General features: G+C 40.0%; 27 protein-coding genes. 16 read left to right on the top strand and 11 right to left on the bottom strand.

Annotated features, from left to right (window positions below):
- From JXQ92_RS19150 to JXQ92_RS19120, 7 genes are all read right to left on the bottom strand, one after another.
- Positions 1-6,180 (bottom strand): beta strand repeat-containing protein (locus JXQ92_RS19150; RefSeq protein ID WP_421988262.1); only part of this gene is annotated, 6,180 nt, incomplete at its 3' end.
- Positions 6,181-6,650: 470 nt separating this feature from the next.
- Positions 6,651-9,890, bottom strand: coding sequence for a S41 family peptidase (locus tag JXQ92_RS19145; RefSeq protein ID WP_421988261.1), 3,240 nt, complete (start codon positions 9,888-9,890; stop codon positions 6,651-6,653).
- 87 nt (positions 9,891-9,977) lie between these two features.
- Entirely contained in the window at positions 9,978-11,228 is a 1,251-nt protein-coding gene (locus tag JXQ92_RS19140; RefSeq protein WP_421988260.1) for a metallophosphoesterase, read from the bottom strand.
- A 143-nt stretch (positions 11,229-11,371) separates the two neighbouring features.
- Positions 11,372-14,848 carry an efflux RND transporter permease subunit gene (locus tag JXQ92_RS19135; RefSeq protein ID WP_421988259.1) on the bottom strand — a complete coding sequence of 1,159 codons (3,477 nt, stop codon included), beginning with the start codon at positions 14,846-14,848 and terminating at the stop codon, positions 11,372-11,374.
- A gap of 21 nt (positions 14,849-14,869) precedes the next feature.
- The gene (locus JXQ92_RS19130; RefSeq protein WP_421988258.1) at positions 14,870-16,000 is read right to left on the bottom strand and encodes an efflux RND transporter periplasmic adaptor subunit; all 1,131 of its coding nucleotides are present in this window, start codon (positions 15,998-16,000) and stop codon (positions 14,870-14,872) included.
- Positions 16,001-16,040: 40 nt separating this feature from the next.
- Positions 16,041-17,387, bottom strand: a complete 1,347-nt coding sequence (locus JXQ92_RS19125; RefSeq protein WP_421988257.1) for a TolC family protein — start codon at positions 17,385-17,387, stop codon at positions 16,041-16,043.
- Positions 17,371-17,994, bottom strand: coding sequence for a TetR/AcrR family transcriptional regulator (locus JXQ92_RS19120; RefSeq protein WP_421988256.1), 624 nt, complete (start codon positions 17,992-17,994; stop codon positions 17,371-17,373). Before JXQ92_RS19120 ends, JXQ92_RS19125 begins: the two co-directional genes overlap by 17 nt.
- A gap of 353 nt (positions 17,995-18,347) precedes the next feature.
- On the opposite strand from JXQ92_RS19120, the gene JXQ92_RS19115 reads away from it, so the two are divergent.
- Both JXQ92_RS19115 and JXQ92_RS19110 read left to right on the top strand, forming a co-directional pair.
- Entirely contained in the window at positions 18,348-18,803 is a 456-nt protein-coding gene (locus JXQ92_RS19115) for a hypothetical protein (protein ID WP_421988255.1), read from the top strand.
- Between the two features lie 33 nt (positions 18,804-18,836).
- Positions 18,837-20,015: a tetratricopeptide repeat protein gene (locus tag JXQ92_RS19110; RefSeq protein ID WP_421988254.1), complete on the top strand. Its 1,179-nt coding sequence runs from the start codon at positions 18,837-18,839 to the stop codon at positions 20,013-20,015.
- Positions 20,016-20,021: 6 nt separating this feature from the next.
- Here JXQ92_RS19110 and JXQ92_RS19105 read toward each other — a convergent pair whose 3' ends face one another.
- Together JXQ92_RS19105 and glpK are read right to left on the bottom strand one after the other, a co-directional pair.
- Positions 20,022-21,593, bottom strand: a complete 1,572-nt coding sequence (locus tag JXQ92_RS19105; RefSeq protein ID WP_421988253.1) for a glycerol-3-phosphate dehydrogenase/oxidase — start codon at positions 21,591-21,593, stop codon at positions 20,022-20,024.
- A gap of 24 nt (positions 21,594-21,617) precedes the next feature.
- Positions 21,618-23,102, bottom strand: a complete 1,485-nt coding sequence (gene glpK, locus JXQ92_RS19100) for a glycerol kinase GlpK (protein WP_421988252.1) — start codon at positions 23,100-23,102, stop codon at positions 21,618-21,620.
- A 61-nt stretch (positions 23,103-23,163) separates the two neighbouring features.
- Here glpK and JXQ92_RS19095 point away from each other — a divergent pair, with 61 nt between their 5' ends.
- Entirely contained in the window at positions 23,164-24,042 is an 879-nt protein-coding gene (locus tag JXQ92_RS19095; protein WP_421988251.1) for an alpha/beta hydrolase, read from the top strand.
- A gap of 1 nt (position 24,043) precedes the next feature.
- On the opposite strand, the gene JXQ92_RS19090 is transcribed toward JXQ92_RS19095, so the two are convergent.
- Positions 24,044-25,183 (bottom strand): MFS transporter, encoded by a 1,140-nt coding sequence (locus JXQ92_RS19090; protein WP_421988250.1) that lies wholly within the window; start codon positions 25,181-25,183, stop codon positions 24,044-24,046.
- A 31-nt stretch (positions 25,184-25,214) separates the two neighbouring features.
- Positions 25,215-26,084, bottom strand: coding sequence for a LysR family transcriptional regulator (locus JXQ92_RS19085; protein WP_421988249.1), 870 nt, complete (start codon positions 26,082-26,084; stop codon positions 25,215-25,217).
- Between the two features lie 96 nt (positions 26,085-26,180).
- Here JXQ92_RS19085 and hutH point away from each other — a divergent pair, with 96 nt between their 5' ends.
- The 13 genes from hutH (at position 26,181) to JXQ92_RS19020 (ending at position 46,491) form a co-directional block, all read left to right on the top strand.
- The gene (hutH, locus tag JXQ92_RS19080) at positions 26,181-27,728 is read left to right on the top strand and encodes a histidine ammonia-lyase (RefSeq protein ID WP_421988248.1); all 1,548 of its coding nucleotides are present in this window, start codon (positions 26,181-26,183) and stop codon (positions 27,726-27,728) included.
- 2 nt (positions 27,729-27,730) lie between these two features.
- A complete protein-coding gene (locus JXQ92_RS19075; RefSeq protein ID WP_421988247.1) occupies positions 27,731-29,740 on the top strand; it encodes a urocanate hydratase in 2,010 nt (669 codons plus the stop codon).
- 63 nt (positions 29,741-29,803) lie between these two features.
- Positions 29,804-31,030, top strand: a complete 1,227-nt coding sequence (gene hutI, locus JXQ92_RS19070; protein WP_421988246.1) for an imidazolonepropionase — start codon at positions 29,804-29,806, stop codon at positions 31,028-31,030.
- A gap of 390 nt (positions 31,031-31,420) precedes the next feature.
- Positions 31,421-33,394, top strand: coding sequence for a mucoidy inhibitor MuiA family protein (locus JXQ92_RS19065; RefSeq protein ID WP_421988245.1), 1,974 nt, complete (start codon positions 31,421-31,423; stop codon positions 33,392-33,394).
- Between the two features lie 293 nt (positions 33,395-33,687).
- Positions 33,688-34,680: a hypothetical protein gene (locus tag JXQ92_RS19060; RefSeq protein ID WP_421988244.1), complete on the top strand. Its 993-nt coding sequence runs from the start codon at positions 33,688-33,690 to the stop codon at positions 34,678-34,680.
- Between the two features lie 98 nt (positions 34,681-34,778).
- Positions 34,779-38,474: a phosphoribosylformylglycinamidine synthase gene (gene purL, locus JXQ92_RS19055; RefSeq protein ID WP_421988243.1), complete on the top strand. Its 3,696-nt coding sequence runs from the start codon at positions 34,779-34,781 to the stop codon at positions 38,472-38,474.
- 116 nt (positions 38,475-38,590) lie between these two features.
- Entirely contained in the window at positions 38,591-40,048 is a 1,458-nt protein-coding gene (locus tag JXQ92_RS19050) for a serine hydrolase domain-containing protein (RefSeq protein WP_421988242.1), read from the top strand.
- Positions 40,049-40,383: 335 nt separating this feature from the next.
- A complete protein-coding gene (locus JXQ92_RS19045) occupies positions 40,384-40,767 on the top strand; it encodes a hypothetical protein (RefSeq protein ID WP_421988241.1) in 384 nt (127 codons plus the stop codon).
- Positions 40,764-41,423 (top strand): hypothetical protein, encoded by a 660-nt coding sequence (locus tag JXQ92_RS19040; RefSeq protein WP_421988240.1) that lies wholly within the window; start codon positions 40,764-40,766, stop codon positions 41,421-41,423. Before JXQ92_RS19045 ends, JXQ92_RS19040 begins: the two co-directional genes overlap by 4 nt.
- Positions 41,424-41,758: 335 nt before the next feature.
- Positions 41,759-42,550: a DUF6090 family protein gene (locus JXQ92_RS19035; protein WP_421988239.1), complete on the top strand. Its 792-nt coding sequence runs from the start codon at positions 41,759-41,761 to the stop codon at positions 42,548-42,550.
- An 814-nt stretch (positions 42,551-43,364) separates the two neighbouring features.
- Entirely contained in the window at positions 43,365-44,495 is a 1,131-nt protein-coding gene (locus JXQ92_RS19030) for an alpha-hydroxy acid oxidase (RefSeq protein WP_421988238.1), read from the top strand.
- A gap of 198 nt (positions 44,496-44,693) precedes the next feature.
- Positions 44,694-45,413 carry a DUF6090 family protein gene (locus JXQ92_RS19025; RefSeq protein WP_421988237.1) on the top strand — a complete coding sequence of 240 codons (720 nt, stop codon included), beginning with the start codon at positions 44,694-44,696 and terminating at the stop codon, positions 45,411-45,413.
- Between the two features lie 559 nt (positions 45,414-45,972).
- A complete protein-coding gene (locus tag JXQ92_RS19020; protein WP_421988236.1) occupies positions 45,973-46,491 on the top strand; it encodes a RidA family protein in 519 nt (172 codons plus the stop codon).
- Positions 46,492-46,601 lie beyond the last annotated feature (110 nt).

The raw sequence follows: 46,601 nt of genomic DNA, 5'->3' as shown, positions 1-46,601 counted from the left end.
TGCCGTTAAGCCTGTTGGTTGTGTAACTGTGTAATTGCTAGCATCGGTACCTGTTAAGGTATAGTTACCTGTTGCTGAGACGGCAATGCCTGTCCCAACACCTTCACTCGCAAAGGCAAATTCTGGAGAACTACTTAATTCAACGGCATCACCTTCTATAATACCTGATAAACTTGCGTCTCCAACTGTCGCTGTCGTCGTTTTATCATAGGTCTTATTGTTAGCGGTGATGTTGACCGTCAGGGCCTTAGCCGTGATGTCTGCCGTTAAGCCTGTTGGTTGTGTAACTGTGTAATTGCTAGCATCGGTGCCTGTTAAGGTATAGTTACCTGTTGCTGAGACGGCAATATCTGTCCCAGCATCTTCGCTAGCAAAGGTAAATTCTGGAGAATTACTTAGTTCAACAGCATCACCAATAATAGTACCTATTAGAGTCGCCGAACCATTTACCGTTGCCAACGTATTTCCGTCATATTCTTTGTCATTACCAGTAATCCCTGAAATTGTCAAAGCCTTTGGTGTAATATCACCAGAAAGGGTTGGTTGGTTTAATTCGTAGTTTCTTGATTCTGCTCCTGAAATTGTATAGCCACTCACGCCAATCGTGATACTATTAGCTACATTGGGGCTCGTGAATGTAAATGCAGGGCTTCCACCTAAAATCACTTCATCTGTTCCGACAATCCCTGATAATGACGCAGTTCCGCTCGCAGTTGCAGCAGCATTACCATTATAGGTTTTATCATCTCCCGTTAAACCTATGATTGCTAATTCTTTAGGAAGAATGTGACCTGTGGATTGACTATCATCTATAAAATAATTGGGCGCAGCATCTCCTGCTAATGAAAATAATTCCTCTGTTATGATAGGTTTATTCGTTCCTACGTTAGCACCTTCGAAATCTAGTGTACTTGGTCCGACAACGGTTACTAGATCACCTTCAATTAGCCCCTCTAGTGTAGTTTGATCAACTGTAGTGGAAACTCCACCATCATAAACCTTATCATTAACCGTGACGGTTAATGTCAGCGCTTTTGGGATTATATCAGCACTTAAATTCTCTGGCTGAATGACCATATAGTTACCAGCATCGTCTCCACTAAGTTTAAATTCACCTGCTACTACTGTTACTGCTTTTTCACTACCCGCATTTGAGTCTTCGAATGCATATGCACTTGGTGTTTCACCTAATGAAACGTCATCGTCACCAAATACCTCTTCATCCGTATTTAGGTTGGCCGAACTTACTGAAGCACTCACATTACCATCGTATATTTTATAATCGACTTGCAATGAGACTGACAAGGGTTTAGGTGTAATATCAGCGGTAAGACCTATTGGTTGGGTAATGGTGTAATTACCAGCATCGGTGCCTGTTAAGGTATAGTTACCTGTAACTGAGATAGCAATGTCTGTCCCGACATTATCACTCGCAAAGATGAAGGCACTTGGGTTATCATCTATAGTCACTTCATCACCACTCTCTATGCCTACCAAACTGACTGAGCCCACTGTAGCCGTCGTTGTTTTATCATAGATCTTACTATTAGCAGTGGCATTGACCGTCAAAGCCTTAGCTATGATATCGGCAGTCAAGCCTGTTGGTTGGGTAACTGTGTAATTGCTAGCATCGGTGCCTGCTAAGGTATAGTTACCTGTTGCTGAGACGGCAATATCTGTCCCAACATCTTCGGTAGCAAAGGTAAATTCTAGAGAATTACTTAATTCAACAGCGTCTCCATCGATAACGCCCTCTAAACTCGCTTCACCGACTGTTGCTGTTGTAGTTTTATCGTAAGTTTTGTTATTAGCGGTGACATTTACCGTCAAAGCCTTAGCCGTGATGTCTGCCGTTAAACCTATAGGCTGAGCTAGTGTATAATTACTAGCTGCGTCTCCGGTGATTGAATAATTACCCGAGGTTGTAACATTGATATCTGCTCCTACATTGGCATTTTCAAAGGCAAAATCTGGAGATCCACTTAATTCAACGGCGTCTCCATCGACAACGCCCTCTAAACTTGCTTCACCAACTGTGGCCGTTATGGTTTTATCGTAAGACTTGTTGTTTACAGCTACGTTCACCTTTAAGGTCTTGGCTGTGATATCGGCCGTTAAACCTGTTGGTTGAGTAAGGGTATAATTTGCAGCTTCATCTCCTGTAATTGAATAGTTATCCGAAGCAGTAATTGCTATTCCTGTCCCAACATCTTCACTTTCAAAAGCAAATTCTGGAGAACCACTTAATTCAACATCATCTCCCTGAATAACGCCTTCTAAACTCGTTTCACCTACTGTAGCTGTTGTGGATTTATCATAGGTCTTATTGTTAGCGGTTACATTAACAGTTAATGCTTTGGCTGTAATATCAGCAGTCAGCCCTGAAGGTTGGGTGATGCTGTAATTACCGGCATCTGCTCCTGTTAAGGTGTAATTACCAGTTGCCGAAACAGCAATGCCTGTCCCTACATTATCATTGGCAAAGGCAAACGCACTCGGACTGGTATTTATGCTCACCAAATCGCCATTCTCAATCCCTACTAAACTCGCAGAACCTACAGTGGCTGCCGTCGTTTTATCATAGGTCTTATTGTTAGCGGTTACACTTACCGTTAGTACTTTAGCCGTAATATCTGCTGAAAGGGTTGGTTGGGTTAATTCGTAGTTCCCTGATTCTGCTCCTGAAATCGTATAGCCACTCACGCCGATCGTGATACTATTAGCTACATTGGAACTCGCGAATGTAAATGCAGGGCTTCCACCTAAAATCACTTCATCTGTTTCGACAACCCCTGATAATGACGCAGTTCCGCTCGCAGTTGCAGCAGCATTACCATTATAGGTTTTATCATCTCCCGTTAAACCTATGATTGCTAACTCTTTAGGAAGAATGTCACCTGTGGATTGGCTATCATCTATAAAATAATTGGCCGCAGCATCTCCTGCTAATGAAAATAATTCCTCTGTTATGATAGGTTTATTTGTTCCTACGTTAGCACCTTCGAAATCTAGTGTACTTGGTCCGACAACGGTTACTAGATCACCTTCAATTAGACCTTCTAATGTGGTTTGATCAACTGTAGTGGAAACTCCCCCATCATAAACCTTATCATTAACCGTGACGGTTAATGTCAGCGCTTTTGGGATTATATCAGCACTTAAATTCTCTGGCTGAATGACCATATAGTTACCAGCATCGTCTCCCCTAAGTTTAAATTCACCTGCTATTATTGTTACTGCTTTTTCACTACCCGCATTTGAGTCTTCGAATGCATATGCACTTGGTGTTTCACCTATTGAAACGTCATCGTCACCAAATACCTCTTCATCTGTATTTAGGTTGGCTGAACTTACTGAAGCACTCACATCACCATCGTATATTTTATAATCGACTTGCAATGAGACTGACAAGGGTTTAGGTGTAATATCAGCGGTAAGACCTAATGGTTGGGTAATGGTGTAATTACCAGCATCGGTGCCTGAAATTGAATATCCAGAAGAAATAATCGTGATGTTTTCGGACGCGTTTACATTCGAAAATGCATGAACTGGCTCACCCGCCAATGTTACATCATCATTCGTTTCTACTCCTGATAGTTCTGCCGTACCACTTACTGTAGCTTCCGTACTTCCATCATACACTTTGTCATCTCCGCTAATACCTGTAATCGTCAGCTCTTTAGGTGTTATACTTCCTGTGAGTGTTGGTAATGCGAGGGTATATTTATCAACATTATCCCCTTCTAACACATACCCTGTTACCAATATATCTACATCGGAAGCAGCATCAGGTGCATTAAAATTGAATTCAGGCGTTCCTGTTAAATAAACGTCATCACCTTCTTCTATTCCCAATAACTCAGCGGTACCACTAGCTTCTGCCAGTGTGTTACCATCATAAACTTTATCCACTCCTGTAAGGCCAGCAATCGAAAGCGTAATCCCTAAATCAAGATTTGCTTCTCCTGGGGTATCTGGTTGGACAACAAATACACTGCTATTAGCTACCCTTCGAGATAGTGAATTTCTATCGTCCCCAGGTTCTTGAAGATTAGTATTGCCTAACGCTGCCCTCAAATCTTCGTCATCTGTGTCACCATATACGATCACATCTACCAAACCATCTAAACCGGGGGCTGATCCTGTATTAAAATCCGAAGTCGAGCCTACATATAAAGCAACGGCATCAGGGCCATTCTGAAAAGAAGTACTCCCCCAATCCAAATCCAAATTGGGCACTTGATCACCACCAATCACAAAAAAATCATTGCCACTAAGGGATCCATCCAGCCCGATATCCTTATACGCCAAATCATTTGCTCCATTAAATAATACCAGTACTAAATCACTTAAATCTTTTGCTTCGTCACTTTGATTAATAATTTCTAAAAACTCAAATTCTGCGCTTGCTTTGGGGTATATTTCATTAATCAACAAGTCATTTGGTGTTATATAAACGGTAACATTATCTTGTGTTGATTTTTCCCTATAGTCGTTGTACAGGCTTATGGTCAAATTAGCTATCCCATAGGCATTGGAATTTGGAGTGAAGGTTAAAATTCCACTATTTGATATTTCCGGTGCCGAGCTGAATAAACTTGGATTGTCATTTTCAGTGATGCTAAACTGAACTTCATCATTTAGATAAAGGTTACCATCATCAAAAGAAGTAATAAAGTTTAAAATAGTTGTGGCACCCGCATTTTGGTCAACTGTTTGGTTTCCGGCATGCATGAAAGTTGGCGACAGGACTTCAGATCTTACGTCTCCAATAACTCGCTGCGGGGTAGGAAGCTCAAAGTATGTACTAGCACTAATAGGCACGAACAAAGTAGCATAAATAATATTGTATTGACCATCTTCTCTATTTGGAGTAAATATGACTTGATCGGTTGAGCTAATACTGTCATTTTGATCCTTAACTACGGGTTGACCATTGATTAATAGTTCTCCGTTGATCTTTTGCACTTTATAATAGCTTCCTTCTGGATAATCCGTTGCACCTGCCAGATCCGAAAACTCCAATTGTGTTGCTCCATTAATATTCACTATATTATTATCTGACGGCCTTGTAGGATTGAACGTATCGCATTGCGCTTGATTGACTGTACATCCACTGAAAGTAGGGTAATTGATTAACCGAGATTGCTTAACCTTTTTAATTTCAAGCCCACCATTATTTCTAGCTACAATAGTTATTTCACGGAGCTCCTCTGAAATAAATCCGTACGCCTCCTCAAATCTAATGGACTGCAAAACCTCTTGTAGAATAGTATTAGTGGCATTTTCATTGAAATCTACCGACAACAGATCATTACCTCCGGCGCGTCCATTAGCCATATTTAGGCTACCAACTACAACATCATTGGCTAACAAATCCATGTTCAGAGTGGAAATGGATATATCATCTTCATCATCATCTGAAATTATGAGAGAATCTCCGGGTTCTGCATTAGTAGAAATTTGAGCGGACAAACCGCCCCCAACCCACATGGTTTCGTCTGCTAAACTCACGGTACCAGTAGGAGAAATCTGTACAGGATCGTCCCCTTGAGAAAAAGTAACTTCATCATCACCTACCGTCAGAGAGGGTGCATTACTCGCAGTTACATTTTCTACAGCGAGCGATGAAATGTAAATTGAAAAATTATTGTTTGTACTGATATCGATGTATGAAATAGCTGTGTTATTATCGCTAAGGCTAATTGTCATACCAGATTGTGCTGGAATGGAAGCTAAATCGGCCATTGGACCAGTATTACTTACAAAACTGAATACTGCGGCGTTTCCATTATTGAAAACGTAGATTGAATTTGTACTGGAGACATCAAATGTTTCAGATCCAGAAAAAGATAGTCTCAACTTAGTTTCGAAGTCGTTTTGATCTTCAATATTTCCTTCAGTATAGCTATAAGCCTTATTATTGGCACTTCGCGTTCCAAAACTTTCCCCATCTACAACCAAAACATGTTCTTGGTTTTCTGATGTGTAGAATTGGGCGTTTTGAGCAGCAAAAGTACCCCCAGCATCTTTAACATGCTCGAAGGTGATTGTCCCTGTAAATTCTAACTCATTAGGATTAACGGGCGGAATATCTCCTGCTAAAAATGGAATTGCATTAAAAAGCAGGCTTAAAAAGACTAGGCTAAGTGTGTTCTTTACTGGTGAGAATTGGCGCATATACCCCATTTTTATTCAAGTTGATTTGAAGATCATTTTTGAAACCGACGCAAATCGGAAACTCCACACGAAGTAGGAATGGGGTGCTTATACTCTAGGCAATGCTAGGATAAAGCACTTCAAATAATATCAGGGGGTAATGCCTTGTAAAAGAAGTACAAGACTTGGTTCAGAAAACCTGAGCAACAGACTATGTTATGCATTCACGTTGGAACTATACGTTCTAAATGAATACGGCCTAATTAGTGTCGAGCTTTCAAATCAAATATAATAGGTAAATAGAACTATCCATAATTAAATTAATTTATTTAGTAATTATTTCATTTTATTAAATGGAATAGATAATTACTTAGAAGGATAATATTACTTCAAAAAAATATGCAGTAAAATTTAAGGAGGCCATAAAAAAACGCTAGCCAAGCTCTTACCAAAGCCCCACTAGCGTTAGATTTTTCTGAAAAAAGGTGTTTTTAGTTGCCTACTTCTTTAAGCATTTCTTCAATGGCTCTTTCTAATTGCTGATCTCGCTTTTGATCAATTAAGCCAGGCATATTCTTCACCTTAATCAAAGGCTCTGTTTGGTTATTTTCCATCCATTCTCCTGCCTTATTTTTAGCACTAACCGGCACAACACCCCAACTTCCACCACCTGGTAATCCTTCCCATCCGGCAAAACTACATGTACCTGGCACCGGCATACCTACTGTTTTACCGATTTTCAAATCAGTATAACCACTAGCAAAACAATGGCCATCTGAATACATACTTTCGTTAAACAGGGCTAAAGTTGGTTTAGTCCAACGGGACGTCGGCTCAGCACCAACAACCTTTGCTTCAGTTTCATAGGTTATAAAAGGTACGCCTGTAAAAAACATAGCCAAATCGGCCACAAGGTCACCTCCACCATTGAAACGGGTATCCACAACAATACCTTTTCGGTTGTAGTATTTACCCATAATATCTTCATAAATACTTCTGTAAGGGCCGTCACTCATGCCTGGGATGTGGACATACCCAAGTTGACCATTTGACTTCTCTTCGACCTCTTTCTCATTGATTTTAACAAAACGCGTATATAAAAGCCCCCTTTCAGCACCTAGTGAAATAGGCTTTATTGTGATTTGCTGTCTATCCGATTTCTTTGGCCCAGTGATTTCAAGTAGTGTAAACTTATTTGCTTTTCGGTTTAAGTAAGTAGCAATATCTCGGTTTGGCGTCACAAGTTCTCCATCAATTTTCTCGATGATCATTCCTGGCTTGACATCAAACTTGGCTTTGTCAAGCGGCCCTCCTTTTATTACTTCCGTAATCTTGATACCATTTCCCTTATGTTTATAGTCCATGAATATACCTAATGATGCCGTAGCATCTGCATTTGGTATACTGCTGCCGTATCGCGATCCTGCGTGAGATACGTTAAGTTCTCCAAGCATTTCTGATAGCATTTCTGAAAACTCATATCCGTTTCCGATAGATGGTAAATACTTGCTGTATTCCTTTTTCATCAAGTCCCAATCCACTCCATGGAAAGTTGGTTCATAAAAGATATTCTTCGTTCTTATCCAAACATGATTAAACGCATATTCTCTTTCGGCTATAGCATCATACTCCATTTCTCCTCTAATGGTAATACCCGTTCTCTTTCCTCCATCAGGGTTAATCTTTGAAATACGACCACCACTTAATAGGTAGAGGTTCTTCATATCTTTGTCCCACTGAAGCGAACCAAATCCAGCATTTAGTTTAATCGCAAGTTTCGTTTCACGAGTTCTTAGATTTGTGGTCCATAAATTCTGGCCACCTTCAAAGCTTGCCAAGTAATATAGTTTCTCACCGTCTTTTGATAAAGTAGCATCACCCAGGCTTGAAGAATGAATTGTTAATCTTACTTGACGCTCTCTCATATCCTCCTTATCGAATTGAAGTGCCTTTACTTCATCCTTTTTCTTGTCATCTTTTTTATCCTTGCCTTTATCTTTATCAGAATCGGCTTTTTTTGCCTTTTCCGTTTCTTTCTCAATTTCTTTCATCAAGGCATAATCGTCTTTGCTCATTTTGAATTTGTCCCAAGCATCTTGCGTAAAGAACATGGAGTACACATCGCTTTGGGAACGACCGCTAGTTGCATAGCTCTTGAGTCCATTTTTATTGCTAAACCACAGCATCTGCTTGCCTCCGTTTACCCACTTAGGTCGGGAATCTCTATAACCACTCTCAGTCAAGTTCTCTCTTTGTTTACCATCAGCAGACATGAGCAGCACTTCACTATTACTCAGGGTTTGCCCCCATTCTACCAGTAACCATTTACTATCTGGGCTCCAATTAAAATATTTGTCGCCATCTCGCATATGATAAAGATCTTCTGGCGTCAATAGATCGACAGTAGATCCGTTAGCTACATCCATTATTCTCAAAGTTCTTCTTCCTGATATGTAAGCTAGTTTTTTACCATCAGGTGAATACTTTGGCATATAGTTATCCTCGTCTGTGCTTATCAGAGCCTCTTCTTTAATAATAGTGGCAGCAAAAAAGAAAGGCTCCTCCGTTTCTCGCTCCCGAGTAGCCTTATAAACATTCCATTTATCTCCTCTTTCGCTGGCATAAACCACGCTTTTACCGTCAGGTCCCCAAGTAACAAATCTTTCTTGCGCTGGTGTGTTCGTAATTCTCTTGGTAATTGCGCCATCTACAGAAGTAACGAAAACTTCCCCTCTGGCGATAAAAGCAATTTCTTTTCCACTTGGTGATATCGCCATTTCTCGAACACCTCCATTAATGGTGATGAATTTATCTGAATTGGCTATGGCTTGCGTACGGATATTCACTTCAACTTTTTGCGGCTGACTACCCTCTTGCATTGTATAGAGCTCGCCATCGTATCCAAAACTTAGCGTGCCATTCCCAAAACTTAAAAAACGAACAGGGTGTAGTTTAAAATCAGTCAATTGCTCGCTTTGCGACGGGTTTTCAATCGACATTTTATGTATGTTGAAATTACCGTTGACTTCACTCAGGTAGTACAGGTTTTTCTCGTCAGCTGTAAACAAAGGTTGCCTGTCTTCTACTTCCCTGTTTGTGAGCATTTTATGCTCATTCTTCTTTTTGTCGAAAATCCAGATATCTCTTGTAATAGAAGACTTATGGTGTTTTCTAAATTCGTTTTCGCCACCTTTTTTATCATGATAAACCATGTAGCGACCGTCATTGCTTAATTGTACATATTCGGCAGGAATGGTAAAGATTTGGTCTACTCTACCTCCACTCACTGGCACCTGATAAAGCTCTGGCTGAGACCCTGTTGGGTATTGTCTGTGCTCGGCGATGTCTTGGCGTTGTGCTCCGAAAATGACATGCTTATTATCATTAGAGAAACTAAAAGGGCTTTCGGCATTTGAGTGATAGGTTAACCGAGTAGCGGCACCTCCTAATGCGCTCATTACATAGACATCAAAATTTCCATACCGATCAGATGCAAAGGCAATGTGTTTACTATCATTACTCCAAACAGGCATATAATCATGTGCTTGATGGAAGGTTAATTGTACGGCATCTCCACCAGTGGCAGCCACCCGATATAAATCGCCTTTATAAGTAAATGCGATGTGCTGACCATCAGGCGAAATGGATTGATATCGAATCCAATTCGGCGTTGTTTGAGCATTTAAACTGAAAGCAAACGCCATTAAAGTAAGCGATAAGAGTTTTTTCATTTGGTTGTTTTTTTGGTCTCGGAAGGTACCAAAAGAAGTGATAAGATGGAAGACCGCTGATACTAATCTGTTATGAAAAGACCGAGTCTAAGCGATCGGTTTAGAGGTCAATTCTAGCAGGGTAATCTCTGGAAGTATACCTATTCGCCCCGGAAAACCTAGAAAACCGAAGCCTCTGTTGACATATAGGTATTGATTTTTTTCTTGGTATAAATCAGCCCACTGTTTGTAGATATATTTTGAAGGACTCCATCTGAAATCGCCGATTTCGACACCTAGCTGCATGCCATGCGTATGGCCCGAAAAGGTTAGGTCAATATCTGGTTGTTGCTGTCTAATTTGTGCATCCCAATGGCTTGGGTCATGCGATAGTAACAATTTTACGTCTCCTTCAGCATACAAAGCAGCTTGATCTAATTGACCATATTTTGCAAACCGACCTGCACCCCAGTTTTCTACGCCCAGAACAGCGATTTGATCTGAACCTATGCGAATGGCTTCATTCTCATTCATCAGTAGTTTCCAGCCCATGCGTTCATGGGTCTTGATCATGTCTTCCAGGTTTCTGCGCTTGGCATCGATGGATGTCCATTGTAAATAGTCTCCATAATCATGATTGCCTAGTGTGGAATAAACGCCAAGATCAGCTTTTACTTTTGAGAATAAATCAATGTATTCACCTACTTCTTTGGTTTGATTGTTCACTAAGTCACCGGTAAAGAATACTAAGTCTGGCTTTTCGGCCATTAGCATATCAATACCTCCTTGAACAGCGACTTTATCATAGAAGCTACCGCTGTGGATATCGGACAACTGCGCTATCTTAATGCCTTCAAAAGCTTTCGGCAAATTTGGTAGGTACACCCTTCTTCTTCTAATTCTATAATCGTAAGCACCTCTTACTATACCAAAGCTCATGGTTACGATCGGCAAGGTGGCCATTACAACAGCGCTCCTAGCCAAAAATTTAGAACGAGGCATTTTCTGACCTGAGGCTACTCTTTTTTCATAGCGCCTTTTTCGGCCTGAAAAGAATAGGGATAAAACTCTCCTAATGTCATCTATAAAAGTGACTACAATGGCCAGTAACTTAGCGGCATAGGCCATGAAAATGATCGAGAGTGTAAACATTGTGTTCACCGTCCCCGAAACGCGCCATCTTAGCGAAATTGTTAGACCTATCAATATGACTGCTTGGAGGATATAGGCAAGCTTAACAAGCTTCTTAAGTCTATCGGATTTATTGGCCATCACCAAACGTGTGGCTTGGTAGGCATAATAATCCATCCAGACCATCACAGTCAAAATGATTATAAAAGCTAGAGGAGAAATAGGCATTGAATTGTTAACGAAAGAAGCTTTGAAAGCGTTCAAAAAAAAGACTCCCGAGTACCACCTCGGGAGCCACCAAATCAACCTTAACTATGATTGGCGCCACTCTTGCGGCACCAAAATCACCACGTTAATATTGTTTACAAACATCAGGCCAAAACTTCTTTAGTCCCACCAGATGTTTGAGGAATATCTATAACGTTTGAATCGCCCCTCCATCGCGCAATCCTATAAATTACTCTGTCAGCTAATAGGTACATAGTTGGTACCATAATCAGCGTAAAGAAAGTTGCGAACGTTAACCCAAAGATAATTGTCCACGACATTGGGCCCCAGAAAATTACATTGTCGCCCCCAACATAAAAGTCAGCGCTGTAACTCACGAATGCCCCGATAAAGTCAATATTAAGACCTACCGCTAAAGGCACTAAACCTAGAATGGTAGTAATTGCCGTTAATAATACCGGTCTGAGCCTTGTTTTACCTGCAATTATAATTGAGTTAATCACCTCATCCATTGGCAACTTACCACCCTCTGGCAACCCTAGTTCTTTTCTTCTTCTCTTACGGGTAAGCTCAATGAAGTCAATTAATACAATCGCATTGTTTACTACAATTCCAGCCAAGGCGATAATACCTACCATGGTCATGATTACAACGAACTCCATATTAAATATTACCAGCCCTAAGAATACGCCAATAGTACTTAAGAGTACAGATACCATAATGATAAATGGAGCGGTTATTTTATTGAACTGTGAAACGATAATCAAGAAGATTGTAAACACTGCAATTAGTAAGGCTTTAGCCAAGAATGCCATGTTCTCTGCCTGCTCCTCAGCTTCGCCAGTAAAGGCATGGCTATAGCCCACTGGCATTTCATAATCAGCCATCAACAACTTCAATTGATCGTTAATGTCTGTCGCGTTGGCACCTGCCAAAACGTTAGAACTAAGTGTTACTACTCTGTCCAAATCCTTTCTTTTAATAGAACCATATGTAGAGCTATAACGCACGTTGGCTACTGAAGAAATTGGCACTTGTACCAGTTTACCAGAATTCTGGTTTCTGAAAGTGATATTCTTGTTCATCAAGGCATCTACATCGTATCGATAATCTTGATTTAGTCTAACGTTGATCTCATAGTTATCCTCACCTTCTTTGTATTTAGAAACCTCTTTACCAAAAAGAGCTGTTCTAATTTCATTGGCGATTGAGTAAGTCGACAAGCCAAACCTACGGGCATTGTCTCTGTCTATGTCTATTACTAATTCCGGTTTTCCAAGCTCTAATGAACTCTTCAGTTTCTCAATTCCCTGAATTCCAGACTCAGCAATTCGCTGTTGGACATCTTCACTCAAACTGATCAGCGTTTGTAAATCTTCCCCGATCAATTCTAGATTTATTGGCTTTCCTGTTGGAGGTCCTGCTGCATCTTTATCTACTGTCAACGTAACACCAGGTTGCAATTTTACTTGCTCTCGGATATCATTCATTACGTCCTTAGTATTTAAATCGCCACGGAGCTTACTTTCAATAAAGTTGACGGTGATTCTCGCTTTATGCGGCTCCTCTGACTGACCTACAGCTGTAGGATCATTGGGGTCGGCCGCACCTTGACTTACATTAGTCGATACAGACTCTACAATGCTTTCGTAAGGCTTGATAATTTCAAGCACTTGCGCTTCAATGTCTTTAGAGAAGTCATTTGTTACTTCAATGTCAGTACCCACAGGATACTCCACAAAAACGTTCACATATTTAGGTTCGTTTTCAGGAAAGAAAAGCACATTTGGCTGAAATGCTCCGAATATTCCTAGTGAAATAATCAAAGTCATAAACGCACCCCCTAAGTATAAGAATGGATGCTTTACCGCACTCTTAAGCACTCTTACATAACGTTTTTCCAGTGCTGGTAAAAAACCAGCTTGAAACCTAGCTGAAAGTGGTCCTAATACATATACATTGAGCAATGTAATGACACCAATCAGCATTAATAAATTACCTAGTGGCGGTACAGATAATACAAATGAGAATACGATACCGGCTATAATAGCAAGACCTGATCTGACCATAATCTTCTTATGGTCGTACATTTTTTGACCATCAATTTTCATAAAGCTTGAGATAAACACTGGGTTAATCACCAAGGCGACAAAGAGTGACGACCCTAAGGTAATAATCAGTGTTAATGGTAAGTAGAGCATAAACTCACCGATAATTCCAGGCCAAAAAGCTAGTGGAATAAACGCTGCCAGCGTTGTTGCTGTAGAAGAAATAATCGGCAAGGCCACTTCACCAACTCCTCTTCGAGTAGCTGCCATTGGGCTTAATCCTTCCTCCATGAGACGGTAAACATTTTCAACGACCACAATTCCATTATCCACTAACATACCCAAGGCCATAATCAGCCCGAATAATGTCATTGTATTAATGGTAATACCCGCAAGTCCTAAAATCATCAATGCCATAAACATTGACAATGGAATAGCCATACCTACAAAAAGTGAGTTTCTTGTACCTAGGAAGAATAACAGTACGGTAACTACTAGAATTACACCGAAAATAATGTTGTTACCTAAACTACTTACTTGTTCTCTAGTGTCTTTCGACTGGTCATTAGTAATGGTAACCTTAGTGCTCTCTGGTATCTGACCGCTCTCAACACTTTTATCTAAAAGTGCCATAATGTTATCCGTAGCGATCAATAGGTTCTCGCCACTTCTCTTCATGACATCTATTTTCACTACTGGATTGAGGTCAAGGCGCGCATAGTTTTGCTTGTCTTTATAGTCAAACTCTACAGTCGCTACATCTTTCAGGTAAACGATGTTTCCGTTTTCATTGCTAATGATGATATCTTCCATTTGAGAAGGATCATCAAATTCACCAATTACTCTTACGTTTCTTCTGATACCATCTGCAATCACATTACCGCCTGAAAGGGTTAGGTTTTCAGAGGAAATGGCATTTTCGATATCGGTAAAAGTGACTTTTCTTGCTTCCAATTTGAAAGGATCAACTTTAATTTTGACTTCCTTTTCGTCGACACCAACGATGTTTACTTTAGAAACTTGAGCAAACTTTTCAATCTCATCTTCCAAGAATTCTGCAATGTCATTCAGTTCATCCAATGTTTTTGTTGGATCAGTTAAGTTGACATTGAGGATTGGGAAATTTTCTGAGAAGCTGAATTTAATCACGTTCGGATCACTCTTCAGGTCGTTCGGAAGTTCGGACTTTGCTCTATCTACTGCATCTTTTACATCGATCACTGCTTCATCTACATCTACTCCTACTTGAAATTCTACTACAATAGCAGAGAAATCTTGTACTGAAGTAGATTGAATATTATCAACGCCTTCAATTGTATTGATTTCTTTTTCAAGCTCTCGTGTAATTAAGCTTTCGATATCTTCAGGGGAGTTTCCAGGGTGTGCTGTACTTACATATACAGTTGGCTGTTCTACTTCCGGAAAATTCTCTTTTGGCAGTGTTATGTACGAGTAAATACCTGCAAACACGATAAGCAGTGTAAGCACATATACCGTAACCTTATTGCGTAAGGAAAGGGAGGTTAACCCAAATTCCTTGTCAATTATCTGTTTTTCGTTCTCTTTAGCCATAATCTATCGCAATGAGGTTAATTAGTTTTGAGCAGTTACCATTGTACCATTTGCAACTGTTCTGTTGCCTTTGTCTACCACAACTTCTCCGCCATTTAATCCGGAAAGTACCTCGGTGTGGTTATCGTAAGAATAACCCAATTTGACATGTACTTTTGCTGCTCTTTTGTCTTTTACGGTATAGACAAAGTTGCCTTCGAAATCTTCTTGAATCAGTCGTGAAGGAATGACAACAGCATCATCAGACGAATAATCTGTCAACTTTAATAGTGTTACTAAATTGGTTTTAACAGAACTACCAAGCCTAGGCAGCTGTACTTCAATTGTGAAAGTTCTACTAGCTGGGTTAATCACTTTTCCTACAGAAATTATTTTAGAAGCTTCTTCTTTACCTAGAGAAGGAATGCTCACCATTACTTTATCTCCTCGGTTAAACTTGCCGATATAAGACTCTGAAACTTCAGCAGTAATATACATGTTCGCATTGCCTACTAAGTAAGCGATCGGCATGCCCGGCTGAGCAATTTCACCTTGTCTGACGGATACCGTTTCGATAGTACCATTAAAAGGTGCTTTTATCTCTGCCTTATCCAATTGTGTTTGGAGTGTAGCCAGCTGCTTTTCTAAAGACTCTTTGTTGTTTTTTGCTTGCAAGTAATCTATTTCCGTTCCGATATTCTTTTTCCAAAGTCTATCTCTTTTCTCAAAAACAGTTGTTGCAAATTCAAGCTGGTTTTCTAACTCGTCTACTGATTTCTTGAGGTTCTCAGCATCAACTGTAGCTAGGATCTGACCTTTTTCAACGTATTGTCCTTCCTTAATTGGTAGGCTAGTCAATAAACCCATCATTTCTGAGCTAATTGTTACATTGGTTCTTGATTCAACATTTCCACGTATTTCAATTTTATGATCGAAATTCTCTTTAGCAGCATTTACTGTTGTAATTAATGTAGCCGCCTCAACTGGCTTATTATAATTTGGATCTTCTGCTACAAGTGCTTTTTCGATTTCTGAAACTTCCGTTTCCAGCGCTTTCATTTCAGCTTTCGCTTCCTGAATTCTCGCCTTTTTGCTTTCGATAGTATCTTTTGGGCCACAACTAAAAGCAACCAAAGTCAATACTAAAATTGTGATGATACTCTGAGGTTTCATGTCTATATATTTTTTTGATATTCTGTAAGTCATTGTTGTATTAGTTGAGTTTTCCTAAAGATTTGTCGAGATCAATTTTCGCTATAATTGCATCATACAAAGCGGTGAGATAATTTACCTCCGCTTGTTTATAGCTATCCTCTGCATTGATCAATTCTAAGTTTGAACCGATTCCTTCAGAGTATTTTTCTCTGGTGATATCGGTCACTTCTTTAGCAAGTGCCATATTGGCTTCTTGCACTTCTAATCTTTGGAGGTTTACTTCCAAAGCATCCTTAGCATTTATTAATTGTTGTTGAAGACTGTTTGTCAATAAATCGTACTGATTATTGAGCGTTTCCAACTGGTACCTCTTCCGCTCGGTAGTGTACTTTTTTCTAAGTCCATCAAAAACCGGAATGCTCACGTTAAGTCCTATAAAAGAACTTCCAAACCACTGTCTGTTCGCGTTCCATAGGTTACCAAAAGAATCGTTTCCTGTGTTTCTACCCCAGCCTGCATTTAGTGTCACCTTTGGAATGTATTGTGATCTAATATTTTTAACATCCAAGACTGCTAAATCTTTAAGGTAATTCAATTGCTGTGCTTCTATTCGCTCTTGCACATTGAAGGCTTGAACCTCACTGTTAGAGTAACTAAAATCGAAAGTGTCTAAGGTAGCAGAAAGGCTAATCGGCTGAATAACCGGCATACCCATGCTCAACTTAAGCAAGTTCTTGCTAGAAGCAATCACCTGAGTAACACCTTGTCTTTCAGTTTTCAAGTTGTTCAATTGAACTTGTAACCTTGTCACATCAATTTTTTCAGCAAAACCATTTTCATAAAGCTCACGGGTTTCTTCCAATGTTTGCTCAACAGTTTCGATGTTCGTATCGATCAGCTCGGTTCTTACTTGATTCACCAAAACCAAATAATAGGCTTTAGTAACGCTTTCAACTACATCGATTGTCGTCTTTTGTTCATCTACAATCACTTTTTCACGAAGTTTTCGTGCGGCTTGTAAGCCGATAAAAAATGAACCATCCCAAATCATTTGAGAGGCCGTGATGTTCAAATTACTTTGGTGTTGAATACCAAAGGCTACCGTTGTAATATCACTAGGCCCTGCGGTAGGGTCAAAAATATCTGCCCTTACAATACTCTGTTGTAACTTAGTATTGTTGGTGTAGCCAAAGTTTGCATCAATCTGAGGCAAACCATCAGCTCTGGTTTCAAAAACTTGAGCCTCGGCATCTTTTGTGGTTACCTGAGCATTCTTGATATCCTCATTATTGGCTATCGCATACTCGATAGCTTCCTGCAGAGAAAATACATTCTGTGCATTAGCCCCCAATGCTATCAGCATCAGCAGCGCTAAAAAATTTACTCTTCTAATTGAGCGTTTCATTTTGCTTAACTTTTGAAGTGGTGTATTGATTAAAAAGTTGATGACCTTCTATTGTAAAAAGTCCGTGTATAAAGTGATCAAACAATTGCATCTGTACATCGTAAAGTGAGTACTGATCTTTTGGAAATAAATTTCTCATAATAAAGGATTGAACTTGTTCTATCCTCATAACTGCCACTAGGTGCGGGTCGACTTCAGCTCTAAAAAGTCCTTCTTTCTGCCCTCTTATAATCACCTTTGTGATTGAATCGAGCATTACCCCTTTTTTAAAATCTTCGTACATCTGCCAAGATTCCGGGTAAAATTTCTGAAGTTCATTCATCAAGCTCATTTTCATGTCCTTCATAGAGTCTCTCAAACATTGAGAAACTATAATTAGCTCATGAACACTATCGACACTTTCATTTGCCGAACCTTCGAAACGTTCTTTTTCTAAATTCAGGTGTAGACTTGTAATGGTATTGACTAATTCCTTTTTGTCTTTGAAATATTGATAAATCGTCTTCTTAGAAATACCCAGGTCCTTCGATATATCATCCATCGTGACCGTCCTGATGCCAAACTGCAACATTAGCTCACTTGCCCGCACTGCTATCTTCTCTTTCATTTCCATTCACTGACTAAACTAGGGAAACTATTCTGGTATCCAAAGTTTCCTACCGAGCTAATGACGTGATAATGAATGTTTTTGTTCCATTTTTGTGAAAAATAATTTCTGAAAACCGAATGAAATCGATTGCGATCACCATAGGATGTTTGGCTAAAGCTTAAGTACCTGAGCGATTCAGCAAGCGAAAACAAAAACCCCAAGTAGAAAACAAAAGTGTCAGGCCGGCGACATAATTTTATTCCGATTGTCAAATTCATTAAGAATCCTTCAATCATCTTATGAATTCTGAAAATTGGCTGATTTGAAATAGTAGATTTACTTGACGAAATTTATTCTTAAAGTCAAAAGTCATGCGCTATCTTCTTTTAACAATTCTCCTTTGTTTGGGCTTCGCCTCATCCCTTTCTGCCCAACACGTTTATCCTTTAAAATTCGATGACTGCTACCTTGATCAATTCAAGTTTGAAACTGATTTTATTCAGGTGAAAGTGGATGAAAAAGTACTCATCGAAAAGGTAACTGCAGGCTGGACTTCTAAAATGATAGAAAAAGCCGTTGGGGACTTGGGTTTACAAATATTAGTAGACAAACGTGGAAAATCATGTTTGGTAAGCGTTCGGAACGATACTAACATGAAAATGAAGAAAATGAATCTCAGCGCTAACATTAATAACAAGCTTCAATGGGAAAGATCTGAAAACAAAATTTCGGCCTTGGTCTTGCTTCAGTTCAAAGACGGTACAATTACCACGAAGCGACTAGGAACCGTAGACATGAAAAATCTTACGGAAATAAAAAACAACTGAACTTATTGAGTAATTTTCGATAATTCTGTCCTCATGCCTTATAAGCTCGTTTGCATATTCTTCTTCATATCTTTTGCAGCTACTGCCCAAAGCAATAGCCTGATTGAAGCAAGAACCCTTCAAGCCGAAGGAAAATTGACCGCGGCGCTAGCAGTTATAGGCAAGGCGGTTGACAAGGAATTATCTGAAGATGGCGGTGCATGGTATACCTATGCGGAGCTGAATAAGGCTCTTTTTCAGCAGAGCCAAGCCGAGGAAGAGAAGGCTCAATTTTTAACCGAGGCCATCCGAGGTTATCAAATGACGCTAAAGCACCCATCGGATAACATCAGAATAAACCTTTCTGCTGGCCAGAGCATAGACTTGCTTTATCAAACACTTATTCAAAGCGGCGCTACGCTTTACCAGCAACAAGATTATAATGCAGCACTTAAGGCCTTTAACAATGCTATAATTATCGAACCGAAAGACACTACTATAATTACTTATGCGGCAAATGCGGCTGTTCAGGCAAAACGATACGATTTAGCCATCGCAAACTTTCAAAAACTTATTGATTTAGGGCCTAAAGTTCGAACGTATCAGAATATGATAAGCATACAAAAGGATACGCAAAAGGATTTAGAGGCTGCACTAGCCACTATTGAGAAAGCCAATTCCCACTTTCCTGAATCTTCTGTTTTTAATCGGTACAAACTCGATATTTTATTAGATCAAGAGCAGAATCGTGAAGCCATAGCACTCATTGCCGAAATTCTAGAGAAAGAACCAAAAAACAGCCAGCTGGCTTTAAGAAAAGCAGTACTTCACGATCAGTTTATTGCGGAAATTAAGGGCATAACGCCTTTGGATAGCCTTGGTCTTCAGCAAGAACTGGAACTGGCAGAGGCAGCCTATCTGCAAGCACTCGAATCGGATAAAGAAAATGTAACGGCAAATTTTAATCTCGCTATGCTTTATAATGATCAAGCGAATACTTATTACCGATCCATCAATACAATGACCATGGATCAGTATAAAGCAGATCATGAAGCTTATGAAGAAAAAGCACTCGATTTTATCAAGAGGGCTTTACCGTTAATGGAAGCAGCATCAGCAAAAAAACCAGAAGATATTGGCATTTTAAAGACACTTATTAGCTATTACAACAGACTTGAAATGGGTGAAAAGAAACGCGAGATTGAAAAGAAAATTGAAGCTTTGGGTTATTAAACCTTTCTAGTCTTTGATTCTGTAATTCGTGGCTATCTCGTTGAAAAGCTCAATCTGATCTTCTACCCAATCACCATCCTCACCCAATTCTTTAGCCATTATTTCAGCCACTCTTGGAGCAACTTTCAACGACTCTTTAGCATCTAAAAACAGGCCTCTTACCCGCCTAGCCAACATATCTTCAACCGTTCTGGCCATTTCATGCTTTACAGCCCAAACAATTTGCGATCGTCTTAGCGGTAAAGTCTCACTTATAATTTCGGCTAACTCGGGTTGTTCTTCCTCTAAGTCAAGCAACTGATATTTATCCGTTCCATAAACTGCAAGTGGGTCGGTGGTAAGGTCTAAATTCTTATCGTAACCGTAAACCGGCAGATTTTTCGTAATACACTTACGCTCCGGCAAATCACCAATCAACATGGCATTATCTACGGTATCTTCAGCCATTTTGCGGTAAGTAGTCCATTTACCTCCAATAATTGTAATTAAACCTGATTGGGAAATCATCACTTTATGATGTCTTGAAATTTCCTTTGTCGATTTACCATCCCCTTCTGGCTTAGCTAAAGGCCTGAGGCCTGAAAAGACACTTAAAATATCGTCACGTGTTGGTTGTTTCACCAAATACTGACCTGCCGTTTCCAGAATAAAATCTATCTCCGCCTCTTTCGCTTCGGGCTCTAGCATCGGTTTTTCAATCATGGTATCCGTTGTACCCAAAACCACTTTATCATGCCAGGGAACGGCAAACATGACCCGACCATCCTTGGTTTGAGGTACCATAATCGCGTGTCTATCGGGCAGAAAATCTTTGCTCACTACCAAGTGAATGCCTTGACTCGGTTGAATCATTTCTTTCACGTCGGGCTCGTCCATTTTCTTCACCCGATCGGCAAAAACGCCGGTCGCATTAATTACGGTTTTAGCCTTAATACTATAGTGTTTACCCGATTCTAAATCTTTTCCTTTTACGCCACAGATTATTTCATCTGCGTCTTTTTCAATACCTGTTACCTCAAAGTAGTTTAGTAGTGTTCCGTTGTAATGTTTAGCCGTCCTCGCCAGAGAAAGTGCCATTCGCGCATCATCAAACTGTCCATCGTAATAGACCACACCGCCTTTTAAGCCTTTTTGGTCAATGGTGGGTATGCGTTCTATCGTTTCATCCTTCGTGAGCTTTTTCGATGAGCCAATACCCAGCTTACCTGACATTAAATCGTAAACTTTCAGTCCTACTTGATAAAAAGGACCATCCCACCATTCGTAGTTTGGAATAACAAAGGCTTGATTCTTAACTAAATGAGGAGCATTCTGAATCATTAAACCCCTTTCCTTGAGAGCTTCTAAGACCAAAGAAATATCACCTTGTTGTAAATATCTTACGCCCCCGTGAACGAGCTTGGTGCTTCGGCTAGATGTGCCTTTCGCGAAATCATGCTGTTCTAGAAGCAGGGTTTTATAGCCTCTAGAAGCAGCATCCACGGCCGTACCTAAGCCAGTTGCTCCTCCACCAATGACTACAATATCCCATGGCTCGGTTTGTTTTTTGAGCCGCTTTAGCATTTTCTCTCTCTTCATTTTTTCACTAAATCTAGTAACGACTTATTCTACCCAAGCCTTTGCACGCTCTACGGCCCTCGACCAATTCTTCTTCACTTCATCAACGTCGGCACCAGAAGGCTCAAAAGACTTATCTATCGCCCAAAGCGACTGTATTTCTTCTTTGTTTTCCCAATATCCAACCGCTAGACCTGCTAAAAAAGCAGCTCCTTGTGCGGTAGTTTCTACAATTTCGGGTCTTACAATTTTTAATCCCGTCACGTCAGATTGTATTTGCATTAAGAGATTGTTAGCTGAAGCACCCCCGTCTACTCTCAGTTCTTTTTGTTCTATTCCGGAATCTAAGGCCATTGTATCAATCACCTCCATGCTTTGAAGTGCTAAAGCTTCAAGCGCAGCTCTTGCGATATGCCCTTTTTGAGTACCTCTGGTGAGGCCAATCATAAGTCCCGTGCTGTATTGATCCCAGTGTGGAGCGCCAAGACCTACGAAACCAGGAACGAAATAAACACCGCCGTTATCCTCTACTGACTTAGCCAAGGTCTCGATTTCTGGTGCATTATCTACAAAATGAAGGTTATCTCTCAAAAACTGTACAATAGCTCCACCAATAAAAATACTTCCTTCTAAAGCATAAGTCACTTCCCCATCAAGCTGCCAACCAATGGTTGAAAGTAATTTATGTTTAGACTTAATGACTTTATTACCCGTATTCATTACCATAAAACAGCCTGTCCCGTAGGTGTTTTTCACCATGCCCGGCTCAGTACACATTTGCCCAAAAAGTGCCGACTGCTGATCTCCAGCTATACCAGCGATTGGGATCTCAGCGCCAAATAGATCAGCATCTGTATGCCCATAAACTTCACTACTACTTTTAACTTCTGGAAGCATTGCTTTTGGAACATTGAACAGCTCCAATAATTCATTATCCCATTCTAGGGTATGAATATTAAATAGCATCGTTCTACTGGCATTACTCACGTCAGTGGCATGCACTTTTCCACCCGTTAGCTTCCAAAGCAGCCAAGAGTCGACAGTACCAAACGCCAATTCACCTTTTTCAGCTCTTTCTTGCGCACCCTCCACATGATCTAGTATCCACCTGATTTTTGAAGCCGAGAAGTAGGCATCAATAAGCAAACCGGTCTTTTCTTGGACCAAATCCATTTGCTCCACAGTTTTTAAAACCTCACAAGCATCGGCAGTACGCCTATCTTGCCACACAATGGCCTTGTGGATTGATTTTCCCGTTTTCCTATCCCAAATTATTGTTGTTTCTCGCTGATTGGTGATGCCAATCGCAGCAATATCTGAAGCATTTGCCCCTTGTTTCTCAAGTACATCGGTAATCGTGAATTTCTGTGTCTCCCATATTTCTAAAGGGTTATGTTCAACCCAACCTGGTTTAGGGTAAAACTGCTCGAACTCCCTTTGAGAAACATTGACAATTTCACCTTTCTTGTTGAATATGATGGCTCTTTCACTGGTAGTTCCAGCATCAACGGTAATGATATACTTGGACATTTGAGGATATTTTGTGATGTCTGACTAAATTATAACAAATATTCTTTCAACCGAGAAAATCATGAAAAAGACCTACCCAATATTCGCTTTGATTTTTACACTTGTTTCAAATACCATTTTTGGACAAAGTCAGGTATTGGAAAGTCAGCATTTTAAAAGTCAAATATTAGGCACAGACATCTACTATTCCGTCTATTTGCCCGAAGGCTATCAAAATAATTTACGCTTTTATCCTATTGTTTACCTGTTAAATGGATTCACTGGAGATCAGACAGATTGGATTCAATTTGGTGATATGCAACGGATAGTGGATGAAGGAATTGAAAATGGAGATTTCCCACCCATGATCATTGTTATGCCTGATGGCGACGATCGGCTTTATATGAATAACCATGATAACTCCTATCGGTATGGAGATATGTTTATCGAAGAACTTATGCCATCGGTCGAAGACAAATTTCGTGTCAGAGCCTCAAAAGAATTTCGAGGAATTAGCGGATTATCTATGGGAGGTGCCGGCACGTTAAGAATGGCTATGCAGCACCCAGATTTATTTAGTGCGGCGGCAGGTTTCAGTTCCGCTGTAAACACCGATGAAGAACTACTTTCGGGTGGGCAAGCTGGGTTTGATGGCTACTGGGGAAGAGTTTTAGGAAAAGGACTTAAAGGCGAAGCTCGACTTACAGCTCATTATAGAAAAAACTCGATTCTGGATATTGTGAAAAACGGTGACGTAAGAAAGCTCAATTCCGTTCGATTTTATTTTGATTGTGGTGACGATGATTTCCTTGCTATCGGTAATGCTAGCCTACATATTGAAATGAGAAAACGCGGCATCCGTCATCAGTATAGAGTAAGAGATGGCGCTCATACTTGGGATTTTTGGAGAACTTCCTTACCGATCGGTTTGAAGTTTATAGGCCAAAGCTTCACCCGCTAGGCTAGCGGAAGGATTTTAAGCTTAAAGCAAGGGCCAAGATTGTTAACCCCAAAAGAAATACAAAACCATTGTTTAAGCCGTATTCTTCGGCAATAAAACCAATAATTACTGGACCAATCAGCATACCTATGTAGCCTGATGATGCGACGGTGGCAATACCACTAGATGGATTCAACCCTTCTATTTTAGCGGTAGCACTGTAAAGAATTGGTACGATGACTGAAAAACCCAGCCCCGACACGCTAAACCCAATGATTACTATGACTGAATTGTCAAAAAGGGTAAGCGTCAACCCAATTATACCGATAACCAAGCCAAGAATCACCAAAAACCTACCGCCTAATTTACCTTGAAGCTCATCTCCCTTAAATCGCATTAAAGCAGTAGCTAGCGAAAAACCCGCGAATCCAAAACCGGCAAATTCAGCACTAAGATTTAGATTATCTCTTAAGTATATCGTGCTCCAATCCGTAATACCGCCTTCGCTCATCATTACGCATAAGCCGATGGCCGCATAAACAATGACTTTCATTGGTGGAAATTGAAAACCCTTATGAGGCTCACGTACAGCAACATCAATTAAATGTTTGAAACTTGGTAGTAGGAATAGAATAAGGATTAATGCTAAAATCGACATTTGCAAAGTCAGCCCAACCTCCAAAAAGATAAACAATGCCCCCAATAGAGCACCAAACATGCCTCCTAGACTAAAAAACCCATGGCAAGCAGACATAATTGACCGGGATTTTGCCCTTTCAATTTCAGCAGCTTCGGCATTCATGGCCACATCCGTAAGGCCCATGGCCAAACCAAGCAGATAAAGGCTAGCCATTAACCAATATAGATTTGCCGTTAATCCTGGAAGTATAATCACTATCAAAAACCCAATAATGGCTCCGGAGGTAGTTTTTCGTTCCCCAAAACGAGCAATTATTTTACTATAAAAAGGGAGTAATGTTGCGGCACCCAGCGGCAAGAAGAACAAGGCTGCACCCAATTCACTTTCGCTCAAGTCAAGTCTATCTTTAATATCTGGCAGCCTCGTAATAAATGCACCAAAAGAAATGGCCAAGGCCATAAAAACAAAAGCTGTGATTTTATTTTCGCGGTGTGCTAAAAGATGTTTAATGATTTTGATCATTGGCCCTTAAAGAAAGAAAAGTGTTATCGAATTAGTCAAGCAATTTTAAAAACTTTTCCAAAGCTTCATTTCTATTTTGCCTGTTCCAAATGGCCATTAATTTTGTCCTTTGTGGTAAATGTTTTAGTGGAATAAATGAAACATCAAGGTCAATTCCTCCTTGAAGCGCCGAAGGAACTATCGCCACACCCAATTCTCTTTCCACCAACCGAAAAATGCTATTCGCCTGCACTGATCGATGCGATACTTTCGGCACGAAGTTATGATCTGTAAAAATGCTCATGATATTATCGTAATACTCTTGACTATAGTCATTCGAAAAAAGAATAAATGATTCCTTTTCGAATTGATTGAGGTTCTTAAAATCCTTAGGTTGAATCTTGTGTCTTCCTGAAACAACTAGCGAAAAAGAGTCCTCCATCACCACTTTTTGCTGAAAACCATCATGCACGCTTTCAAGTCTTACAAAGCCGATATCTAGTTTATCATTGGAGATAGCGCTCAATTGATCTTTATTATTCAGCTCGTCTAGTGAGGCATGAATGGCCGGAAATTTCAAGCTCATCCGTTCAAGCAAATTAGGTATAAGCTCCTGCATAGCAGACCCAACAAATCCTATCCTAATTTCGCCTTCTTGCCCTTCACCTTTACGCTTGGTAGCATCCACCACACGACCCAAATGATTGATCAGATATTCCGCTTCATGCATAAAATATTCCCCTGCCGGAGTAAGCGAAACACTTCGTTTGGTTCTAGTTAAAAGCTTGGTATCTATCTCCTCCTCTAGCTGCTGTATCTGTTTACTAAGCGCCGGTTGAGTGATAAATAACTTGTCAGCAGCACGCCCAAAATGAAGTTCTTTGCCCAAAGCCAAAAAATACCTTAAATGCCTTATTTCCATTGATAACTAAAAGTAATTAATATATAAATATATATCATTTATAAGAATTAATTATTCGAAGTAGATTTGATAGAGAAGCTTAATCAAAATCTGTCTATGGAAGTATTTAATTATGGAATCGATCACTTAACGACTGGTCTTGCACTACAAATTGCTCAAGGTCAAATCAAAGGGATTTTAAACGAAACGGCTGAGAAAAGAGTAATGCTAAGTGCCCAATATGTAAAAGACATTACTGAACACGGAACAACGGTTTACGGTATCAATACAGGTTTTGGCCCGCTTTGTACCACACTTATTTCGGAAGAAGATACGCAAACGCTTCAATACAATATTCTGAAAAGCCACAGTGTAGGTGTAGGGAAGCCGATTTCGAACCAGCTGAGTAAGCTTATGATGATTTTAAAAGTACACTCACTAGCACAAGGCTTCTCAGGCATTCAACTGGCCACGCTCCAACGAATTATTTGGCACATAGATCACGATGCTATTCCATTGGTTCCGGAACAAGGTTCTGTTGGCGCTTCGGGTGATTTGGCACCTTTAGCACATCTATTCTTACCTTTGATTGGTCTAGGAGAAGTCCATTTTCAAGGTAAAACCATTTCCGGTCAGGCACTATTCGATCAAGCTAACTTAAATTCTGTAAGTCTAGGCCCAAAAGAAGGGCTCGCCTTAATTAACGGCACGCAGTTTATCGCCGCACATGCCATTGAAGTTGTTGACAGACTTCATAATTGCCTTACCCATGCCGACATTATCGGTGCTATGATGATAGAGGCACTTCAGGGTTCCATCAAACCATTTAGTCCTGAACTTCATGCGCTTAGGCCTTTTAAGGGGAACATCCATGTGGCCCACCGCGTGAAGGCCATGCTGACTGGTTCGCAGATATTGGAATCTCATGTGGATTGCGATCGGGTGCAAGACCCTTATTCACTCCGTTGTATTCCGCAGGTACATGGCACTTCGCGAAATACATGGTCGCACCTAAAGTCATTGACAGAAATTGAATTGAATGCGGTTACTGATAACCCAATTATTTTCAGCGCTGAAGACACCATTAGCGGTGGAAATTTTCACGGTCAGCCTCTGGCCCTTCCTCTAGACTATGCCGCATTGGCCGCCGCTGAACTGGGCAATATTTCTGATAGAAGAATTTATCTTTCGCTGGAAGGAAAAATCTCTGGACTTCCACAGTTATTGATGAAAGACACCGGTATAAATTCTGGCTTTATGTTACCACAATATACTTCTGCAGCTTTAGTGAGTGAAAACAAAAGCCTCTGCTTCCCTGCTAGCGCTGATAGTGTGCCTACTTCTTTAGGGCAAGAAGATCACGTGAGTATGGGCTCGATAAGTGGAAGAAAAGCATTACAGATTATAGGTAATCTTGAGCAAATTTTAGCCATTGAACTTCTGTGCGCAGCACAAGCTTTTGATTTCCGTAAGCCACTTAAGTCCAGTACCATTTTAGAGGCTTGCCATGCCCATACTAGAAGCAAAATCGATCATGCCGAAAAGGACAGAATCTTTGCAAAGGATATTGAAAAGGCGCATCGCATTATCAAGTCTAGAAAGCTACCTACGCTATGCGACACAACCCTTAATAGCCAATTTCAGAACGAATTTGAACAGTACTAGCCATGAATGACTTTCAAAAAGAACTTGTAGAAGGTATACCAACGTTGCTTCCAGAAGCACCCAGCCTCGACCTGAAGATCAGCAGGGCACCTAAGCGAAAGGATATCTTAACTGAAGCCGATAAGAAGCTTGCCCTTCGTAATGCCCTTCGCTATTTCAAAAAAGAATGGCACGAAATTTTGGCACAAGAATTCCTGTCAGAATTAAAAACTTATGGGAGAATCTACATGTACAGATTCATGCCAAAAACTCCTATTTACGCAAGATCCATTGAATCATATCCCGGAAATTCTCTCCAGGCTAAGTCTATCATGATGATGATTCAAAATAACTTGGATCCAGCGATTGCCCAACACCCCTATGAGTTAATTACCTACGGCGGAAATGGCGCGGTATTTCAAAACTGGGCTCAGTATAGATTGGCTATGAAATATCTTGCTGAGATGACAGATGAGCAAACTCTGGCGATGTATTCAGGTCACCCCATGGGTCTTTTCCCGTCAAGCACAAACGCACCGCGCGTAGTAGCCACTAACGGCATGATGATTCCCAACTATTCTAAACCTGACGATTGGGAGAAATTTAATGCGCTTGGCGTCACCCAATATGGCCAAATGACGGCTGGTTCTTATATGTATATCGGACCACAAGGCATTGTACATGGCACTACAATTACGGTGTTAAATGCTGCACGGATGAAACGACCTGACGGTGATTTCAAAGGGTTATTGTTTGTTACTTCCGGCTTAGGCGGCATGAGCGGAGCGCAACCAAAAGCAGCAAAAATCGCAGGCGTAGTCTCCATTACAGCAGAAATCAATCCCAAAGCGGCGCGTAAAAGGCACGAACAAGGCTGGGTGGATGAATTAGTGGAAGATCTTGACTTACTGTTAGATCTAGTACAAGCCGCGCGAGATGCAGGAGACAATACCTCTTTCGCTTACTTGGGCAATATTGTCGATTTATGGCAAGCGCTCGCAGATAGAGGAATGAAGGTTGACTTTGGATCAGACCAAACATCCTTACACAACCCATTTGCTGGTGGCTACTACCCAACAGGGATGTCCTATGAGGCAGCCAACGAAATGATGGCTCAGCAACCAGAGGGTTTCAAAAAAGCGATTTATTCGACTTTGAGAAAACATGCAGAAATAGTGAACCAGCACACCGCTAAAGGAACGTATTTCTTTGACTATGGCAATGCATTTTTGCTTGAAGCTGGCCGAGCTGGGGCCGATGTCTTCAAAAATAGAGCCGCTAAATCGGGCGATTTCAAATACCCATCTTATGTTCAGGATATTATGGGACCAATTTGCTTTGACTTTGGTTTTGGTCCTTTCCGATGGGTTTGTGGATCGGGTGGTGCTGAAGATTTAGATAAAACCGATCAGATTGCAGCAGATGTACTGACGGAGATGCTTCAAGAAGCACCAGAAGATATAAAGTCACAACTGCAAGATAATTTGCACTGGGTAAAAGAAGCTAAAGCCAACAAATTAGTTGTTGGTTCTCAAGCCAGAATACTTTATGCCGATGCCGAAGGGCGCATGAGAATAGCCGCTGCCTTTAACCAAGCAATCGCTGCTGGTGAAATAGGGCCAGTTATTTTGGGTAGAGATCACCACGATGTTTCTGGAACAGATTCTCCTTACCGAGAGACGTCCAACATTTACGACGGATCACAGTTCACCGCAGATATGGCCGTTCAAAATTTTGTAGGCGACTCATTCAGAGGGGCTACTTGGATTTCGCTGCACAATGGTGGTGGCGTTGGTTGGGGCGAAGTGGTTAATGGTGGATTCGGAATGCTCTTAGATGGATCGGAAGAAGCCGACAAAAAGCTTAGAAGTATGCTTTTTTGGGATGTTAACAATGGAATTGCGCGAAGAAATTGGGCCAGAAACCCTAATGCCATGAGCACCATAGAAAGAGCTATGCAAAAGGAAAAGCAATTGCAAGTCACCCAACCAAACTTGGTTGATCACAACTTGCTAAACGACCTCACTTATTAGAATATTGATTCTGGCATTGACTGTTTTATTGACAGTGCCGATAGAAAAATTGTATCTTCAACTATGCAAAAAGTCTTCACCAACATCGGTTCTTTACTTCAAGTGAGAGCACCTGAGAGCAAAATCTTGAGGGGTGCTTTAATGGCAGATGTACCATCAATAGAAAACGCATGGCTTAAAACTAAAGACGGTCTCATTGAAGATTTTGGTTCGATGGATGAATTTCAGGAAGACTCTTCATACGAAGAAATCAATCTGAAAGGCCAAATGGTGGCGCCAACTTTTGTCGATTCGCATACCCATCTCGTGTTTGCTGCAGATCGGGACGAGGAGTTTGTGATGAAGATTAAAGGAATGGGTTATCAAGAAATTGCAGAAGCTGGCGGCGGCATTCTCAATTCTGCCCGCAGGCTGCAAGAAACTCCTTTTGAAATCCTTTTGGCCGGTGCTAAAAGACGGCTCGAAGCAGCAATTGCTGCGGGAACTGGTGCCATAGAAATCAAAAGTGGTTACGGCCTAAGCACTGATGCTGAAATTAAAATGCTTCAGGTAATCGCTCAGCTGAAACAAGATTTTGACATCCCCATTAAAGCTACTTTTCTAGGTGCACATGCCTTCCCCACGGAAAATCATGAAAAGTACATGAATACGCTCCTTCAGGAGATGTTACCAGAAATATATTCGCAAAAACTGGCCAACTACATCGACTGTTTCTGTGAAAAAGGGTATTTCAACACCAATCAGATGTGCCAGCTTTTAGAAGCTGGTGAAAAATACGAACTCAAGCCAAAAGTACACGTCAATCAGTTCAACGCGATTGGTGGTGTAGAAAAAGCAATAGAATTCGGCGCCGTTTCTGTCGATCATCTAGAAATTCTTCCCGATGCTGAGGTAACACTTTTAAAAGATTCAGACACTATACCTGTGGGTTTACCGGGCTGTTCTTTCTTCCTGAATATCCCTTTTACCCCTGGCCGAAAAATAATTGAAAATGGTCTTCCATTGGTCTTAGCTTCCGATTTCAATCCTGGTTCTTCTCCCTCTTTCAACATGAGTACGATTAATAGTTTAGCCGCTATTAAAATGAAATTGCTTCCAGAAGAGGCATTCAATGCCACTACTTACAATGCAGCATTTGCTTTAGAATTAGAAAATGAAGTGGGAAGTATTACAAAGGGCAAGCGCGCAAATTTTATAGTGGGCAAACCGGGTAAAAACCTAAACTCAATCTCTTATAACTTTGGGGTAGATTGGATAGAGCGTGTTTATATCAACGCAAAAGTGGTTTAGCACTACTGGCTTTACCGATCTTATGGTCACTTAGTTTCAGCGCATTTGACAATTATACATTTCATCGAAAAATACTAATGAATAAAAGTCAAAGGTTAGATCATTCGGTAGAAAACAATACTGACCCTAAAGGTAAATTGAAACAAATTACGCTCACACCCACTTGCCCCAAATAATATTCCAATTAATTCCTTAATAACAAGGTTTTCAATTGCATTGAATAAAATTTTCAGAATTTATTTTGGATTAAATAAGGGTTAACAGGTCTATATATTGTTTAATCGGTAAGACGGCCGTCTTCTTCCGATTTCCAAATTCATTTATGGAAAAAGGTGACTAAGCGCATCATTAAAACAATGATGTTAATTATCCATCCTTAAATCAAAGCTTATGAAAACCTTATCATTACTTCTAGTAATGTTCGTGGCCATAAACATGGCATATGGACAAGCAGATGTTGAATCTAAAATAATTTCGGCCAAAATATATACGCAAGGAGCTGAGCTCAAGCGCACTGCAAAGTTGAAATTAAAAGAAGGCAAAAATGAATTTAAATTAATAGGCCTATCGGCGAATCTGGATCCTAAAACCATTCAGATTTCCGGGAAAGATATCACCATTTTATCTGTTCGTCATGAGAATGATTATATCGAAACCAACAAACCAGAAAAAGTAAAAACACTCATCATTGATCGCCTCGCCCTATTAGATTCTTTGGAACTAGTCAGAATGAATTTATCCATTCTTGTAAAATCGAGAGAACTTTTATCGAAGAACATGAAAGTTATAGGAAATGACGGTATCGGAGATGCCAAATATCGAGAAGCACTTGACTACTTAAGCGATAAATTTGAAGAAAACACCAAAACCAGTTTCATGCAGCAGTTACTAGAAAGAGATTTACAGAAAAGAATCAACAAAATCGAATCTCAGATAAAGTCTTACAGTATACAAGACGAAGAGCCTACTTCGAATATCTATTTAGTAATCAATGCTAATAAGGGAGTCGAAAAAGATATTTTGATTAGTTATGCAGTGTCAGAAGCCGGTTGGTTTCCCACTTATGATATTCGTGCGACCAACGTGGAAAGCCCACTTTCATTAACCTACAAAGCTCGAATTTTTCAGAACACAGGTGTGGACTGGAAAGATGTAAAACTCATCTTAAGTTCTGGAGACCTAGAGTCCAGCGGTACAGCACCCTTGCTTAATCCACTTTTATTAGGACGTGAGAACTCAAAGCCTTATCGCTACGGGGTCCAAGCAGAATTAAGGCAACCCGCACCGTATGACTCACAAGGAGAAATTACTGGTGTAGTTACCAGTTCTGATGACGGTTTACCATTAGTACAAGTCACAGTGATGGTAAAGGGAACAACTATAGGAACTCCTACTGACTTAAATGGCAAGTATAGCCTTCAAATCCCAAATGGAGCCAAATCTTTAGTTTTTAGTTATTTGGGGTTTGTAAGTCAGGAAATAAAGATCAACAACAGCTCTAATATAAGTGTGGTTATGGTTCCAGATGCAACATCATTAGGAGAAGTTGTGGTTACAGGGGTAGCTGCAGCAACACCGGTAAAAAAACTCCCCTTTACCGTAGCCAGCTTAACTGAAAGGCAATTCAACCCTACAATGGCTGGGATTTCAAATATCAGTTCATTTTATGGATCGGATGAAGCTTATGACCTAGAACAAAAGTCTGAAAGAGTACAACGATTTAAAAAACCAATTCCAATTAACTATATCAACTACCAAACCTCTTTCGTCTATAAAATCAAGCATCCTTACTCTATACCGAGTACTGGGCAAACTGAAACAGTAGAAATTCAAACCTTGGAAGTTTATGCCGATTATAAATATTCAACCAGCCCTAAAGCACGTGAAAACGCTTTTCTGGTAGCAGAAATCCCTGATTGGGAAGAACTGAAGTTGCTCGACGGAGAGTCGAACCTATATTTTGAAGAGAGTTTCGTGGGTAAATCCATTATTGACACGAACATCGGTAAGGATACACTAGATATTTCCTTAGGAAAAGACGAGGGCATTGTAGTGAGTCGTAAAAGGCTGAAGGAGTTCGAAAAGAACAAAATCTTCAGTAATAAGAAAAGAGATGAAAGAACCTTTGAAATTACTGTGGTCAATACGAAATCAACAAAAATCAATCTTAATGTTTACGATCAGCTACCTATAATCCCCAATAAAAATTACAAGGTAAATATCGTGGATATTGCAGCTGCAAAACACAACAAAGAAACAGGTCTCTTAACATGGGAACTTCAGTTGGAACCTGGTGCTAAAAAGGTGATCAGGTTTCGATATAGCGTTGACTATCCCAAGTATATGGATTTAGATATTGATTAAATAATTGAGGCAGCTTAGTAAAGCTGCCTCAATTATTTTGGTGCGTCGTAAGTAAGGGCAAGTCGCAAAATGCGGGTAAACAATAGCTATGTAGAGTCTAAATATGAAAGTTGTTTAGAGCAGTTGGGTGTAACAGATCATCGGCTTAAGAAAAAATAAGCACTAACTGGAATTTGAATTTCGGCAGATTTTGACTGATAGTTGGATTGTTAAAGTAAGTCCTGTTTATTTGATCAAAATTTGGCAAATGCCAGTTTATGTCCCCTATGCTTAGATTTTTAAGGCGAAAACGCATGCAGATTTTATCCAAAAGCAAAGCCGGAAGGTATATTATTTATGCCGTGGGCGAGATACTTTTGGTCATCATAGGAATTATGATTGCGGTTTGGCTCAACAACATCAATGAGGCTAGAATTCAGGACAAAAAGATTCAAGCTACCCTAGATGAAATACAAGAAGAGCTTCTCGTAACCGTGGCTGATGCCAATGACATAATTGAGTTTTATAATGCTAAAGACTCACTGATTTATTTAGTGATGAGCAACCAACTAACAGAAGCCGACTATAAGGACCCAAAAAACTGGGGATTGGCCCTTATTAGCTTGAATTATAGTAGCCTTTCTATTCAAGATGATGGGTTTAAAAACTTGATGTCTAAAACCGAGAATATGTCCAAAAGATATTCGCCATTGGTTAAAAGACTCAAAAGGCTTCATGTGCATTTGAAAACGAGCCTTGAATCTAATAATGAAAAGATGAATAAAGCCGTTGAAGCATCATTTCAAACCCTTCAAAACAACCAAGATTGGTTTTCAGAAGATGCATTTTTCCAAAAATGGAACTCTGATAATATGGTGAATTATTTTCTGAACGACCCTAACCACAAAAACAGCCTTTATACGTACTCGAACCTCGGTATAGGAAATTTGACCAATACCATCTATAACATCCGAATAGAGTCCATTAAAGCCATTTACGAAATTGATTCGCTCCTAAATCGCAAAAACAATTACCCTTTCGACCTAAAGATTGAAGATTTCATTTCTTGGACAGGAACTTATACGCTAGAAAAAAACAGTTTTAGTATTACTTCAGAAGGCCATCAACTATTCTATAAAAAAGGAAGCAATACAATGGAAATATATCCATTGGGCAATGGCAAATTTCATATAAAAGGTCCGGGCTTTTATCAAGTGTTAAAGCAGAAAGACGGCAGTGTATCAGGCATTAAATCAAGTGGTTCAAACATCAATGACCTCTATAAAAAAGCAGCTTCTACCAACTGAATGAGAATCAGCCATTCTGGGTGATCAAATTGATGGCAGTTGCTCAAATCTTTTATTACTTTTGCGAGTGGAATTAACACCCAAAACCAATCGTTCTAATGATTCAATTTTTCGATGCAGGAGACAACAGAATTTACGCTGTCAGTCTCACCTCGCAACTCGCTTCACAAGACCTTCCAAAACTTGAATGGCTCTTCGGAAATGCCTCACTTATTGAAGGCGAAACCCTGAAGGGCTTTTTTGTTGGCCCTCGGAAAGAAATGATTACCCCATGGAGTACCAACGCAGTGGAAATTACACAGAACATGGGGATTTCTGGAATCATAAGAATTGAAGAATTTGAAAAGGTTGACAGTGAAAACACCGCTATCGACCCAATGCTACAAGTGCTTTATAATGGGCTAGATCAGGAAATATTCAACATCAGTGTTGAACCAGCACCCGTAAGGCATATAGAAGATATTACCACTTACAATCAGGAAGAAGGACTAGCGCTAAGCCAAGAAGAAATTGACTACTTGAACGAGGTCAGTGAAAAATTGGGGCGTAAACTCACCGATGGAGAAGTATTTGGGTTTTCTCAGGTGAATTCCGAGCACTGTCGACATAAAATCTTTAATGGTGTATTCATTATCGATGGACAGGAAATGCCGAATTCACTGTTTAAAATGATCCGTAAAACCTCAGAGGAAAACCCTGATGGTTTAGTATCAGCTTATAAAGACAATGTGGCCTTTGTACAAGGCCCTGTTGTGGAGCAATTTGCCCCGGCCACCCAAGACAAAGCCGATTGGTTCGAATCATCGGATTTTGAGTCTGTAATCTCCCTAAAAGCGGAAACACATAACTTCCCAACGACTGTAGAACCTTTCAATGGAGCGGCTACAGGAGCAGGTGGAGAGATAAGAGATAGAATGGCTGGCGGAAAGGGCTCCATGCCTTTAGCCGGTACAGCCGTTTACATGACCTCTTACTCAAGGCTAGAAGATGGTCGCGAATGGGAAGCCAACATGCCAGAACGTCAATGGTTGTATCAAACGCCCATGGACATACTGATAAAAGCTTCGAATGGAGCGAGTGATTTTGGAAACAAATTTGGTCAGCCGCTTATCGCTGGATCGGTCTTAACCTTTGAGCACGAAGAAGGTGGCAAAAGGCATGGCTTCGATAAAGTGATTATGCTTGCTGGCGGTATCGGGTATGGCAAAAAAGCCGATGCGCTAAAAGCTACGCCAGACCAAGGCGATCAGATAGTAGTAATGGGCGGTGATAACTACCGCATAGGAATGGGCGGAAGCTCGGTATCTTCCGTTGATACAGGTGAATTTTCAAGCGGCATAGAATTGAATGCCATTCAGCGTTCGAATCCTGAAATGCAAAAGCGTGTTTACAATGCGGTAAGGGCAATGTCTGAATCAGGCAAAAACCCAATCGTTTCGATTCACGATCACGGTGCGGGAGGCCATCTTAATTGTCTTTCAGAATTAGTGGAAGAAACAGGTGGCACTATCGACGTAAAGAAACTTCCGGTGGGCGATCCTACCCTATCGGACAAAGAAATTATTGGTAACGAGTCTCAAGAACGCATGGGGCTTGTCATCAAAGCAGAAGATATTCCCTACATGGAAAAAGTGGCGAAAAGAGAACGCGCACCTTTCTATGTAGTTGGTGAAACCACTGGCGATTCTCACTTTAAGTTTGAGAATAAAGTTTCAGGAGAACACCCGATCGACTGGAACCTGGCCCATATGTTTGGTTCATCACCCAAAACGGTTTTGGAAGACACTACACAGGGGCAGCAATTCACTGATGTCGCTTACGACGTTAAGAAAATTCAAGAATATTTAAATGCCGTGCTTCAGTTAGAAGCCGTGGCTTGTAAAGATTGGTTGACAAACAAAGTCGATCGATGTGTTACAGGACGCGTTGCCAAGCAACAAACTGCGGGGCCAATACAATTGCCATTGAACAATGTTGGCGTGATGGCCTTGGACTATAGAGGCGAAAAAGGAATTGCAACCTCAATCGGTCACGCACCGGTTTCAGCTTTAGCCGATCCTGTGGCCGGTTCTCAGCTTTCTATTGCCGAAGCACTTACAAACCTTGTTTGGGCACCGATAGAGAGAGGACTTAGCGGCGTATCGCTGAGCGCCAACTGGATGTGGCCTGCGAAAAATGAAGGCGAAAATGCCCGACTTTACAAAGCCGTAGAAGCCGTTTCTGATTTTGCCTGTGCACTTGGTATTAATGTGCCAACGGGTAAAGATTCCATGTCGATGACACAGAAATATAAAGATGGCGTTGTTTACGCCCCTGGTACCGTCATTATTTCAGCTGGCGCGCAAGTAACCGACCTTAAGAAAGTAGTGGAACCGGTTTTACAACCGAATTTCGATTCTACACTCCTATACATCAACCTTTCTGATGGTGCCTTTAACTTGGGCGGCAGCTCCTTGGCACAAGTAGTGGGTAAGGTGGGTACTTCTGCCCCTACGGTGGATGACAGTGATAGATTTGCCAGAACTTTCAATATGGTTCAGGCCCTGATTGAAGAAGGTAAAATCTTAGCGGGGCACGATGTTTCTGCCGGCGGTATGATTACAGCACTGCTCGAAATGACTTTCTCGCAAGTAGACCTCGGTATAGCAGCAGACTTAAAAGACATTAAAAACCTAGACGATATTTCGGTATTGTTTTCAGAACAACCTGCGCTGATCATTCAAGTAGCGAATGAAGACTTGGAGGATGTGGCCAATTTATTTGATGAAATTGACGCTTCTTATGTTGAAATAGGAAGCCCGATAGGCGAACCTATTTTAGCCATTCAAACCAATACGCAAAGCTACTTGCTCGACATTGCTAGCCTGCGAGATACCTGGTATAAGACATCTTATTTGTTAGATGCAAAACAGTCTGGTGAAGCTTTGGCCAAAGAAAGGTTTGACAACTACAAACAACAACCTTTATCATTTACCTTCCCTGAAGGATTTAAAGGACAATATGCTGATCTTGGTTTAGACCCTGACCGTAAGGCAAAAACTGGTTATAAAGCGGCCATAATCCGAGAGAAAGGCGTAAACGGAGACCGCGAAATGGCTTATGCTATGCATTTAGCCGGTTTTGATGTGAAAGACATTCACATGACGGACCTTATCTCGGGTGCCGAAGACTTAAGCGATGTAAATTTCATTGCTTTTGTGGGTGGCTTCTCCAATTCAGACGTATTAGGATCGGCAAAAGGCTGGGCTGGTGCTTTCTTATACAACGAAAAAGCGAAGCTAGCACTTGATAACTTTTATGCCAGAGAAGATACCATCTCACTGGGGATTTGTAATGGTTGTCAGTTGATGGGTGAATTAGGACTGCTTTACCCAGCGCATGAGGTGCACCCTAAACTAGATCATAATATTGCGCATAAATTTGAATCAGGATTTGTGAATGTGACCATTCCAGAAAACAACTCAGTAATGTTAGGCGGACTCGCTGGCACCAGGCTAGGTATTTGGGTAGCGCACGGTGAAGGGCGTTTCAGACTTCCAGAAGCCGAAACTGATTATCATGTGATTGCTAAATATTCTCATGAAGCTTATCCAGCATCGCCAAATGGTTCTGATTACCACGTAGCTGGTTTGGCGAGTAAAGACGGTAGGCACCTGGCGATTATGCCTCATTTTGAGCGTTCCGTATTCCCTTGGAACTGGGGGAACTACCCTGCCGACCAAAAAGCAGATGTATTGAGCCCATGGATTAAAGCCTTTATGGCAGCCAAGGATTGGGTGGCGGCGAAAACTTAAAGTAGTAGTGTAAATCGAATGCGATTTATTCTACTACACCCTTATGGGCTATACAAAATAGATAGAAATGTGGACCTAGGTTGTTCACAATAAGTAACGATAACTCACGCCTACCAATGAAAATTCAAGTAGCCTTTTTACTATTATTTTTTGTCAAAATTAGTTGGTCTCAAAGCCTTGAAGAACGGATTGAGAGAGTAGAAAATGGTTTAACCATTCAAGCCACTATGCCTATTGGGGAAGAATTTTTCGGGTCGAATATTATTCAAAGGTTAAAAGAAAACAAAGCATACGGTGCCAGTGTGGCTATTGTTCATGATGGTAAAATTGAATGGTCTAAAGCTTATGGCGTAAAACAAAAAGGCTCTTCCGATCTGGTAACTACCGAAACACTATTCCAGTGTGCCTCAATTGGCAAGGTTATTACCGCCGTAGCCATTCTGAATTTAGTAAAAGATGGAAAGATTAGCCTAGACGAAGACATAAACAGCAAGCTTCAACGGTGGCAAATCAAGGAAAATGAATTTACCAAATCTCAAAAGGTGACTGTCAGGCACCTCTTATCTCATACTGCAGGGCTAACAGATGATTATGGTTTTTTAGGTTACGACCCAAAAGATAAAATCCCTTCCCTTTTACAGATACTCAACAACGATCCTATTGCCAACACTAAAAAAGAGATTATCGTCAAAACCACTCCAGGCCAGGTAGAACGATACTCCGGAGCAGGATATCTGATTCTTCAGCTATTGGTTGAAGACGTAAGTGGGGCTTCTTTCTCCAGTTTTGTTGAACAACGCATATTTACTCCACTGCAAATGACGCATTCCACCTATGATAACGAGCCAGATAAGAATTTAAAAGTTCCTATTGCCAGTGGTCACTTGTCAAAAGGCAAAGCTTTAAAAAACAAGAGCTACAATATCTATCCAGAGAAAGCTGCCGCTGGTCCTTGGACAACAGCAGAGGACTTAGCAAAACTGATTATAGCCATTCAAGAGGCCCTCCATAATGAATCAAGTGCTATATTAGATAAATCAACTGCTGAAGAATTAACGACCGTTCAGCTTAATAACAAGGGCTTAGGAATCAACCTAAAGGGAGTTGAGAAGGCAGAAGCTTTTTGGCATGCAGGACAAAACTTAGGCTATACCGGGCTTCTTTATGGTCTAGTCGATGAAGGCGATGGGGCTGTTATTTTACTGAACACTGACGGCGGAGAGCGATTAATGCAGGAGTTTATAACCAGTGTGGCACATGAGTACAATTGGCCTGTTATGAAATCCTTTGAATCTCTGGACATTCCTAAAGAAGTTCGGTCATCATTGGTTGGAAAATTTGAAAGTCATGACAAGTCAAAGACCCTTTTTATAGCAGAACAAAAAGGGGGGCTCGTTTTAAAACCGGCGGGTTCAAAAAGAGGTGTTGAGCTTGTCAGAATTGATGATCTAGAGTATACGTTCAAAGACGCCCAAGATTATTACAGGCTCACGTTTAACATTGAGAATAGCGTCACCACATTGCGTTATATAGAAAGTGTTGGTAATATTCTTGAGTTAAAAAAGGTAAAATAAACACCTTTATTCCAGCCTAAATTTATCAAAGACTCAGAATCCCATTACTTGCTAAAAAAGAAGAGTTTCTAATTCTTAATGCTTGTCTAATGCTAATATTTATCGGAGATGATCATGAGGTTATTCTGACTCAAAAAGCTGAGGATATTTTAAGGGAACATTTTAAAACTTAGGTAGGCATAATTCTATTCAGATTGCTGAATATACAAACATTATCACAAAGGATGGAAAAAAATACAATCTCCTTTGGACAAAATGAACTTCAATGATTAGCTTTAGTTATGAGCGTTATACCCGAGAATTATGTTGGCTAACGCTCACTTTTGTTTAACAATATGAAATATAACGCTCATAAAAGTGAGCGTTATACAACGTTATATGTCATAAGTGCTACCGAACAAACTGAACTGCAAATGCCATTTTCCTGCAAATTTCAACTGAACAATGGAGCAATTACTGAACACGAAGAAGTAAAGTTTGAAGAGTTTACTGACTCATCATTTGGAGACTTTCACCAGAACAGTGTGAAAATTGCTAAGGTACTAGTGAACGGCAAACCTGCATTCATTGCATCAACTTGCCCTTGTTTCCCTTCATCCAAGAACAAAGGACTCAAGCTTGGTGATCGTTTGGATTCACATACAGTAATTGGATATTTTTTAGCTAATGGGGAAGATATTCCATATGAGAAGCCATATGCTCAAATAGTTCTCGAATGACACCAACAGAAATTAAAGAATGGCTAGAGGACTTATGGAAAGTTTTGGTCGACCTGAACATCTCAATAAACAATGCAAAACGGTTGACTGAAGACAAATATGAAAATGAAGAAAAGATTAAAAAACATGGTTTCATTCAGCATCATTGGTATCAACTGAGATTTATAATTGTAATTCAACTATCAAAGTTGATTGCTGATAAAAGAAACACTCACAAACGAAATCTTTTCCACTTCAGCGACAAACTTGAACTAACTGATTTTGATAGTCTTTTCTTCAAGGAACTGAATAAACTCCAACCTGAAAGGTATTTTGAGACTGATACAAGGGCAGAGAGCATCCAAGAAGTAATCAACAAAACGAGGGGAAAACTAAATGAGAACAAAGATCTGATTGAGAAGATTATCAAGGCAAGAAATCAAACATATGCTCATAACGATCCAATTCCTGGAAAGAAAGTACCCACTATGAAGGATTTGGGAACGATGGTTCAACTCTGTAGCGAGATTTATAATGACTTTTCTGGTGAACTTTTCAAATCACGAACAGGATTTGAACGAACCAACGATTGGGATGTCGACTATATCTTGAAGGAACTCAGCAACCGAAGAACTAAACTTCTTGAAGAACTTGAAAGAAAGAAGAAAGGCATATAACAGTCGCTAAAGAGTGCATATGCAAACGCGCTCGCAGCCTATTCATTAATCCCAACATTCGAAGCAAATCAAGCTCCTAAACTATAACTCCTCACAGATTTTACACCAAAGCACTAATACCCAACATACGGTATAAACCATGAACAGCTTGACTTGTCAACTGATCTTATTCCCAGAATATGCAAAATCAATCATTTCAATCGTATCTTAAGTCGCAAACAGATAGTTCGAAAACAAGCACTGTGCTAGAGGACAGGCTAACATTTTGATATTCCTCCATAATTCACAGTTCATACCTTCGAACGTTGTGCTTCATTATGACAAACCTCTAACCAATGATAAAATTCTTTAGAAAAATACGCCAAAACTTGCTTTCAGAAGGGAAAACTGGAAAGTATTTTAAATACGCCTTAGGTGAAATAATTCTCGTGATGATAGGTATTCTTTTGGCGCTACAAGTGAACTACTGGAATGAGAGGCGAAAAGGCAGGATTCTAGAGCAAAAAATATTGGTACAACTAAAAAGTGAATACGAAGCCAATCTTGCACAGCTTGAAGAAAAAATATATATGCGAAATAGAGCCATCAAAGCTTCTCATAACTTGCTAAGTTTTGTTGACAATCCAGATTTTTTTGATGAAGAAACTTTTTATATATCTTGGTGGCATTTAGCGGTAGACCCCACTTTTGATCCTTTAAAAAATGACATAATAGGCACAGATAAATTACAGCTGATACAAAACGAAAAGCTTGTATCTCTTCTATCTAACTGGTCAACTGAAGTATACCAAGTACAAGAACAGGAAAATCAATATCAAATATTTCGAAACCAATTTATTGTGCCATTGATTACTGAATCCGGCATATCAAGAAATCTAAATAATAATCTTTGGAAAGATGGATATTCTCCAGCAGAGGCTTTAGATAAATCTTCTAGTTTAAAATTTAAAATATACCCATCTAAAAGGAAAATAGACTTCAAAGAGATTTTGGTAGACCCTGTACAAGAGAGTATTGCGGCTATGGTCATTTCATTTCATCAAAATGCAAATATACAGTCAGTTACGCTAAAAAGTAGAATTATTGAAATGCTTGACATAATAAATTCAGAGATAAAAAATGATTAAATTGTTTAGAAAAAATAACGAAAGCACAACAATGGCTATAAGTAATTGCTTGTCCTCGCCTACTTTGGAAATTCCTGCGGAATTTCCAGCTTGATGTGTACTTGCAAAGTTAAGTGCTTAAACCACGCAACTGCTCATAGCCGAGACCGTTGGGATTAATGCCCCGCGAGGGGCATAGACTTCCGCTGCGCTCCCAGCCTATTCATTAATCCCAACGTTCGAAGCAAATCAAGCCCCTAAACTATAACACCTCACAGATTTCACACCAAAGCACTAATACCCAACACCCGGTATAAACCATAAGCAGCTTGAATTGTCAACTGATCTTATTCCCGGAATATGCAAAATCACTCATTTCAATCGTATCTTAAGTCGCAAACAAAAAGTTCGAAAACAAGCACTGTGCTAGAGGACAGGCTAACATTTTGATATTCCTCCATAATTCACAGTTCATACCTTCGAACGTTATAAATAATGCCTGCTTCTAACGCTACGCTGCTTAGCGCTGGCTAAAAACAATAAAAGTAAATTGTGATGAAATCGATATTCACTGTTCTTAGCCGATGTCGCTAAACAGCATTTCCCCCGACGCTCACGCCTACACAATTCATAACAACGTGCATAGCTCATTGGACAGGCTAAGTACTATTGAATTTTCAAAAACTATGAAAATAAAAACCGTTTTTAATTACCTTTAAGGTTCAATAATCCAAACGAAGCCATGCACGCGGCCCGTTAACTACCATAAATAACAATGGAGAGAACTACTGAACTCAGAGAAATTCAAAGGAGACAATTCCTCAAGTGGGTGAGCATGTCGTCAATAGCTCTGTCATTGCCTTTTGCGGGATGTGGAATTTCTAACTCTAGGAAAAATGAATTACTAAAGAGCGATACGGACTTGTCCACTGTGAAAAATGTATTTGACTTAGAAAAACTATCAGGTGAAGTAATGGGCAAGGATGCATTGAATTACCTCAATGGAGGAGCAGACGATCTTCGTACTGTCAGAGCCAACTATGATGCCTATGGGAAAATTCAAATTAGGGCAAGAAGGCTTATCGATGTAACTACAGTGTCTACCAAGATTGAGCTATTTGGAAAGACCCTAGACAATCCCATAATACTCAGTCCCGTTGGATTTCAAGCGTTTTTTCATTCTGACGGAGAGATTGGAACTGCTAAAGCGGCTGAAAAAAAGGATCATCAAATGATCGTTTCTTCTGTTTCAAATTTTGCAATTGAAGATATTGCTAGTGAGTCTAAAGCAGACCTTTGGTTTCAACTTTATCCATCAACCGATCGAGAAGTGACCAAATTATTGCTTGCCAAAGCAGAGGCAGCAGGATGCAAAATATGTTTTCTTACCGTTGATACCCCTGTCGTTGGTAATCGAGAAACTCATGGCACAACGCTTCTTGAGATGATTAAATCTGGAGAGCTAGAAATGGGCAATTTTAAAGATATTCTACCTGAGGGCATGAGTTTTACAGATCCATCTATGACTTGGGATATGGTTGACTGGCTAAGAGCAAACACCAAAATGAAAATCGTACTCAAAGGCATTGTTACGAGCGAAGATGCTCGAATGGCCAAAGAACGTGGCGTTGACGGAATAGTTGTATCAAATCATGGTGGTAGGCAGTTAGAAAGTAATAGAGCTACAATTGATTGTCTTCCCGAAATTGTAAATGAAATTAATGGCGAATTTCCTGTTTTGATTGATGGTGGTATTAGAAGAGGAACAGATGTTTTCAAAGCACTGGCACTTGGAGCCACCGCAGTTTGTATTGGAAGACCATTTTGCTGGGGTCTTGGTGCACTTGGTCAACCTGGCGTTGAATTAACCCTAGAAATTTTAAAAGCTGAATTGATCCGAGATATGCAACTCGCTGGAACAACTTCAATTGATAAAATTACTAGAGAGTTCGTAACAACTAAATGACCATTAAAAAGTAGTTAACAAATGCTATGAATGAATGGGGTTTCATTGGTCAAGATATTTTTGTGGAGATTGGAAAGTCCGCCACAACTAATAAATTTAAACAACGGTGTGGCTATGTGCGAGACGAGAGGTTAGTGCTATCTAATCCCCACTCATCATAGCCTGGCGTTGTGCTTCATTATCAGAAACCGCTAACCAATGATAAAATTCTTTAGAAAAATTAGGCGAAACTTACTTTCAGAAGGGAAAACTGGAAAGTATTTGAAATATGCTATTGGAGAAATTATTCTTGTTGTTATTGGAATCTTGATTGCATTACAAATTAATAATTGGAATGAGAATAGGAAAAACGAAGAACAAGGAATTATTCAAAAAAAAGCACTAAAAATTGAATTGGAAAATGATTTAGAAACCTTAACATCAGACTTAGCCTATGTACAGAAAGATTTGAAAATTAATAAATCATTTGCTGAACGATTAAGTAGTAAAACTTCTAACTTAGATACACTCGTAAAAATTGTTAGATACGAATACGTTGCTCCTTATAGCTCATTAAATGAACTTAATAAAACTACGTTTAATTCCTTAGAGTCTACAAATAAACTTGGTTTATTAGGAGAAGAATTAACAAAAAATGTACAGAATTATTACAATACTAGAGACGATGGCATAGAAGTTCTTTCAGGCAATCGGGAGCTTTATTTTAGCTTATGTGAGCCAATGATACTAAAATACCCTATAAACTGGTCCAGTATTCGGGGACATTTACAAGACATTTATTGGGAGAAGATAAACAAGAGAACCCTTTATGGTGGCTTTAATGGTCTTTTGACAATGCGAATATTTATTTTGGAAGTGAGAAAAAGAGTGGTTGAAAATTTAATTACTAAAACAAATCATTTACTTAAAGAGCTTTAGTATCTGTAATGAAAGAATAATAAATAACGAAAGCACAACAATGGCTATAAGTAATTGCTGGTTTCAGCTTGTTTACGAAAGTCCTCGCGGACTTTCTATCTGTGATTTATTTGCTAGCTTTAGTGCTTAAACACGCAACGAAATCATACACTAAACCGTTGGGATTAATGCCCCGTGAAGGGCATAGACTTCCGCTGCGCTCCCAGCCTATTCATTAATCCCAACGCTCGAAGCAAATCAAGCCCCTAAACTATACCACCTCACAGATTTTACACCAAAGCACTAATACCCAACATACGGTATAAACCATCAACAGCTTGAATTGTAAACTGATCTTATTCCCAGAATATTCAAAATCAATCATTTCAATCGTATCTTATGTCGCAAACAAAAAGTTCGAAAACAAGCACTGTGCTAGAGGCAAACTAAACACTTTGATATTCCTCCATAATTCACAGTTCATACCTTCGAACGTTGTGCGTCATGCCACAGAACGAAACTCAATAAAAAAACGGGAAAGCCGAAAACCGAACAATGTAGATACAAAATAATCTGAATTATGAAAAAAATAACCAACCGACTGACTTTTCTCACAACACTTTGCATAGTAACTATTGGACTATACAGTTGTGAACAAAAGCAAAAAGAAGAAACGAAAGAAGTTGAAAAAGAAGTAATAGTTGAATCCGAAAAACCTGAATATTTTCTGTTACGACCAGAAGTGGAAAAAGCTTATGGATATTCACACGCTGTGAAAATTGGGAATAGCATCAAAATTTCAGGAGCAGTAAGTATGGACGAAGAAGGAAATCCAACTGCGGTTGGCGATATAGAACAGCAGATGAAAAACTGTTATACTGATTTGGGCAAAATATTAAAACACTTTGGTTGTACATTTGACGATGTGGTAAAAGAAGATATTTTCACAACTGATATGGCACAAATGCTCGAAAAATCAGCCTACCGAGCTGAAATCTATAAGAACGGATTCCCAACAGGTTCTTGGCTTGAAGTCAAAGGGTTGGCATTACCTGAATTTATGGTTGAAATTGAACTTGAAGTGCATAAGGCAAAATAATACACGAACGCACAACAAACACTAAAATGAATATGCGAACTGTAAACGTATTTGCTTCCAGCAACTGGTGGCATACTCATTTTAGCTGATCGTTGGGATTAATGCCCCGC

The sequence above is a fragment of the Roseivirga sp. genome, assembly GCF_049099775.1.
In the GTDB taxonomy this organism is placed as follows: domain Bacteria; phylum Bacteroidota; class Bacteroidia; order Cytophagales; family Cyclobacteriaceae; genus Roseivirga.
This window is presented reverse-complemented; position numbering and strand designations above follow the sequence as displayed.

Excerpts from the sequence above, each read along its gene's own strand:
- JXQ92_RS19060 (WP_421988244.1), top strand. The coding sequence starts at position 33,688 with ATGCAGATTTTATCCAAAAGCAAAGCCGGAAGGTATATTATTTATGCC.
- hutI (WP_421988246.1), top strand. The coding sequence starts at position 29,804 with ATGCAAAAAGTCTTCACCAACATCGGTTCTTTACTTCAAGTGAGAGCA.
- JXQ92_RS19105 (WP_421988253.1), bottom strand. The coding sequence starts at position 21,593 with ATGAAGAGAGAGAAAATGCTAAAGCGGCTCAAAAAACAAACCGAGCCA.
- JXQ92_RS19125 (WP_421988257.1), bottom strand. The coding sequence starts at position 17,387 with ATGAAACGCTCAATTAGAAGAGTAAATTTTTTAGCGCTGCTGATGCTG.
- JXQ92_RS19045 (WP_421988241.1), top strand. The coding sequence starts at position 40,384 with ATGAAATATAACGCTCATAAAAGTGAGCGTTATACAACGTTATATGTC.
- JXQ92_RS19035 (WP_421988239.1), top strand. The coding sequence starts at position 41,759 with ATGATAAAATTCTTTAGAAAAATACGCCAAAACTTGCTTTCAGAAGGG.
- JXQ92_RS19120 (WP_421988256.1), bottom strand. The coding sequence starts at position 17,994 with ATGAAAGAGAAGATAGCAGTGCGGGCAAGTGAGCTAATGTTGCAGTTT.
- JXQ92_RS19050 (WP_421988242.1), top strand. The coding sequence starts at position 38,591 with ATGAAAATTCAAGTAGCCTTTTTACTATTATTTTTTGTCAAAATTAGT.
- JXQ92_RS19025 (WP_421988237.1), top strand. The coding sequence starts at position 44,694 with ATGATAAAATTCTTTAGAAAAATTAGGCGAAACTTACTTTCAGAAGGG.
- hutH (WP_421988248.1), top strand. The coding sequence starts at position 26,181 with ATGGAAGTATTTAATTATGGAATCGATCACTTAACGACTGGTCTTGCA.
- JXQ92_RS19145 (WP_421988261.1), bottom strand. The coding sequence starts at position 9,890 with ATGAAAAAACTCTTATCGCTTACTTTAATGGCGTTTGCTTTCAGTTTA.
- purL (WP_421988243.1), top strand. The coding sequence starts at position 34,779 with ATGATTCAATTTTTCGATGCAGGAGACAACAGAATTTACGCTGTCAGT.
- JXQ92_RS19135 (WP_421988259.1), bottom strand. The coding sequence starts at position 14,848 with ATGGCTAAAGAGAACGAAAAACAGATAATTGACAAGGAATTTGGGTTA.
- JXQ92_RS19115 (WP_421988255.1), top strand. The coding sequence starts at position 18,348 with ATGCGCTATCTTCTTTTAACAATTCTCCTTTGTTTGGGCTTCGCCTCA.
- glpK (WP_421988252.1), bottom strand. The coding sequence starts at position 23,102 with ATGTCCAAGTATATCATTACCGTTGATGCTGGAACTACCAGTGAAAGA.
- JXQ92_RS19020 (WP_421988236.1), top strand. The coding sequence starts at position 45,973 with ATGAAAAAAATAACCAACCGACTGACTTTTCTCACAACACTTTGCATA.
- JXQ92_RS19030 (WP_421988238.1), top strand. The coding sequence starts at position 43,365 with ATGTCGTCAATAGCTCTGTCATTGCCTTTTGCGGGATGTGGAATTTCT.
- JXQ92_RS19065 (WP_421988245.1), top strand. The coding sequence starts at position 31,421 with ATGAAAACCTTATCATTACTTCTAGTAATGTTCGTGGCCATAAACATG.
- JXQ92_RS19040 (WP_421988240.1), top strand. The coding sequence starts at position 40,764 with ATGACACCAACAGAAATTAAAGAATGGCTAGAGGACTTATGGAAAGTT.
- JXQ92_RS19090 (WP_421988250.1), bottom strand. The coding sequence starts at position 25,183 with ATGATCAAAATCATTAAACATCTTTTAGCACACCGCGAAAATAAAATC.
- JXQ92_RS19095 (WP_421988251.1), top strand. The coding sequence starts at position 23,164 with ATGAAAAAGACCTACCCAATATTCGCTTTGATTTTTACACTTGTTTCA.
- JXQ92_RS19130 (WP_421988258.1), bottom strand. The coding sequence starts at position 16,000 with ATGAAACCTCAGAGTATCATCACAATTTTAGTATTGACTTTGGTTGCT.
- JXQ92_RS19075 (WP_421988247.1), top strand. The coding sequence starts at position 27,731 with ATGAATGACTTTCAAAAAGAACTTGTAGAAGGTATACCAACGTTGCTT.
- JXQ92_RS19110 (WP_421988254.1), top strand. The coding sequence starts at position 18,837 with ATGCCTTATAAGCTCGTTTGCATATTCTTCTTCATATCTTTTGCAGCT.
- JXQ92_RS19085 (WP_421988249.1), bottom strand. The coding sequence starts at position 26,084 with ATGGAAATAAGGCATTTAAGGTATTTTTTGGCTTTGGGCAAAGAACTT.
- JXQ92_RS19140 (WP_421988260.1), bottom strand. The coding sequence starts at position 11,228 with ATGCCTATTTCTCCTCTAGCTTTTATAATCATTTTGACTGTGATGGTC.